The organism is Rhizobium sp. BK060 (assembly GCF_014193145.1).
Lineage (GTDB): Bacteria > Pseudomonadota > Alphaproteobacteria > Rhizobiales > Rhizobiaceae > Rhizobium.
In genome coordinates this window covers 172,382-230,052 of the sequence record NZ_JACHYW010000003.1, presented here as the reverse complement: position 1 = coordinate 230,052, position 57,671 = coordinate 172,382, and the positions used below count along the sequence as shown (strand labels likewise).

The 57,671-nt window shown below is 59.7% G+C and carries 50 protein-coding genes, 1 tRNA gene and 2 pseudogenes (2 of these 53 running past the window's edge); 18 read left to right on the top strand and 35 right to left on the bottom strand.

The window, feature by feature from the left end:
- Nucleotides 1-1,239, top strand: partial view of a glycosyltransferase family A protein gene (locus tag FHT71_RS04875; RefSeq protein WP_132590890.1) — the 3' portion only. Its footprint begins 6 nt before the window's first position; only the last 1,239 of its 1,245 coding nucleotides appear in the window; its start codon lies off the left edge, out of view; the stop codon is at nt 1,237-1,239.
- Between the two features lie 94 nt (nt 1,240-1,333).
- Here the strand turns inward: FHT71_RS04875 and recJ are convergent, their stop codons facing one another.
- From recJ to FHT71_RS04855, 4 genes are all read right to left on the bottom strand, one after another.
- Entirely contained in the window at nt 1,334-3,136 is a 1,803-nt protein-coding gene (gene recJ, locus FHT71_RS04870; RefSeq protein WP_183719167.1) for a single-stranded-DNA-specific exonuclease RecJ, read from the bottom strand.
- Nucleotides 3,137-3,317: 181 nt separating this feature from the next.
- A complete protein-coding gene (locus tag FHT71_RS04865) occupies nt 3,318-4,640 on the bottom strand; it encodes a homoserine dehydrogenase (RefSeq protein ID WP_132590888.1) in 1,323 nt (440 codons plus the stop codon).
- A 64-nt stretch (nt 4,641-4,704) separates the two neighbouring features.
- On the bottom strand, nt 4,705-5,922 hold the full coding sequence (locus tag FHT71_RS04860; protein WP_113573339.1) for an LL-diaminopimelate aminotransferase: 1,218 nt from the start codon (nt 5,920-5,922) through the stop codon (nt 4,705-4,707).
- A 224-nt stretch (nt 5,923-6,146) separates the two neighbouring features.
- Nucleotides 6,147-6,563, bottom strand: coding sequence for a hypothetical protein (locus tag FHT71_RS04855; protein ID WP_132590885.1), 417 nt, complete (start codon nt 6,561-6,563; stop codon nt 6,147-6,149).
- 154 nt (nt 6,564-6,717) lie between these two features.
- Between FHT71_RS04855 and phaC the strand changes: the two genes are divergently transcribed.
- On the top strand, nt 6,718-8,556 hold the full coding sequence (gene phaC, locus FHT71_RS04850) for a class I poly(R)-hydroxyalkanoic acid synthase (RefSeq protein ID WP_132590883.1): 1,839 nt from the start codon (nt 6,718-6,720) through the stop codon (nt 8,554-8,556).
- Nucleotides 8,557-8,581: 25 nt separating this feature from the next.
- On the opposite strand, the gene FHT71_RS04845 is transcribed toward phaC, so the two are convergent.
- Nucleotides 8,582-9,604, bottom strand: coding sequence for a methyltransferase (locus FHT71_RS04845; protein WP_132590881.1), 1,023 nt, complete (start codon nt 9,602-9,604; stop codon nt 8,582-8,584).
- Between the two features lie 312 nt (nt 9,605-9,916).
- Between FHT71_RS04845 and FHT71_RS04840 the strand changes: the two genes are divergently transcribed.
- Together FHT71_RS04840 and map are read left to right on the top strand one after the other, a co-directional pair.
- Nucleotides 9,917-11,248: a DUF2778 domain-containing protein gene (locus FHT71_RS04840; protein ID WP_132590879.1), complete on the top strand. Its 1,332-nt coding sequence runs from the start codon at nt 9,917-9,919 to the stop codon at nt 11,246-11,248.
- A 568-nt stretch (nt 11,249-11,816) separates the two neighbouring features.
- Nucleotides 11,817-12,653: a type I methionyl aminopeptidase gene (map, locus tag FHT71_RS04835; RefSeq protein ID WP_007797565.1), complete on the top strand. Its 837-nt coding sequence runs from the start codon at nt 11,817-11,819 to the stop codon at nt 12,651-12,653.
- A 447-nt stretch (nt 12,654-13,100) separates the two neighbouring features.
- Here map and FHT71_RS04830 read toward each other — a convergent pair.
- Nucleotides 13,101-13,719, bottom strand: a pseudogene (locus tag FHT71_RS04830) (LysR family substrate-binding domain-containing protein); the annotation flags it as partial.
- Between the two features lie 396 nt (nt 13,720-14,115).
- On the opposite strand from FHT71_RS04830, the pseudogene FHT71_RS04825 reads away from it, so the two are divergent.
- The 4 genes and pseudogenes from FHT71_RS04825 to FHT71_RS04810 form a co-directional block, all read left to right on the top strand.
- Nucleotides 14,116-14,290 (top strand): annotated as a pseudogene (locus FHT71_RS04825) (JAB domain-containing protein); the annotation flags it as partial.
- A 79-nt stretch (nt 14,291-14,369) separates the two neighbouring features.
- A complete protein-coding gene (locus FHT71_RS04820; protein ID WP_132590877.1) occupies nt 14,370-14,957 on the top strand; it encodes a dual specificity protein phosphatase family protein in 588 nt (195 codons plus the stop codon).
- A gap of 102 nt (nt 14,958-15,059) precedes the next feature.
- Nucleotides 15,060-16,466 (top strand): Si-specific NAD(P)(+) transhydrogenase, encoded by a 1,407-nt coding sequence (gene sthA, locus FHT71_RS04815; RefSeq protein ID WP_007788947.1) that lies wholly within the window; start codon nt 15,060-15,062, stop codon nt 16,464-16,466.
- Nucleotides 16,467-16,647: 181 nt separating this feature from the next.
- A complete protein-coding gene (locus FHT71_RS04810) occupies nt 16,648-18,438 on the top strand; it encodes a radical SAM protein (RefSeq protein WP_183719116.1) in 1,791 nt (596 codons plus the stop codon).
- 34 nt (nt 18,439-18,472) lie between these two features.
- On the opposite strand, the gene FHT71_RS04805 is transcribed toward FHT71_RS04810, so the two are convergent.
- From FHT71_RS04805 to FHT71_RS04785, 5 genes are all read right to left on the bottom strand, one after another.
- Nucleotides 18,473-18,898: a nuclear transport factor 2 family protein gene (locus FHT71_RS04805; protein ID WP_132590873.1), complete on the bottom strand. Its 426-nt coding sequence runs from the start codon at nt 18,896-18,898 to the stop codon at nt 18,473-18,475.
- Between the two features lie 169 nt (nt 18,899-19,067).
- Nucleotides 19,068-20,549, bottom strand: a complete 1,482-nt coding sequence (gene tig / locus FHT71_RS04800; protein WP_007788944.1) for a trigger factor — start codon at nt 20,547-20,549, stop codon at nt 19,068-19,070.
- A 186-nt stretch (nt 20,550-20,735) separates the two neighbouring features.
- Nucleotides 20,736-20,820 (bottom strand) — tRNA-Leu (locus FHT71_RS04795).
- 155 nt (nt 20,821-20,975) lie between these two features.
- Nucleotides 20,976-21,563, bottom strand: a complete 588-nt coding sequence (locus FHT71_RS04790) for a GDYXXLXY domain-containing protein (protein ID WP_132590871.1) — start codon at nt 21,561-21,563, stop codon at nt 20,976-20,978.
- On the bottom strand, nt 21,560-22,663 hold the full coding sequence (locus FHT71_RS04785) for a DUF2157 domain-containing protein (RefSeq protein WP_132590869.1): 1,104 nt from the start codon (nt 22,661-22,663) through the stop codon (nt 21,560-21,562). Before FHT71_RS04785 ends, FHT71_RS04790 begins: the two co-directional genes overlap by 4 nt.
- Before the next feature lie 881 nt (nt 22,664-23,544).
- Here FHT71_RS04785 and FHT71_RS04780 point away from each other — a divergent pair.
- The 3 genes from FHT71_RS04780 (at nt 23,545) to FHT71_RS04770 (ending at nt 24,602) form a co-directional block, all read left to right on the top strand.
- Entirely contained in the window at nt 23,545-23,691 is a 147-nt protein-coding gene (locus tag FHT71_RS04780) for a DUF1127 domain-containing protein (protein ID WP_007788937.1), read from the top strand.
- 298 nt (nt 23,692-23,989) lie between these two features.
- Nucleotides 23,990-24,133: a DUF1127 domain-containing protein gene (locus tag FHT71_RS04775; RefSeq protein WP_016553778.1), complete on the top strand. Its 144-nt coding sequence runs from the start codon at nt 23,990-23,992 to the stop codon at nt 24,131-24,133.
- Nucleotides 24,134-24,398: 265 nt separating this feature from the next.
- Nucleotides 24,399-24,602: a hypothetical protein gene (locus tag FHT71_RS04770; protein ID WP_007788934.1), complete on the top strand. Its 204-nt coding sequence runs from the start codon at nt 24,399-24,401 to the stop codon at nt 24,600-24,602.
- A gap of 44 nt (nt 24,603-24,646) precedes the next feature.
- On the opposite strand, the gene FHT71_RS04765 is transcribed toward FHT71_RS04770, so the two are convergent.
- Nucleotides 24,647-25,534, bottom strand: a complete 888-nt coding sequence (locus tag FHT71_RS04765) for a LysR family transcriptional regulator (RefSeq protein ID WP_037081776.1) — start codon at nt 25,532-25,534, stop codon at nt 24,647-24,649.
- 112 nt (nt 25,535-25,646) lie between these two features.
- Here FHT71_RS04765 and FHT71_RS04760 point away from each other — a divergent pair, with 112 nt between their 5' ends.
- The 4 genes from FHT71_RS04760 (at nt 25,647) to FHT71_RS04745 (ending at nt 30,587) form a co-directional block, all read left to right on the top strand.
- Nucleotides 25,647-26,264 carry a glutathione S-transferase gene (locus FHT71_RS04760; RefSeq protein ID WP_132590867.1) on the top strand — a complete coding sequence of 206 codons (618 nt, stop codon included), beginning with the start codon at nt 25,647-25,649 and terminating at the stop codon, nt 26,262-26,264.
- Between the two features lie 48 nt (nt 26,265-26,312).
- Entirely contained in the window at nt 26,313-28,379 is a 2,067-nt protein-coding gene (locus FHT71_RS04755) for a pyridoxamine 5'-phosphate oxidase family protein (RefSeq protein ID WP_132590865.1), read from the top strand.
- Between the two features lie 76 nt (nt 28,380-28,455).
- Nucleotides 28,456-29,889 (top strand): methylenetetrahydrofolate--tRNA-(uracil(54)-C(5))-methyltransferase (FADH(2)-oxidizing) TrmFO, encoded by a 1,434-nt coding sequence (gene trmFO, locus FHT71_RS04750; RefSeq protein WP_183719114.1) that lies wholly within the window; start codon nt 28,456-28,458, stop codon nt 29,887-29,889.
- A 104-nt stretch (nt 29,890-29,993) separates the two neighbouring features.
- Entirely contained in the window at nt 29,994-30,587 is a 594-nt protein-coding gene (locus FHT71_RS04745) for a class I SAM-dependent methyltransferase (protein ID WP_165933117.1), read from the top strand.
- Here the strand turns inward: FHT71_RS04745 and FHT71_RS31365 are convergent.
- The 8 genes from FHT71_RS31365 to yajC form a co-directional block, all read right to left on the bottom strand.
- Nucleotides 30,575-30,793, bottom strand: a complete 219-nt coding sequence (locus tag FHT71_RS31365) for a GDCCVxC domain-containing (seleno)protein (protein WP_132590861.1) — start codon at nt 30,791-30,793, stop codon at nt 30,575-30,577. The genes FHT71_RS04745 and FHT71_RS31365 overlap by 13 nt on opposite strands.
- A 25-nt stretch (nt 30,794-30,818) precedes the next feature.
- The gene (locus tag FHT71_RS04740; RefSeq protein ID WP_007788925.1) at nt 30,819-31,856 is read right to left on the bottom strand and encodes an MBL fold metallo-hydrolase; all 1,038 of its coding nucleotides are present in this window, start codon (nt 31,854-31,856) and stop codon (nt 30,819-30,821) included.
- 36 nt (nt 31,857-31,892) lie between these two features.
- Nucleotides 31,893-32,552, bottom strand: a complete 660-nt coding sequence (locus FHT71_RS04735) for a peroxiredoxin (RefSeq protein ID WP_007788924.1) — start codon at nt 32,550-32,552, stop codon at nt 31,893-31,895.
- A gap of 194 nt (nt 32,553-32,746) precedes the next feature.
- The gene (locus FHT71_RS04730) at nt 32,747-33,214 is read right to left on the bottom strand and encodes a hypothetical protein (protein ID WP_132590859.1); all 468 of its coding nucleotides are present in this window, start codon (nt 33,212-33,214) and stop codon (nt 32,747-32,749) included.
- Nucleotides 33,215-33,283: 69 nt separating this feature from the next.
- Nucleotides 33,284-34,135 carry a phytoene/squalene synthase family protein gene (locus FHT71_RS04725; protein WP_007788917.1) on the bottom strand — a complete coding sequence of 284 codons (852 nt, stop codon included), beginning with the start codon at nt 34,133-34,135 and terminating at the stop codon, nt 33,284-33,286.
- A gap of 2 nt (nt 34,136-34,137) precedes the next feature.
- A complete protein-coding gene (locus tag FHT71_RS04720; protein WP_007788916.1) occupies nt 34,138-34,524 on the bottom strand; it encodes an Mth938-like domain-containing protein in 387 nt (128 codons plus the stop codon).
- A 4-nt stretch (nt 34,525-34,528) separates the two neighbouring features.
- Nucleotides 34,529-37,090, bottom strand: a complete 2,562-nt coding sequence (gene secDF, locus FHT71_RS04715) for a protein translocase subunit SecDF (RefSeq protein ID WP_132590857.1) — start codon at nt 37,088-37,090, stop codon at nt 34,529-34,531.
- A gap of 56 nt (nt 37,091-37,146) precedes the next feature.
- Nucleotides 37,147-37,494 carry a preprotein translocase subunit YajC gene (gene yajC / locus FHT71_RS04710; protein WP_007788914.1) on the bottom strand — a complete coding sequence of 116 codons (348 nt, stop codon included), beginning with the start codon at nt 37,492-37,494 and terminating at the stop codon, nt 37,147-37,149.
- 209 nt (nt 37,495-37,703) lie between these two features.
- On the opposite strand from yajC, the gene FHT71_RS04705 reads away from it, so the two are divergent.
- Nucleotides 37,704-38,576 carry an ATP-binding protein gene (locus FHT71_RS04705; protein WP_007788913.1) on the top strand — a complete coding sequence of 291 codons (873 nt, stop codon included), beginning with the start codon at nt 37,704-37,706 and terminating at the stop codon, nt 38,574-38,576.
- A 53-nt stretch (nt 38,577-38,629) separates the two neighbouring features.
- Here the strand turns inward: FHT71_RS04705 and FHT71_RS04700 are convergent, their stop codons facing one another.
- The 13 genes from FHT71_RS04700 to FHT71_RS04640 all read right to left on the bottom strand — a co-directional run bounded on the left by FHT71_RS04700 (nt 38,630) and on the right by FHT71_RS04640 (nt 53,804).
- Nucleotides 38,630-40,189: a peptidoglycan DD-metalloendopeptidase family protein gene (locus FHT71_RS04700; protein WP_132590853.1), complete on the bottom strand. Its 1,560-nt coding sequence runs from the start codon at nt 40,187-40,189 to the stop codon at nt 38,630-38,632.
- A 136-nt stretch (nt 40,190-40,325) separates the two neighbouring features.
- Nucleotides 40,326-40,979: a protein-L-isoaspartate(D-aspartate) O-methyltransferase gene (locus tag FHT71_RS04695; RefSeq protein ID WP_007788910.1), complete on the bottom strand. Its 654-nt coding sequence runs from the start codon at nt 40,977-40,979 to the stop codon at nt 40,326-40,328.
- 6 nt (nt 40,980-40,985) lie between these two features.
- Complete coding sequence (gene surE / locus FHT71_RS04690) at nt 40,986-41,753, bottom strand: 5'/3'-nucleotidase SurE (RefSeq protein WP_132590851.1); 768 nt, start codon at nt 41,751-41,753, stop codon at nt 40,986-40,988.
- Between the two features lie 4 nt (nt 41,754-41,757).
- The gene (serS, locus tag FHT71_RS04685) at nt 41,758-43,041 is read right to left on the bottom strand and encodes a serine--tRNA ligase (RefSeq protein ID WP_132590849.1); all 1,284 of its coding nucleotides are present in this window, start codon (nt 43,039-43,041) and stop codon (nt 41,758-41,760) included.
- Nucleotides 43,042-43,133: 92 nt separating this feature from the next.
- The gene (gene tatC, locus FHT71_RS04680) at nt 43,134-43,961 is read right to left on the bottom strand and encodes a twin-arginine translocase subunit TatC (protein WP_132590847.1); all 828 of its coding nucleotides are present in this window, start codon (nt 43,959-43,961) and stop codon (nt 43,134-43,136) included.
- On the bottom strand, nt 43,958-44,581 hold the full coding sequence (gene tatB / locus FHT71_RS04675; RefSeq protein ID WP_132590845.1) for a Sec-independent protein translocase protein TatB: 624 nt from the start codon (nt 44,579-44,581) through the stop codon (nt 43,958-43,960). Before tatB ends, tatC begins: the two co-directional genes overlap by 4 nt.
- 49 nt (nt 44,582-44,630) lie before the next feature.
- Nucleotides 44,631-44,831, bottom strand: coding sequence for a twin-arginine translocase TatA/TatE family subunit (locus FHT71_RS04670; protein WP_007788905.1), 201 nt, complete (start codon nt 44,829-44,831; stop codon nt 44,631-44,633).
- A gap of 185 nt (nt 44,832-45,016) precedes the next feature.
- A complete protein-coding gene (gene scpB, locus FHT71_RS04665; RefSeq protein WP_132591002.1) occupies nt 45,017-45,697 on the bottom strand; it encodes an SMC-Scp complex subunit ScpB in 681 nt (226 codons plus the stop codon).
- Nucleotides 45,698-45,729: 32 nt separating this feature from the next.
- Nucleotides 45,730-46,590, bottom strand: a complete 861-nt coding sequence (locus FHT71_RS04660) for a ScpA family protein (protein ID WP_132590843.1) — start codon at nt 46,588-46,590, stop codon at nt 45,730-45,732.
- Nucleotides 46,591-46,611: 21 nt separating this feature from the next.
- Nucleotides 46,612-47,625, bottom strand: a complete 1,014-nt coding sequence (nagZ, locus tag FHT71_RS04655) for a beta-N-acetylhexosaminidase (RefSeq protein WP_183719112.1) — start codon at nt 47,623-47,625, stop codon at nt 46,612-46,614.
- A gap of 109 nt (nt 47,626-47,734) precedes the next feature.
- Nucleotides 47,735-50,704 carry an SPOR domain-containing protein gene (locus FHT71_RS04650; RefSeq protein ID WP_183719110.1) on the bottom strand — a complete coding sequence of 990 codons (2,970 nt, stop codon included), beginning with the start codon at nt 50,702-50,704 and terminating at the stop codon, nt 47,735-47,737.
- A 59-nt stretch (nt 50,705-50,763) separates the two neighbouring features.
- Nucleotides 50,764-52,521 (bottom strand): arginine--tRNA ligase, encoded by a 1,758-nt coding sequence (gene argS, locus FHT71_RS04645; RefSeq protein ID WP_007788898.1) that lies wholly within the window; start codon nt 52,519-52,521, stop codon nt 50,764-50,766.
- A gap of 65 nt (nt 52,522-52,586) precedes the next feature.
- Nucleotides 52,587-53,804, bottom strand: coding sequence for a deoxyguanosinetriphosphate triphosphohydrolase (locus tag FHT71_RS04640; protein ID WP_183719089.1), 1,218 nt, complete (start codon nt 53,802-53,804; stop codon nt 52,587-52,589).
- A 213-nt stretch (nt 53,805-54,017) separates the two neighbouring features.
- Between FHT71_RS04640 and erpA the strand changes: the two genes are divergently transcribed.
- Nucleotides 54,018-54,350 carry an iron-sulfur cluster insertion protein ErpA gene (erpA, locus tag FHT71_RS04635; protein ID WP_007788894.1) on the top strand — a complete coding sequence of 111 codons (333 nt, stop codon included), beginning with the start codon at nt 54,018-54,020 and terminating at the stop codon, nt 54,348-54,350.
- 121 nt (nt 54,351-54,471) lie between these two features.
- Entirely contained in the window at nt 54,472-55,263 is a 792-nt protein-coding gene (gene xth / locus FHT71_RS04630; RefSeq protein WP_132590835.1) for an exodeoxyribonuclease III, read from the top strand.
- Between the two features lie 83 nt (nt 55,264-55,346).
- Here xth and exoR read toward each other — a convergent pair whose 3' ends face one another.
- Nucleotides 55,347-56,150 carry an exopolysaccharide production regulator ExoR gene (gene exoR / locus FHT71_RS04625; protein ID WP_132590833.1) on the bottom strand — a complete coding sequence of 268 codons (804 nt, stop codon included), beginning with the start codon at nt 56,148-56,150 and terminating at the stop codon, nt 55,347-55,349.
- A 708-nt stretch (nt 56,151-56,858) separates the two neighbouring features.
- Nucleotides 56,859-57,671: the 3' portion of an OmpP1/FadL family transporter gene (locus FHT71_RS04620; protein ID WP_132590831.1), read on the bottom strand. 399 nt of this gene lie beyond the right edge of the window; the window shows 813 of its 1,212 coding nt (coding positions 400-1,212); its start codon lies beyond the right edge, outside the window; the stop codon is at nt 56,859-56,861.

Here is a 57,671-nt window from a genome sequence, read left to right as displayed (position 1 = left end):
GGCATCAAACTCAGCATCTGCATCCCGACCTACAATCGAGAGGCCTATCTTCGCAACGCACTCGAGCATTGCGAAACCTATAGCTTCGACTTCCCGTACGAGATCGTAATCTCCGACAATGCCTCGACCGACAATACGGCGCAGGTCGTCGAAGAGTTTATCGCGAAGGGACTTGCGATCCGCTATCACCGCCGTGCCGTCAACGGTGGGCCATACAAGAATATCGCAAGCACCTTCCGCCACGCAGTGGGCGAGTATTCGATCTATCTCGCCGACGACGACTTCCTGATACCAGATGGCGTCAACGCGGCCGTCGCGTATCTTGATGCAAATTCGGACGTGTCCGCATGCCACGCCTCCTGGTATCTCTACGACGAGATCGCAGACCGCGACCTGACGACCTTCTATAAGGTCGACGAGGATATCAAGTTTGGCCGGCATGATTTTGTGGAGGTGTTTCAGTTCATCTTCGAGCGGCACATCTTCCCGGAAATCGCAATCTACAGATCGTCGGCACTCCGATCCGTCTGGGTCCCGCGCGATTTTTGCTTCTGTTTCTTTGCCTATCTCGCTCATGTGCTGGATCAAGGCGGAGTGGCCTTCCTCAAGCAGCCTTTCTATCGCTCTGTTGTCAACTCGAAGCTGGCGACCAACCGCTCGCAGGCCGGCAACGAAGAGGTCATGGTCGCCTGGGACAAGTATCGCGGCGGGCTTGAGTATTTCCTCTACATGGCCGCCAAGCGCGGAAAGCTCAACACGGGACCGGAATCGCGCGCGATCTTTGAGCAAATGTGTAAGGTCTTCACCCTCAACCGAATGGCGGTGGCGGTGCGCCTCTGGGCCGTTCGCAAGGATTTCATCAAGGCCTACGAACTCTACACGCGCATGGCGCTTGGCGGCATGGCGGATCACCCCGAGGTCGCAGCACTCCGAGAATCCTTCCCGATGCTGGTCGCCATGCAGACGCTGGCCTACCAGGTGAGTGCGACCGCAGGCGTTGACCGGCTCGTTCTCAGCGGAATGGCTGATCCGGCATTGATCACCGAACTCCTTCGCGACGTCGGTCTAGGACCAGAAATCGAAGTCACCGCAGATCTGGACGATAGCGCGTCGACGAAGGTCGAAAGCACGATGATCTTCGCGGCGGATATGGCTCGGCGCGAGAAATTCCTTGAGCTGGGCTACAAGCCCAACATGATCTTCATCGAAAGCGACTTGACGCAGCACATTCTCGTCTAAGGCTGCCGTCGCTGCGCCATAGAGTGGCGTTCACGCCAAGCATCGCCGCTGCTCAGGGCAGCGCCTGCACCATGGCCGCCAACGCCAGTCGGCCTCATCGCGCAGGAGCGGCGTCTTGAACGCGCAGCTGGATGCGTCGGGAGCCCTGATAGTGATCTGCGCCAAGCGAACCCGCAATGTGCAGGCTGGAGCCCCTTGAGTTCAGCAGCAGGTTGCCCAGTTGTGTATCGGCCGCCCGAAAGGCGATTCCGTCGAGACGGGCGCCGTCCATGGCTTCGAGCGTCACCTTCACATGCTTCTCGCCAACCAGGCGGGAATCGCGAAGGCGATGAGCGGGAACGGCAAAGAGCGGCTGAGAATGACCCGATCCGTAAGGGCCGGCCGTCTCGAGGCGATCGATCAGATCGATCGTTGCACCGCTGGCAGCAATCGCACCGTCGATCTTCAGCGTCTCGTTGGCAACGAGTGCGGCAATCGTCTTTTCGGCGCGTTCGTCAAAAAAACTGCGCAGCAGGCCTAGCTTGTCGCGCTCGACCGTGAGACCAGCAGCCATGGCGTGGCCGCCGCCCTTGACCAGCAAGCCTTCGTCCACCGCCGCGCGTACCATCTTGCCCATGTCAAAGCCGTTGATCGAGCGGCCCGAGCCGGTGCCCTTGCCGGATGGGTCGAAGGCAATCGCAAAGGCCGGGCGTTTGAACCGTTCCTTCAGACGGGCGGCAATCAGGCCGACGATGCCGGGGTGCCACTTTTCGTGCGCGGTGACGATGACCGAGGCACCCTCGCCGTCCCCGTATTCCGCCAGCGCCTCGGCCTCCGCCTCCTGAAGCATTGCCGCTTCCATCGCCTGTCTGTCGCGGTTGAGCTCATCCAATTGCTGGGCGATAGCCTCGGCCTCGCCCGTGTCGTCCAGTGTGAGCAGGCGGCTGCCGAGTGCGGCGTCGCCGATGCGCCCGCCCGCATTGATGCGCGGGCCGATCAGGAAGCCGAAGTGATAGGGCGTTGCCGGCCCGGCAAGGCCCGCCTTGCGGAACAGCGCGGACAGGCCGGCATTGCCCTGATGACGGGCGGCAATCAGCCCCTTGACGACATAGGCACGGTTCAGGCCCTTCAGCGGGACGACATCGCACACAGTCGCAAGCGCGACAATATCAAGCCACTGCAGCAGGTCGATCGACCGCACGCGTGGATCGCCAGCCTCCCGCAACAAGCGCAGCGTCGCAACGAGCACAAGAAATACGACGCCAGCTGCGCAGAGATGTCCCTGCCCGGAGAGATCGTCCTCGCGATTCGGATTGACCAGCGCATGGCAGGTCGGCAAGTCGTGTGTCACCTGGTGGTGATCAATCACCACAACGTCGATGTTGCGCCTGGCAGCTTCGGCCAGCGCATCATGGCTGGTCGATCCGCAATCGACGGTGACGATCAGTCGTGCACCGTTCTCGATCAGGTTCCCGAGCGCCGCGGGGTTCGGGCCGTATCCCTCGAAAATGCGGTCGGGAATATAGATATCGACCTTGACGCCAAAGTGCTTGAGAAAGCGAAACATGAGCGCCGATGAGGAAGCGCCGTCAACATCGTAGTCACCGAAAATCGCGACCTGCTGCTGGCTGCGGATCGCTTCGGCAAGCCGCTGGGCCGCCTTCTCGCAATCCGTCAAGGTATAGGGATCAGGCATCAGGCCACGAAGCGTCGGGTCGAGGAATTCCAATGCCTCATCGACAGTGACACCACGTCCGGCGAGAACGCGCGCAATAAGCTCCGGCAGCCCGTGCATCTGAGACATGGCGAGCGCCCGGTTCTGACCGGCTTGATCGAGGCGCGATATCCAACGGTTGTCCAAGACGGACTTCTCGACGCCCAGAAACGCGCGTTGCACCGGATCGGCCGGAATCTCCATATCGCCTGCTGCCTTCATCGCTTGTCACCACCCCGGGACCGGAGTGATATCGGCAGCTTTATGCGCCTTCGCGCGGTCGCACAACGGTTTTGGACGAGGCGGGCGACGTTTGCTGTGGACGCACGCAACAAGTCTGCTGCGGCGCCTTAGTTAAGGTCAATGTGGTCGGAGGGAACAGTTTTCAGTCTTCCTTGGGGCGCTCGATGCGGATCACCTGGGGCTCGCCGACATGATACCCCTCGCCCCTGATCGCAGCGACCGCCTTGCGAACGGAATCCTCGGTCGTCGCATGGGTGACCATGATGATCGTCTGATGATGCGACGGCGCCAGATGCTGCTTCGAGCGCTGAACGATCGACTCCAGCGAGATATGGTTTTCCGCCATGTGCGTGGCAACGCTTGCGAACACGCCGGTACGGTCGAGCACGGTCAGGCGAATGAAATATCCGCCCTCGTGGCTCTGCATTTGCGCCTTGCGGTAGGGCTCGAGCGATTTGGCGGGATGACCGAGAACGGGCACGCGCTGCGCGCCTGGGCGGCTTTTAGCGATATCGGCGATGTCGCCTAGTACCGACGAAGCCGTTGCATTGCCGCCGGCGCCGGGGCCGACCATCAGCAACTCCCCGAGAACATCGGACTCGATCGCAACGGCATTCGTCACGCCGTCGACCTGCGCAATAACGGAATCGACGGGCACCATCGTCGGATGCACGCGCTGTTCGATACCGGTATCCGTCCGCTGGGCAACGCCGAGCAGCTTGATGCGATAGCCGAGGTCGGCTGCCGCGTGGATATCCTCGATCGAGATATTGGTGATGCCTTCGAGATAGATGTCGTCGGCTGCGATCTGGTTTCCGAAGGCAAGCGTCGTGAGAATGGAAAGCTTGTGGGCCGTATCGTTGCCCTCGATGTCGAAGGCCGGATCGGCTTCGGCATAACCGAGACGCTGGGCCTCCTTCAGGCAGTCGGCAAAGGACAGGCCCTCCTTTTCCATCTTCGTCAGTATGTAATTGCAGGTGCCGTTCATGATCCCGTAGATGCGGGAAATCGTGTTGCCCGTCAGCGACTCGCGCAGCGCCTTGATGACGGGAATGCCGCCGGCAACCGCTGCTTCGAAGTTCAGCAGCGCGCCCTTCTCTTCCGCGATCGTCGCCAGTTCGACTCCGTGATAGGCAAGCAGCGCCTTGTTGGCAGTCACCACATGGAGACCGCGTTCGAGCGCCGCGCGCACCGAGCTGTTAGCGGAGCCGTTCACCCCACCCATGAGTTCGACGAAGACATCGATGTCGCCCTTCTCCGCCAGATCCTCCGGCCGATCGAACCATTCGATGCCGCCGACATCGATGCCGCGGTCCTTGGTCTTGTCGCGGGCAGAAACACCCGTAATCAGGATCGGGCGACCGCATGTTGCGGCCAGCTCGTTGCTGCGCTGCTGAATGATACGGACAAGCGAAGCACCAACGGTGCCCAAGCCCGCAATGCCGATTTTGAGGGCATCTGCCATGGATCGATCCTGAAATTTGTCATGAAAGGCAGCCGCCGGAGCGGCTGCCATTGAGGGGATTATATCAGCGATGTGCGTTGAGTGAGATGACGTTGTGCATCGTCTCGTCTGCCGTCGACATGAACTTCTTGATGTTGCGGGCCGCCTGGCGGATCCGATGCTCGTTCTCGACAAGCGCCAGACGCACGTAGTCGTCGCCCATTTCGCCGAAACCGATGCCGGGCGCTACCGCCACATCGGCCTTCTCGACGAGCAGCTTGGAGAACTCCAGCGAACCAAGATGACGGAACTTTTCCGGGATCTTGGCCCAGGCAAACATCGTCGCCGCCGGTGGCGGCACCTCGAAGCCAGCCTTGCCAAAGGTATCCACCATGACGTCGCGGCGGCGCTTGTAGACGTTGCGGACTTCCGCGATGTCCGAGCCGTCGCCGTTCAGCGCGTGTGTTGCCGCTACCTGGATCGGTGTGAACGCACCGTAATCGAGGTAGGACTTAACGCGTGTCAAGGCCGCGATCAGGCGCTCGTTGCCGACGGCAAAGCCCATGCGCCAGCCGGGCATCGAGAAGGTCTTCGACATCGAGGTGAATTCAACCGTCACATCCATCGCGCCCGGCACTTCCAGGACCGACGGAGGCGGCTCGCCATCGAAATAGATTTCAGAGTAGGCAAGGTCGGAAAGCACGATGATGTCATGCTTCTTGGCGAAGGCGATGACGTCTTTATAGAAGTCCAGGGTCGCCACATAGGCCGTCGGATTGGACGGATAGTTGAGGATCAGCGCCAGCGGCTTCGGAATCGAATGACGAACGGCCCGTTCCAGCGGCGGGAAGAAGCTCTCGTCCGGTTCGACCGACATCGACCGAATGACACCGCCGGCCATCAGGAAGCCGAAGGCGTGGATCGGATAGGTCGGGTTCGGGCAGAGGATCACGTCGCCGGGCGCTGTGATGGCTTGCGCCATATTGGCGAAGCCTTCCTTGGAGCCCAGCGTGGCTACGACCTGGGTGTCCGGGTTGAGCTTCACGCCGAAGCGGCGGGCGTAATAGGCAGCCTGGGCCCGGCGCAGACCCGGAATGCCCTTGGACGACGAATAGCGATGCGTGCGCGGATCCTGGACGACTTCGCAGAGCTTGTCGACAATCGCCTTCGGGGTCGGAAGGTCAGGGTTTCCCATGCCGAGATCGATGATATCGGCCCCGCCCGCTCGCGCGCTCGCTTTCAAACGGTTGACCTGTTCGAAAACGTAAGGCGGCAAACGCCGGACTTTGTGAAACTCTTCCATTTCTTTCCCCACGGAAATGCGGCCACCACGACCGCGCTCGAAGTTCGTCCTAATTCCCGGCTGTTCGCGATACGAACTTCAGAATCGCCAACGCCGTATTCATCAGACTTGCGTCGCAAGGCATTTCTTTGACGGAAAGCCGCGCAGGCCGCGCATTATCGGGAAAAATTCATCTTCCGCCACTGCTGGAAGGCTTTGCTTCCAAATCGCAGCGAAGGCAAGGCCTAATTGGCGATTTCGGAGAGCGTTTGCGCACCGTGTTCGGCGGCAAGCTTGCGGTATTCAGCGACGCGACGCTGATACTCGGCTTCCGAGATCGTCCCCGCCTTGCGTTGGGCGCCGAGCGCCGTCAGCTTCTTCTGAAGCCCGCCGGCCTCATCGTCACCCATCTGAACGTTTGCGGCTGTCAACGGCGCACCGAATCCCGGGTAGCCGTCCTTGTAGTGCGACAGGCCGCTTTCGGTCGGCACCTCGCCCTTTGTTGCGTTCATGACAACGGGCGTCGGCGCCGCTTGCCTGGCCGCGAAGGCGGCCTTCTCCTCGGGCGTTTGCATGCATCCGGCAAGCGTCATGGCCGCGGCGGCGCCAATGAGCGCGATGCAGGTCACGTTTGCGATGGTGCGAATGCCGTTTTTCGTCATGTGCCAGAGGTCCCAAATCCTGAGGTGCTTCGACTGTTAAATTCGTCGCCGCCACAAAGCAATAGCACGAGCGAGCATCAGCGGAACTTGTTTTATCGATCTTTCCAGATGTACAACTCGATTTACAGGAACATGCTGCCGCCGGAGGAGACGCGTGACCGACAACAAGAAGGACAACGGCGACAAGGCAAAGGGCCCGGGCTTCGATGCAAAGGACCTGGATCCATACCTGTTGAAAGATCCAGAGGCCATGGCGATCAATTTCGCCCGTGCGCTCGAGAATCTCGGCAAAGCGGCGACAGCCTGGCTCGCACCACGCGAACGTGGCAAGATCGCAGAAAATGCGGCAGAGCCGGTGACCGACATGGTCAAGACGCTCTCCAAGGTCACCGAGTACTGGATCTCCGATCCGCGCCGTACCTTCGAGGCGCAGACGCAGCTGATGAGCAGTTACTTCGGCATCTGGATGCGCTCGATGCAGCGCATGCAGGGCGAAACGCCGACGCCGGAACCGGATCGCAAGGACAAGCGCTTTGCCGATGAGGACTGGCAGAAGAATCCATTCTTCGAATTTCTGAAGCAGGTTTACCTGATCACCGCCGATTGGGCCGAGAAGATCGTGGCCGACACCGAGGGCCTCGACGAGCACACAAAGCACAAGGCCGGCTTTTATGTGAAACAGATTACGGCCGCACTCTCGCCGACTAATTTCGTCGCCACCAACCCGCAGCTCTACCGCGAAACGATCGCGACCAGCGGCGAAAACCTGGTGCGCGGCATGAAGATGCTTGCCGAGGACATCGTCTCAGGCCATGGCGACTTGAAGCTTCGCCAGACTGACATGACCAAATTCGCTGTCGGTCGCGACATGGCGCTGACCGCGGGCAAGGTGATCGCGCAGAATGAGATCTGCCAGATCATCCAGTACGAGCCGTCCACAGAGACGGTCTTGAAGCGCCCTCTCCTCATCTGCCCGCCGTGGATCAACAAATTCTATATCCTCGACCTCAACCCGCAGAAATCATTCATCAAATGGTGCGTCGACCAGGGACAGACCGTTTTCGTGATTTCCTGGGTTAATCCGGACGCGCGCCATGCACAAAAGGATTGGGCCGCCTATGCTCGCGAAGGCATCGACTTTGCCCTCGATACAATCGAGAAAGCGACGGGCGAGAAGGAAGCAAACGCCGTTGGTTACTGCGTGGGCGGCACACTGCTTGCCGCAACGCTGGCGCTGCACGCCAAGGAGAAGAACAAGCGGATCAAGACGGCCACCCTCTTCACGACGCAGGTGGACTTCACTTATGCCGGCGATCTCAAGGTCTTTGTCGACGAGGAGCAGCTTGGGCGGCTTGAGGCCCATATGGATGAGATCGGCTATCTCGACGGGTCGAAGATGGCGACCGCCTTCAACATGCTGCGGGCCTCTGAACTGATCTGGCCTTATTTCGTCAACAACTACCTGAAGGGCCAGGATCCGATGCCCTTCGACCTGCTCTTCTGGAACGCCGACTCCACCCGCATGGCGGCGGCGAACCACGCCTTCTACCTCCGCAATTGCTACCTCAGGAACGCATTGACTGCGAACGAGATGATCCTCGACGGTCAAAAGCTGTCCCTGAAGGACGTCAAGATTCCAATCTACAATCTCGCAACCCGCGAAGATCATATCGCGCCGGCCAAGTCGGTGTTTCTCGGCAGCCAGTTCTTCGGCGGCAAGGTCGATTTCGTGCTGGCGGGCTCCGGCCACATCGCTGGCGTCGTCAACCCACCGGACAAGAAGAAGTATCAATACTGGACCGGCGGCACCGCAAAAGGCGAATACGAGACGTGGTTGACAGAGGCAGCCGAGAATGCCGGCTCGTGGTGGCCACACTGGCAGGCCTGGATCGAGGCGAAGGACGGCAAGCGCGTGCCCGCCCGCAAGCCGGGCGGCGCTGCGCTCAACGCCATCGAAGAGGCGCCAGGAAGCTATGTCATGGAACGAGCCTGAGGTTCGCTAAAAACGCGGCGGCTCTCTACTCCAGGAAGATCAGGCTGGCCGGTGATGGCGGCAGCGGCTTCGTCGCGACGACACGAAAACCGGCCGATTTGGCCATCTCGGCAAGCTCCCGCTCTGTGTAGGCGTCTCCGTTCGGCGTCGTCGCCAGCATAACCATAGCGAAGGCAGCCGGAAACGCCGGCGACACGCGGTCCTCGTTCGGAACGAACTCGACAATCGCCACGCGGCCTCCGGGCACCAGGCTTGCTCGTGCCTTCTTCAATAGCGTGACGCAGCCATCGACGTCGAAGTGATGGAGGAAGTTCGGCAGCAGGATGAGATCATAGCCGCTGCCCCAATCGACCTCGAAAGCGCTGCCGGGCTGGAAGGTGAAGCGCGCGGCTACCCCCGCATTCGTCGCATTTTCCTCAGTCACCGCAAGAACCGGCTTCCAATCGAGAGCTACCACGCTGGCCGATGGCGCCACCTTGGCGATCTCGATCCCGAAAGCGCCGGGACCGGCGGCAATGTCCAGCACCTTGTTTAGAGGCTTTGACCATGTCGCAACCTCAGACGCCACGGCCTTCGCGCTTGCGCCAGTGAACGCGCCCATGGCTCGCGCAAACTTGACCCATACAGGATTGTCTGGCGCAACGTTTGCCAAGCCGACGGAGCCGCCGTTGCGAACGTAGGCAGCCGGGTCATCCAGGAACAACGACACCATTTGCGGCGAAGCAAGGAAATCGATCGCAGCCCCCATATAGGCGGGTGAATGTCGATCGAGAAAGACCTGACTGGACGGCGTCAGCGCGTAGTTTTCGCCACTCTTCGTCAGGAATTCTGAGATCACCAGAAAATCGCAGAGAATGCGAACGCCGCGCTCGGCGCAACCCAAATCGGACGCAAGCGCCTGTGCCGTACGGCTTTTTCCACCAAATTTCGTGAAAAGGTCGAATTCGATCGCCGCCTTCATCGCAGCCGTTTTCCGGAATGCGAACATCGTATCGACCAATAAGGCCGGCGAGATTTCCTCATGAGCCACTGGATGTGTCGAAGACATTGGCTTTCCTCCCAACCTGGAACTCCACGACGGGAGGCATTCATAGCAGAATCCGCTTTCTTCGACACCTCATGACAAAGGAGGAGGCGTGCCCACGGTCGTGAAATGCCCGAAACTGCACCCGTTCAAATTCGAACGGCTTGACCGCTCACGTAAAGACTTTGGTTACCATAATTCGTCATGCTCTCAGCTGACTGGATATATTAGCTAAGCCGCAATTTGGCCCTGATGCTCCTATACCGGCCCCGGCGAAGAAAATTATCAATCTGTCAGTACCGCCGGCCTAGTAACGAGTTGTGAAAGACGAGTGTTATGCCGTTTGCGGTCGATGTGTTTGCCAATACCAGGCCCATAGGTACGTCTATTTCTCGCTTCGGTCGCCCTTTCCGTTTTCTCTCAGGTGCAGCTCTTATCGGCGCGGGGTTTGCCGCTTCGGCGTGGGTCGTCGCTACAGTCGCGACCATGCATATGGTCACGCCGGCTCCGCATCCGAGCGCAGGTCCGCTTGCCGACGTCGCGCTTGCCCCTGCAGTTATAGCCAAAACCGAGCCCACGCAGCGCCTCGTTCACGTCAAGAAATTCTCGCGGTTGCGCATGAGCACGGAGAGCGAGCTGGCGCTGGTAAGGGGTGCTCACGTGGCCGCCCCCTCCGCTGCACTGGCAGCAGCATTCGTCGGGCAGTCCGAACCTCTTACTCTTTCTGAAGGCTCTCCGAACAAGCAGCCGGCAATGGTTGTTGCAGCGACAACGCCTGCCCAGCCAGCCCGCGCGATCAAAGACGACACCGTGGCGGCGACACCGGTCGCTGTTGCCTCGGCTGATCGCATTATCGTCCCGTCGAAAGATGAGGTTGCGGCTGCCGAAGGACCCGCCCTGCTGGCACTCGCCGCAAGACCCGCAGCCGTCATTAAGGGACAGGTGCCGCCGGCCGCGGCTAAGCCAGGTCCGGTCGAGGTTGCAAGTCTTGCACCTGCCGCACCGACCGAGCCGTCGGCTCTGGCCATGACCCAGCCGTTCGATCTCGTGCTGAGCGGCAGCGACACCTCTATCCCTTTGCCGATGGCCCGGCCCGATGGCTTGAAGCGGGCGACGCCCAACGATCGCATCGCTCCGGCAGAACCCGTGCTGGCCTATGCCCGACCGGATGCCGGCGCTTCCGATGATGACGAAGACGCAATGCCGACCGTGAAGAAGGGGCTGTCTGCCCCCATCGCCCGCAACGGTGTCGCGGTCTACGACATTTCCGCCAACATGGTCTACCTTCCAAACGGTGAACGACTGGAGGCCCATTCCGGCCTCGGCAAGATGCGTGACAACCCGCGTTACGTGCATGCCAAGAACCGCGGACCGACCCCGCCGCATACCTACAATCTGACAATACGAGAAAGCCTGTTCCACGGCGTCGAGGCCATCCGCCTGCACCCTGTCGGTGGCGCAGGCGCAATCTACAACCGCGATGGCCTACTCGCGCACACCTACATGCTGGGAGCCCGCGGCGACTCCAACGGCTGCGTATCGCTCAAGGATTACAAGCGCTTCCTCGCCGCCTTCAAACGTGGCCAGATCCGTCAGCTGGTTGTGGTCACGAGCATGCCGAACAAGCCGACGTCCACCTTCGCTTCGTTGTTCTCGTCGCGTTCTTAACCAGTTGCGTTCTTAAAAAACGACGCGCTCGATTTCCCCATAGCGAGCGGCTATGCCATCCTTCCCCCGTCCCATCTTCGGATACATCGCAAGGCGTTGCGGCGAGGCGGGACCGGCGCCGGGTGCGGAAGAAGGACGTAAGCTTTCGCAGTCGGGTCGCAGAAAATGGTCTCCCTCCGGGATGGCGGCGCGGCGCCAATGCTGTGTTGAGTTTCGCTCCGGACGTGCCTGTAGGGCACACAAGGCCATCAGCGGCGCGCAAGCGTCGGCCGGCGGATGCAGGGGGACCGGAGTTGCGGGCACAAACCGCCGAACGGGGCGCTGGGAAGTGCCATAGTTTTTTTCTCCAGCGAAGCAATTTCCAGTGCCTCGTCCGAGTAGCACGCAGGATCAAGCCACGGGGCCGCAGGGATCGCGTGAAGGCGAAGGCGTGTGGGGCCACAGAAAAGCTGCCAGCGCCGGTTCAACGCGACCACTAAGCCAGAAATGACATTCCACCCATTGATCGCGATGGACGAACCCGGCATAGCTGCATTATGTACCAGAATGACAATCCTAAGGGCCTGCAATGGTGAACTATATCGAAGCCTCGTCCGCGCCATCGAAGAACACGGGCGCAATCAGGCTCTACGGTCCTGAAGCTTTCGAGGGAATGCGGAAGGCTTGCCAGCTGACCGCACGTTGCCTCGACGAGCTCGCCGCTGTCGTGAGGCCGGGCCTGCCGACCGATGCAATCGATCGCTTCGTTTTCGAGTTCGGCATGGACAACGGCGCGATTCCGGCGACCCTCAACTATCGCGGATACACGAAATCGACCTGTACCTCGATCAACCATGTCGTCTGCCATGGTATTCCGGATGCAAAGCCGTTGCGCGAGGGAGATATCGTCAACATCGACGTGACCTACGTGGTCGATGGCTGGCACGGCGATTCAAGCCGCATGTATCCGGTCGGCACGATCAAGCGCGCAGCGGAGCGGCTGCTTGAGGTGACCTACGAATCCCTTCTGCGTGGCATATCAGCTGTTCGGCCAGGTGCCCGCACAGGCGCGATCGGAGAAGCCATTCAGACCTATGCCGAAGCCGAGCGCTGTTCGGTTGTGCGCGACTTCTGCGGTCATGGCGTCGGTGCGCTGTTCCACGACTCCCCGAATATCCTGCACTATGGTCGCGCGAGCGAAGGGCCGGAACTACGCGAAGGCATGATCTTCACCATTGAGCCGATGATCAACCTTGGTCGGCCGCATGTAAAAGTGCTGGCGGACGGCTGGACTGCCGTTACGCGCGACCGCTCGCTTTCAGCGCAATACGAACATACGGTCGGCGTCACTTCCGATGGCTGCGAGATATTCACACTTTCCCCCGGTGGTCTCGACCGACCCGGCCTTCCGCCCTTGAACCGATGAGCGCTTGATGACGCTTCTGGGATGCTGGGGGCTGTTTAAGGGGTAGCGCACGGCTTCCAGTCCCCGGATACCACTCCGGCCTCTCCCCCTTTCGATCCCAGTTGCGAAGCAGGAGAACCTTGCCGATGGCGAAGGCGCGGAACCGGCGGGCTCGTCCTCGTCCTCAAGCCAATGCCGAAGCGCGTTACCGCGGGAGATCTTCAAGCACGACTTCGCCGACGTCATCCAGCAGGGCTTTTAAGAGGTCGCGACCATCGCGACCTGCTACGGCGGTCCGCAAGCCGGGCTGCAAGCGCTGGACCGCACCCGATAGGGCCGCAACAAAAGTGGAGGACGGCAAAGCCATTGCGGGGCAGCGCGGGCCCGGCAGGACCTCAAAGCCGGGCAGGACGCGAGGCACGGGCGACGGGCGGCGGAACAGTGAGGGTTAGCCGAACACGGCGGCCCTCACCGCCCTGCCCTCGCCAACGACCGGGCGATATCGACAATGTCGTCGCGCGAGGCGGTTGGGTCCTCCCGGTTCCAGGCAACCCCCAGCCCGATCCTAAAGTTGATCCCCTTCACCTTCTTCAGCTCAAAGGCGCGGTTCGCAAGCTCCAGCGTCCATTCCGGGACAAAGCCGATGCCAAGCCCGGCCGAAACGAGCGACACCAACGAATAGGTGTCGTCACAGGTATAGGCGATGTTCTTCGTCAGATCGTATGCCTCGAACTTCTCATTGAAGCAGCGTTCGGTAAACGACAGGTTCTGCCGGGAAAAGGCGATGATCTTCTGATCGCTGAGATCGTCGATGCTGATCTCGTCGCGCTCTGCCAGCGGATTGCAATGGCCAACCGCCAGATAGTAGCGTTCATGGGCAATCAAGAAGAAGCGCAAGGCGCCGATGTTTTCCACCGGCCGGATAAAGCCGAGATTGATCTGGCCGCTCTCCAGGGATGATGTCGCCGGTGTTGGCCGCGGCGATGTGGATCTTCACGTCGGGGAACTTGCGGGCGATCTTCGACAGGAACGTCGGCAGCATGCCCATGGTGGCGGGATAGACGGTGCCGATCTTAATCTGGCGGATGCGACTGCCGCCAGCGGCCACCGGCCACTATGGCGTCCAAGGCAGAGACCTCCCTTGCAGCCTGCGGCTTCAATGGCTTGCCGAACGCCGTCTGCTTGCTGAGCGGGTTTCCGGCGGACAAACATGGGTCCTATCCATATTTGTTTATCCGCCTTCAATGTCCATGACGACTATATCGCCTGACCTGAGGGTCGGAACGAGGACTGCTCGGCATAGGCCCGGAATGCCACGCCCTTATCGCCCCGTCGAGTAGGCGGTCGTGCCGTAAAACACGCATTTCCGGAAGCGGGAAGGATCAGACGGAATATGGCGGGATGGTCAAAGAACGTCATGTATTTCAGACACCCCCAAGCTCGTCCGCTGACATGGATACTACACTGAAAAACAAGGCCTTTTTCTTCCTCGATATTGATCCACAACCATCCCTCAGGCGATCCGACGCCATCGCCCCGATATCGACATGACGAAGATGATCGTCGATACGGCAAAGCCGCTCGGCATCACCGTTCATGATCACATCAGCATCGGCAAGGACGGTCACGCGAGCCTCAAGGGGCTGCGTCTGACATAGGAGCCGAATCCGCTTCAGGTGTCCGTCAGGTTTGGGTGGCAAAGCGACAAAGCTACAACCATCCTGCTTCGAGACCTTCATGACGACGACGATCGCTTCTCGCCAATTTCCTCGCTCCAGGAAAGCAGCGCTGTCCTTTATTGCCCTGCTCTTTCTCATCGTTGGCAGCTATGCTCTCTATTTGAAAGCCACGAACAACTTCCACACCGTCGTCGCCGGCGAAGTCTACCGTTCGTCGCAACCATCCCCGCAAGCTATTACCGACTTCTCGAAGCGTTACGGGATAAGGACGATCATCAATCTGCGCGGCGGGACCAACAGCCGAGCATGGAACGCCGAAGTCGAACAAGCGAAGATACTTGGTATCGAGCACATCGATTTCCCGATGTCGGCTTACAAGGAACTTTCTCCGGAGCGAGCGAAGGAATTGATCCAAGTCATGAAGGACGCTCCGAAGCCGCTGCTGATCCATTGCCTCTCTGGTGCCGACCGCACCGGGCTCGCATCGGCCCTCTATCTGGCCGCTGTCAGCAAGACGAACGAGAAGGTGGCAGAAGGGCAGATGTCCATTTTTTACGGCCACATCGCGCTGTCGATCAGCCGCGCCTTTGCCATGGACCGCACCTTCGAGAAGCTGGAACCCCTACTTGGCTTCCATGAGTCCTGATATTCGCTCATAAAATATTCGGCAACATTGACCTGCTACCGGTGGACGCGCGACATATTGCGTCGCAAAAATGATTCCAGCTTTCCAATCGGGGCCAGCTCAATGTTCCAGTACGATCTCGTTGTTGTGGGTAGCGGCCCGGCAGGCCGCCGCGGCGCAATCCAGGCCGCCAAGCTTGGCAAGAAGGTTCTGGTCATCGAACAAGGCAAGCGCGTTGGCGGTGTTTCGGTGCATACCGGCACCATCCCCTCGAAGACACTGCGCGAAACGGCGCTCAATCTCTCCGGCTGGCGCGAGCGCGGCTTCTACGGCCGATCCTATCGCGTGAAGGAAGAGATCAGCGCCGATGACCTTCGGCGCCGCCTGCTGATCACCCTTGACCACGAAGTCGAGGTGCTGGAGCACCAGTTCGCCCGAAACCGGGTACAGCACATCAGAGGCAAGGCAAGCTTTGTCGACCCGTCGACGCTCGAAGTCGTCAAGGACGACGGCGAAGTCCTCAAGGTCACAGGGGCCAGCATTCTGCTTGCCGTCGGCACGAAGCCCTTCCGCCCTGACTACATCCCATTCGACAACAAGACGGTGCTCGACAGTGACGAACTGCTCGACATCGCGGAGCTCCCGCGCTCAATGGCTGTGATCGGCGCGGGCGTCATTGGTATCGAGTATGCGACGATCTTCAGTGCGCTTGATACCGCAGTGACCGTCGTCGATCCGAAACCGACGATGCTCGATTTCATCGACAGGGAAATCGTCGAAGACTTCACCTATCAGCTGCGCGATCGCAACATGAAGATCTTGCTCGGTACCAAAGCCGACAACGTGACGCGCCTGGACAACGGTAAGGTTGAGCTGAAGCTCGACAATGGCCGCCACCTGGTGACCGACATGGTTCTGTTCGCCGCCGGACGTATGGGCGCGACCGACACCCTCAATCTGGAAGCAGCGGGGCTCGAAGCCGATAGCCGCGGCCGCCTCAAGGTCAATCCGGAAACCTTCCAGACCTCCGTGCCCAATATCTATGCCGCAGGCGACGTAGTCGGCTTTCCGAGCCTCGCGTCCACCTCGATGGAACAGGGCCGCATTGCAGCGCGTGTTGCCATCGGTGCGGTCGCCAAAGAGCCACCGAAGTACTTTCCCTACGGTATCTATGCCGTGCCGGAGATTTCCACCTGCGGCCTGACCGAGGAGGAAATGAAGGAGCGCGGCATTCCCTATGAGTGCGGCATCGCGCGTTTCCGCGAGACCTCGCGCGGACACATCATGGGCCTCGACACCGGGCTTCTTAAGCTCATCTTTTCGCTGAAGACGCGCCGGCTGCTTGGCGTTCATATCGTCGGTGAAGGGGCGACAGAACTGGTCCACATCGGCCAGGCCGTGCTGAACCTCAAGGGAACGGTCGAGTACTTCGTCGAAAACACGTTCAACTATCCGACACTCGCCGAGGCCTACAAGATCGCCGGCCTTGATGCGTGGAACCGGATGGGCGACATCAAGTCGGAGCTTTGATCCCCTAGCCAGGCCGCACGCTTTGACAATTTACTAAACGAAAACAAAAAGCTGATATCCGACCAAAATCCGTTCGATCTGACTTATTTGTGTCGAATAGCACCGGTAAAACCTTCGCTTGTATAATCCGCCGTGTCTGGTAGCGTCCATTTTCGGGGATTCCTCTTACCAGCGAGTGACCGTGCAAGATCTGTCGAAGACCGCCGAACGGAATTTCCAGCTCATCCTCATCAAGCCGTCGCACTACGACGATGACGGCTATGTGATCCGCTGGTGGCGGGCAATGATCCCGTCCAATTCCTTGGCCGCAATCTATGGAATCGCCTCCGACTGCGCAGAACGCAAGGTATTGGGCCCAGAGGTCGGGATCGAGATCACCGTCATCGACGAGACGAACACGCGGGTCAACATCCCGGCCCTGCTCAAACAACTTGCGCAGCATGACAATTTCGGGATGGTCGCCTTGGTTGGCGTTCAGTCGAACCAGTATCCGCGGGCACTGGATATCGCGCGCCCCTTCCGCAAGGCTGGTGTTCCGGTTTCGATGGGCGGCTTTCACGTGTCAGGGTGCCTCGCCATGCTCGACGGCAAGGCGGTTGGCCTCGAAGCATGTCGTGAGATGGGTATCTCGATGTTTGCCGGCGAGGCCGAAGGCCGGTTGGACCGCGTCCTGCAGGATGCCGCCAGCGGCAAGCTTGAGCCACTCTACAATTTCATGAACGACCTGCCGAGCATCGAAGGTGCGGCGGTCCCGTTCCTGCCGAAAGCCAATGTGGCCCAGACGCTTGGCCTCAGCACGAGCTTCGACGCTGGCCGCGGCTGCCCTTATCAATGCTCCTTCTGCACCATCATCAACGTCCAGGGGCGCAAGTCGCGATTCCGATCGGCCGATGATGTCGAAAAACTGGTGCGGATGAACTGGGCGCAAGGCATCCATAAGTTCTTCATCACCGACGACAACTTCGCTCGCAACAGGGATTGGGAGGCGATTTTCGATCGATTGATCGAACTCAGGGAGAAGGACGGAATTCCACTTGGATTAATGATCCAGGTCGATACGCTCTGCCACAAGATCCCGAACTTCATCGAAAAATCAAAGCGCGCCGGCGTCACACGCGTCTTCATCGGGCTTGAGAATGTAAACCCCGACAATCTGACGGCGGCCAAAAAGAACCAGAACAAGATCACCGAATACCGGAAGATGCTGCTTGCCTGGAAAGCCCAAGGCATCATGACGCTTGCCGGCTACATTCTCGGCTTTCCTGCGGACACGCCAGAGACGATCCGGCGCGACATCGCCATCATCCAGCACGAATTGCCTTTGGACGTCATCGAGTTCTTCGTGCTGACGCCACTTCCAGGCTCGGAAGATCACCAGACATTGTGGAAGAAAGGCGTCGAGATGGACGCCGATCTCAACATCTACGACGTCGAGCATGTCTGCACCGCGCATCCGAAGATGAGCAAGCAGGAATGGGAAAGCATCTATCAGGAGGCATGGTCGCTCTACTATTCGCCAGCCCATATGAAGACGCTGCTGCGCCGGGCGGTTGCGACGGGCGTGCCGCTCGCCAGCCTCGTCAAGATGCTCGTGTCGTTCGCGACGACGGTGCCGCTGGAGAACGTTCATCCACTCCAGAGCGGCCTGTTGAGGCTTAAGCACCCCTCCGAACGCCGCCCGGATCTTCCCAAGGAAAGCGCCGTGACGTTCTGGCCGCGTTTCATCTGGGAAACCATCAGCAAACACCTTTCATTGGGCGCCACCATTGCCAGCCTCGCAACCAGCGCCTTCTTCATCGCACGCGACAAGAAAACGAAGAACTACATGGATCAGGCGCTGACACCGGTCGGTGACCACGAGGATGAAACGCTCGAACTCTTCACCAAGACAGCGGGGGGACTAGCCGCGGTCTCTCACATCCACAAGGTTGCGGAACTGACCCACGCACACAAGGTTCGGCCCGCCGTCTGACCAGAAGCACGGCGTTTGATAGGATAATCGGCAGCTATCTCTGGGCCGCCGAGATCGTCGCGATGTTTAATAGTGATGCGGCTTGAAGCGTGTCGATGAACTCCACGCATTCAATCACCTTGCCGTTGTCGAAGGTCATCTTGTCCATGACCTCTGTGTCGAAGTGCGTTGTGCCGTGACGCATCTGGCCGCTGCGATGCACAAGTGCCACGTCGCCCTCAACATGAATGTCGACAATCTCAAGGGCTTTCATCTCCCAGGTATCGATGAAGTGCCGCATCGTCGCGCGAAGCGCCGCGCTGCCAACAACCGGGTCGGTAAGCGGCGCCAAGTGGCGGCTCCCGGCGATGCGGAAGACGCAGCTGTCACCGAGAAATGACATGAGCCGCTCAAGGTCGCCCTCAGCCCTCGCCTTGAAAATCTGCCTTACGATTCCTTTCAACTCAGAGGCTGATGTCATCGCAAACCCTCCCCGACAGGCACCGCCCAGATTGCATCAGGTCAATCTAAGATTCAACTGGTGGTGCGCAATCGGCGTTGCTGCCCGTTCGCAACGGTGACCACGGCCCTAGAAACAAAAAAGCCCCGCACAAGGCGCGGGGCTTTCTGTAAATCGAACTGGCCGAAGATTACTCGGCGCTGTCCTCGGAAGCCTTCTTCTTCGGAGCAGCCTTCTTCTTCGGAGCAGCGGCTTCTTCGCCTTCAGCGGCTTCTGCCTTCGCGGCAGCCTTCTTCTTCGGAGCGGACTTCTTGGTTTCCTTCTCGGAACCTTCGCCTTCTTCGTCGGCGAGCAGCTCTTCCTTGGTCACCTTCTTATCCGTAACGTCGATCTCGGTCAGCAGATGGTCGATGACCTTTTCTTCGAAGATCGGAGCCCGGATCGAGGCGGCTGCACCCGGCTGGCTGCGGAAGAAGTCAAGGATCTGCTTTTCCTGGCCCGGATACTGACGCAGCTGCTCGTAGATAGCGCGCTGCATTTCGTCTTCGCTCACCTCAACACCGGCCTTTTCGCCGATTTCCGAGAGAACGAGGCCAAGGCGAACGCGACGCTCAGCAAGCTTCTTGTACTCTTCGCGAGCCTGCTCTTCCGTCGTGTCTTCGTCTTCGAAGGTCTTGCCGGACTGGGCGAGGTCGTTGGCGACCTGGTTCCAGATGCCATTGTACTCGGCGTCGACGAGCGAAGCCGGGGTCTCGAACTTGTACATTTCGTCGAGCTGATCGAGGATCTGGCGCTTGACCTTCTGACGGGTCATCGAGCCGTACTGCGACTCGATCTGGCCGCGGACGATTTCCTTCAGGCGATCAGCCGATTCGAGGCCGAGCTTCTTTGCCAGCTCGTCGTTGATCTCAACATCGGCCGGAGCAGCAACGTCCTTGACGGTGACGTCGAAGGTGGCTTCCTGGCCGGCCAGGTTCTTGGCCGGGTAGTCGGCGGGGAACGTGACGGTGATGGTCTTTTCATCACCAGCCTTGGCGCCGACCAACTGGTCTTCAAAGCCAGGAATGAAGCGGCCGGAGCCGAGAACGAGTTCTGCGCCCTGGTCGGTACCGCCATCGAAGGCAACGCCGTCGACCTTGCCGACGTAGTCCATCGTGATGCGGTCGCCGTTGGCAGCCTTGCCCTTCTTGGTTTCGTAGGAACGGGCGCTTTCAGCGACCTTCAGAACCTGTTCGTTGACTTCCTCTTCGGAAATGTCGACGACTTCGCGCGTGATCTTGATGCCCTTGTTGGACTTCAGCTCGATCGGCGGCAGAACTTCGTAGGAAAGCGTGAACTCGAAGTCCTTCTGAGCGGCAAGGATCTGGTCTGCCTCGTCCTTGTCTTCCGTCATTGCGATTTCCGGCTGCGTCGCGGACTTTTCGCCGCGCTCTGCAAGGATGGCGGTCGGCTGCTCGCGGACGATCTCATTGACGAGGTCGGCCATGATGGACTTGCCGTAAACCTTCTTGAGGTGAGCGGCCGGAACCTTGCCCGGACGGAAGCCGTTGATGCGGACCTTGTCCTTCACGTCGGCAAGACGCTCATTCATCTTGACTTCCATGTCCTTGGCCGGGATTACGACCTTGATTTCGCGCTTCAGCCCTTCAGCGAGCGTTTCGATAACCTGCATGTCTTCCTACCTTCATTTCGTGGCGGCCGTGCCCAGACGCCGTTCGTTTCGATGAGCACGACGCCGGAAAATTGCCGGGCGTGGCTTGTTCTCAATTCTTATTCATTCCACCCGAGGCGGAACGGCGCTTTGCTGCCGGGTAATCGAGGGACACCTGTTGCCGGTCCCCCGCCTGCAAGCCAGCTTTGGTGCGGGTAGAGAGACTTGAACTCCCACGCCTTGCGGCACCAGAACCTAAATCTGGCGTGTCTACCAATTTCACCATACCCGCGTTCTCAAAAACCGCATGCATATGCCTGCACATGAGGCCTTCCGGAGCGCGGCGTCTCTATATCACCCGATTTGGTAGAGGCAAAGGAAAAATGAAGGGCAAATGACAGTGATTTTGCCCGCACTCGCAGGCTTCCACACCCATTTGGCCTCAACTCAATAAAGAGGCTCGTCGTAAGCGGGCTTACCGTCGACGAGGAGGCTGCGTATCTGCGGCGTCCCATCCGAAGCGACGCGAATGGCGATGGAGACGTCGCCGCCTTGGCGAGCCTTCTCCAGCGCCGTCCCCTGCCCTTCAGGAACGTAGTAGCGTTCGATGCCGTATTCGACGCGGATATGGTCGGCGGAATTGGGACCATAACTATAGAAGGGTCTACTGTGCAGAACCACGGTGCCCGGCTGCTGCGGCAGATGTTCGAACGATGATTCGACAATGCCCCAGAATCCGCCATCACCGGGCTTCAACCGCACCCAAAGGCTCCTCTTGCCCTGATCCTGCGGCACACCACCAATGATCGACGCGACCGGGACCGAAGATATCTCGTAGTTCAGCACCACATAGTCACCCCGGAGAAAATCGCGCGGATCAACGGGGGCAGTTTTTAGAAGAGCGTCGGCGCCGCTTCGCAGGATCGATGCGCGGCTCTCTATCACATAGCCAAGAACGGCGGTCTGGAGGGCAGCAACGATGATCGCAGCGACAAATGAGCGGCGCCCTGAGCCTTGCATCGAAAAAATGCTCATAGGCTTGCCTCCGGGGTTCTGATGGCAAGTCGCCGCTCGAGACGAATGACGATCCATGCAACGGCAGCAACGAAAAGCCCCGAGAACAAGAAGAGGCTGGATGTGCCAAGAATCGATCCGACGGTCACCGATGCAAGGTAGAGCAGCTCAACCGCAAACACCGTGTAGCCCAGATAGCGCACCGCGCCATTGTTCCGGCCTTGGAGCGCAATCGCAAGGACCGCGGCCCCCAGCGTCACGAGCGCCAATGTTACGAACTGCCAGCCATGCTCGAGTTCAACATGCAGGAAGAACAGCCCAATCACGGCGACGAGGAAGGTGTAGAAGGCAGGTGCCGAACCGGCTGTTCTGATGAGCGTGGAAAGGCGCGGCAGCGGCAGACTAACAAGCACGAAGGCCAGCATGCCAGCGATGGCATAGACGAGCGCGAGCCAGAAATTCTCGTTCACCGCATAGAGCCAAGTAAGCCAGCCGACGAGTAGCAGATACGCCAGATGACGCACGCGGTCTGCGCCGGTGAAGCGCACGAGACCAACGACCACCGCCGCCATGAGCGGCACAACCCAAGGATCGAGACCCACCCAACGCGTATCGTAGGTATCAAGATAGGCGGCAAAGCTACCCCAGGACAGAAAGCCCGCCACCGCAGCGACAACGCCGGAGCGGAACAGGACCGCCGAAACCACCGCCATGGCAAACCAGAGATACATCACCGTCAGTTCGTCCCCCGACAGATGGTACATCTGCCCGACCAGCGAAATCGCGCCGCCGAAGGACAAGGTTCCAATCACCAGCAGTCCGCCCGCCGCCCCCGTTGCGCCGCGCCTCAGCATAACCGCCGCGCCGAGATGCACGGCCCAGATGATTGCAAGAATGACGGCGAGCCGCACAAAGCGCGGAATGGCCTCCCAATTCGAAGCGACAACCAGCAGGATCGCGGCCCCGAGCAGGATTGCCGCAAGTATCATAAGCACCTTGCCAAGGCTGAAGCTCGCCGGGCGGGCATCATATTCCTTCAGCAGCGCTCCCGCAGTCGCTTCCGGCAGCAGCCCCTTTTCCACCCAGACCGAAAGATCTCGCTCCAATCGACCGCGATACATGCCCTACTCCGCCAAACGCGCGATAACGCGCTCCTTTTTTGCTTTATAGCCGTTGATTGAGCATGAGGGAAATATTCCCATACGAATTCCTCATTGGGTGAATTCGGGGTGCGTGTTAGCCGATCGATAACGTCAAATCGCTAATATACATCCCATTCTCGCAAGCCATGCGTCTGGCGCATGGGAAGCATGAGTATATTGCACTGCAAAATTAACGCGGGACGATTTATATTACTTTTCACAAGGCAGGGAATGGCGTCCCGGCCCCGGTCCTCCGGAAGCCTTCGAAGATGATCTTCGTGACGAAATTCGGAGCAGCGCACTCCTCCTCCCAGCGCCCTCCGATGGACTGACAACACTCCTCCTCCCAGTTGTCAGTCGCCCTAATGACGCCCACCGGATCCTCCCCCGGTGGGCGTTTGGTTTTCTATAGCAGACAATATCACAAGCCCGGTTTTCCAGTGCCTCCAGGGCAGCGCCGATGTCTCTCCCGCACATGTCTCTCCCGCGCACCCCGACAACCGGCCTGGCGGCAAGCTCATTGATGCAGCAACGACTCGCAGCCAGTGACGGACGGCCGCAAACCTGCGGGAGTCCGACTTGAGCTCCCTAACCGCATATGCCGACCGGCGTTTATTGGTCCCGGCAGGCGAAAAGGCAGGCGACAGCTGATCGGCTGCAAGCCATTCTGCCTAACGATTGACCAAGTATCGGCCGGATCGCGTGAATAACGGTGTGAGATCTGCATCCGGTGCATAGGTGGTCTGAAATCTTGTCTCTGGCACGACTTCGCAGTGCAACATATATTCTGGTCATCAGATAGAGGTCAGCGCCGATCGGCGGCAGCTGGCAGATCGCAAGCCCTAGGAAAGGGGATTAAAATGAACTTTGCACGCTCTTTCAACAACTGGCGCAAGTACCGTCAGACCGTTACCGAACTCGGCCGCATGACCAACCGCGAATTGCACGATCTCGGCATCGACCGTTCTGACATCAATCGCGTTGCTCGCGAGGCTTCTGCCCGCTAATACAAGCGATCCGCTGTCCTCCCAAGCAGATCGCCTTGACAAAAACGCCCGCTGCCCCTGGCAACGGGCGTTTTCTTTTGTCTGGCTACCAGCTTCCGCAATAGTTGCGGCCGACTCCACCTCGCTCATGGCAGCGCCCAGAAAGTAATCACTGCATTTGGAATGAGCATCGCATGCACAATTGCATAGCAGATGCCTTTTCTTTGCACTGCACAATATGACTGGGAACGCCTATATGGATATCAACGATGAGACGGCGATGGCGCTGCTCTCGACGATCATTCTGAGGAAGACGAACATGAACCCGATCCGCATTGCAAAAAGCTGGATTAGCTACCGCCGTACGCTCAGCGAACTTGGCAGCCTTTCCAATCAGACGCTCGCCGACATTGGCGTTAGCCGCTACGACATTCGCACCATCGCTTCCCGCTCGTTCCGCTAATAGCGGCGAGCATGAAGCTTCCAAGACGGCGCCTTTGGCGCCGTTTTTGATTCCGAGCCCTTCGCTGCGATGGGCGCCGCTAACGTGATACGATCGCGAACCAAATCCCCAGGAACGAAATAGCTGCGGCGGTGCGAGCGCGCGAATGGCGACACAATCCAAACTGCACTGCCCTGTTGACACCGCGATCTCGGCCATTCTTTAGGGTGGACTAATATTAATCATTGTGAAACTATCCGGCCGCTGCCTAACGGAGACATGCGCGATGTGCCGATATAATCTTCGCATGGAGGATGGTTTGTGGACCGTTGTCGATGCCACGACACAACAGCCGGCCGAATTGAACGGCGTTCGGATGGCCCGGATGACGTGGCGCGAAGCATGCGACATGGTCGACATCCTGAACAACCTCGATCGAATAAGTTTCCTGTCAAAACGCTACGAAGCGTCGGCCAGAACAATGGCTTGAGCTTCGCGGATGCGCCCAATGCGGCATCTTGCTGATCCCGGCATTCAGAGTCCGATGGACTTTATCTTCTGAACTGCGAAATCAACGAACGCGCGCGTCTTGGCCGAGACATGCCTTCCCTCTACATGAACGACGTGGATTGGCAGTGGCTCTTCCTCATAATCCTCGAGCACTGTTCTCAGCCGACCGGCGGCAAGATGCTCCGTTACCTGATAGGACAGGGTCCGTGACAGGCCCCATCCAGTCACCGCCGCTGCGATCGATGCATCGACAGTGTTGCAGTACATGCGCGGATGAAGCTTGACGGGCGTATGGTTGGGCGCGAAGTGCCAGTCCAACGGCGCCGATGACCCCGTATTCACAATAGTTACGTGCCGGGTGAGGTCGGCTGGCGTTGCCGGTTCGCCGTGACGCTCGAAGTAGGCCGGCGCTCCGCAGACGACGCGGCGCACGCTCCCGACCTTTATCGCCTGCTGATCCGAATCCGGCAGGTGGCCGATGCGGATGGCCACGTCGATGCCCTCCTCCACAAGATTGACCATCCGATCGAAGAGGAGGACGCGCCCGGTGACGGCTGGCTGCATGCTGAGAAACTCCGTCATAACAGGGACGATATAGATCTGACCGAACAGAACCGGTGCTGTGATGGTCAGGATTCCCGACGCCGTTGAATGAGATCCACCAGCCGATGCTTCCGCCTCGTCGATATCGCTGAGTATCCTTCTGCAGTCTTCGGCATACCGGCTGCCCGACGGCGTCAGCTTTACGGAGCGCGTGGAGCGGAGGAAGAGCCGCGCCCCTGTGGCTTCCTCCAGAAAGGCGATCGCGCGTGTGACTGCCGGTGGACTCATGTGAAGCTGACGCGCAGCCTGTGCAAAGCTCGCCGTCTCGGCAACCTTGACCAAAATCCTCATGCATTGAAGCCGATCCATATGCTCGCCCGCAATATTCCGCAAAATGAAATAGTCTCTTTCAACTTATCGCAATTCAGCACGCAATTGGAAACAATTATTGTCTGGTTACCTCAACACGGAGACCAGACCGATGAAGCTTTACTCACATCCTCTCTCGGGCCATTCCCATCGCGCGCACCTCTTTCTGTCGCTGATCGGCATCGACGCCGATGTCTTGCAGGTCGACCTTGCTGCCAGAGAGCACAAAAGCGCCAGCTTCCTTGCGCTCAATCCCTTCGGACAGTTGCCGGTGCTCGAAGATGGCGATGTTATCATCAGCGACTCCAACGCCATCCTCGTCTACCTCGCCAAGAAGTACGCACCCGAAGGATGGCTCCCCGAGGAGCCGGCAGCTGCAGCGGCGGTCCAGCGCTGGCTGTCAGTCGCTGCCGGCGAGATCGCCTATGGCCCGTGTGCGGCGAGGCTTGTGACGTTGTTCGGAGCGAAGTTCGACACCGAAGAGGTCATCGCAAGAGCGCATCGAATCCTTCAACTGATCGATGACCACCTGGTCGATCGCGATTGGATCGCCGCGAGCAGGCCGACCATCGCCGATGTCGCCCTTTACAGCTACATCGCCCGCGCGCCGGAAGGAAACGTCGATCGGTCTGCCTACCGCAACGTAACGGCATGGCTTGAGCGGATCGAAGCCCTCCCCGGCTTTCAACCATTCCAGAAATCGCCAGTCGGTATTGTCGAGGCGGCTTGAGGCGTTTCATCGCGCTGCGGCCGACCATGAGCCGTCAAGGAGGCAGTTATGTCTACCGATGCACAGAGCACCACGTCCTCTCCCTGGCATGCCGGAGAGATCGCACTGCAGGAAAAGGCCGGCGTCGCCAAGCGAATGAACGAGGTGGGCCGGCGCGTTCTGCGAGATCACTTGATCGATCAGCACCGCCAGTTCTATCCGCAGCTGCCTTTTATCCTCCTGGGAACGGTAGATGCGCACGGCAATGCATGGGCAACGGTGCGTGCCAATCAGCCGGGCTTCCTTCAGAGCCCTGATATTCACACGCTGAGTGTCCGCCTTCCGCGGGAGCACCTTGATCCGGCCGACGCTGGAATGGACGACGGCGAGGCCATCGCCATGCTCGGCATCGAACTCCATACGCGCCGTCGCAACCGGCTGAACGGCACTGTCCATAGAACTGGGCAGGACGGCTTCGATGTGCGCGTGGGGCAATCCTATGGCAACTGCCCGCAATATATCCAGCTGCGCGATTTCGAGTTCGCGCGCGATCCGATGCAACCTTCCGGATACGACCCCGTCAGTTTCGGCAGCCTTGACGGTCGTCCCGCCGAAATGATTGCCAAGGCGGATACATTTTTCGTTGCCTCGTATGTCGACCGCGACAGTGAAGGGCGCCAAATCGATGTTTCGCATCGCGGCGGCAGGCCGGGTTTCGTGCGGATCGGCGAGGACGGCGTTGTGACGATCCCGGACTTTGCCGGCAATCTCTTTTTCAACACGCTCGGCAACATCCTCTCCAACCCACGGGCGGGGCTGGTCTTCGCGGATTTCGAAAGCGGCGATCTGCTGCAATTATCGGGCGACGCGCAGGTTATTCTGGAATCACCTGAGATAGCAGCTTTCCAGGGCGCGGAGCGGCTGTGGCGCTTTCGCCCGAGGCAAATCGTCTACAGGCAAGAAGCGTTGCCGCTTCGCTGGCGGTCGCCTGCGGATGGCTCATCTCCCAACTCCCTGATGACCGGCAGCTGGGACGAAGCCGCCGCGCGGCTTCGTGCGGTAGCACTCGCCAAAAGCTGGCGGCCCTTTCGCGTCACCCGCATCGTCCAGGAGAACGCCAGCGTGCGCTCTTTCTATCTCGAACCAACAGACCAAGGCGGGATCATTCCGCATGTCTCCGGCCAACACCTGCCGATCCGCATCAAGATCGAGGGAACGGATGTGCCAGCGGTTCGCACCTATACGATCTCCTCGGCGCCCTCCGACGGCACGTATCGCATCAGCGTCAAGCGCGAGGGGCTTGTCTCCACGCATCTTCATGATGCCATCCGACAAGGAGACATCATCGAGGTCCGCGCGCCGGCCGGTGCGTTCACGATCGATGCCGCGGAGACACGTCCTGCCGTTTTACTGGCGGCCGGCATCGGTATCACCCCGCTGCTCGCCATGCTGCGGCATGTCGTCTACGAGGGACTGCGCACCAGACGGATCCGACCAACCTGGCTGATCTATTCCGCACGTAATAAGTCCGAACGCGCATTCGATACCGAATTGCAGGCACTGGCCGAAGCGTCCGGCGGTGTCGTCAAGCTGGTCCGGTTGCTCAGCGACACGTCCGATACAGTTGCTGGCGAAGGCTACGAACAGCAAGGACGTGTCGACATGATCCTGCTGAACAGGGTGTTGCCGTTCAACGACTATGACTTCTATCTGTGCGGTCCAACCGGCTTCATGCAGTCTGTCTATGACGGCTTGCGCGGATTGAATATTGCCGACGGCCGTATCCATGCCGAAGCGTTTGGACCCGCGTCTCTCCAGCGATCGCGAGACGAGGCCAAGCGATCGCCAGCGCGCGCCGCTGAGGACCCGCAGCCCGTCTATTTCATGCGCTCAGGTAGGAAAGCGCGCTGGGAGCCGGGATCGGGCACGCTGTTGGAGCTTGCCGAAGCGCGTGGCTTGGCGCCCGAGTTCAGCTGTCGTCTCGGCAATTGCGGAAGTTGCAGGACGAAAATTCTTTCCGGCGCTGTCGCCTATACGAAGGAGCCGAGCGCCGACACCGCCGATGACGAAGCGTTGATCTGCTGCACCGTGCCGGCAGCGAGCAACACTGGCGCTCGGCTGGAGTTGGATATCTGAAAACATCGGCGCCGGCATCGACCAGTCGCCAATTCTTCGGTTTCCTGCGCCGCCCTAGCGTGGTAATCAGCCGCGCATGAACAAGACCTCTTCCCATTCTCCCATCTACGTGGTTGGCGGCGGGCTCGCCGGCTCAGAGGCGGCCTGGCAGATCGCAAATGCCGGCGTGCCTGTCATCCTGCACGAGATGCGTGGCGTGCGCGGCACCGACGCCCACAAGACTGACGGCCTGGCCGAGCTCGTCTGCTCCAACTCCTTCCGGTCCGACGACGCGACCAGCAACGCGGTCGGTGTTATCCATGCCGAGATGCGCATGGCGGGATCTCTGATCATGGCGTGCGCCGACAAGCACCAGGTCCCGGCAGGTGGCGCACTGGCTGTCGACCGCGACGGATTTTCCGACGCCGTGACCAAGGCGATTCACGAGCATCCGCTGATCACGGTCGTTCGTGAAGAAGTGATCGGCCTGCCGCCGAAAGAATGGGACCTCGCCATCGTTGCCACCGGCCCGTTGACTGCCCCTTCCCTTGCGAGCGCGATCCAGGCCGAGACGGGTGGGGACGCGCTGGCCTTTTTCGATGCGATCGCCCCGATCGTTCATCGTGACAGCATCGACATGGATACCTGCTGGTACCAATCGCGCTACGATAAGGTCGGTCCCGGCGGCACCGGCAAGGATTACATCAACTGCCCGATGACCGAAGAGCAGTACAACGCTTTCGTGGACGCTCTGATTGCCGGCGATACGGTCGGCTTCAAGGAATGGGAAGGAACGCCCTACTTCGATGGCTGTCTTCCAATCGAGGTAATGGCGGAACGCGGCCGCGAGACCCTGCGTCACGGCCCGATGAAACCGATGGGCCTGACCAACGCGCATAACCCGACCGTCAAGGCCCACGCTGTCGTTCAGTTGCGGCAGGACAATGCGCTCGGCACGCTCTACAACATGGTCGGCTTCCAGACGAAGCTGAAATACGGCGCTCAGGCGGAGATCTTCCGTATGATCCCGGGACTTCAGAACGCCGAATTCGCCCGCCTCGGCGGCCTTCACCGCAATACCTATATCAATTCGCCGACACTGCTCGACCCTTCCCTCACGCTCAAGTCCCGCCCCGGTCTGCGCTTTGCCGGGCAGATCACCGGATGCGAAGGCTATGTCGAAAGTGCGAGCGTTGGGCTGATGGCCGGCCGGTTTGCTGCAGCCGAGCGCAAAGGAGAAGCCGTATCGCTGCCGCCCGTAACGACGGCGCTCGGCTCGCTGCTCGGCCACATCACTGGCGGCCACATCGTCAACGACGAGGAACCTGGCAAGCGGTCCTTCCAGCCGATGAACATCAACTTCGGCCTCTTTCCCGAACTTGAGCCCGGTTCGATCGTCAAGCCCGAAGGTGTCAAGCGCTTCCGCGGCAAGGACAAGACGATCATGAAGCGACAGTTGATCGCCAGGCGCGCGCTTGCTGATTGCGCGAACTGGCTGGGGCTCGACGCTCATCTCGCGGAGAGTGCGTAATCAGGCCGTAGGCCACAGCGCTCTCGGTCCCCCTCTCGGTGGATCCGAGGCCACCGGCATGATCGCAAATGTTATAGTGAAATGTCGTCGAAGGGTGCACGCCTATGGCAGCATTGTTTCAAGGTACGTCCATGCCGGACCGGGATTGGTGGTCTGCGCTGTGGCCTGATCCCGAAGGGCTCCTTCAACAGGTCGGCATCCGGCGGAGCATGAGCGTTCTCGACCTTTGCTGCGGCGACGGCTATTTCACCGGCCCGCTCGCAGCATTGGTCGACGGACGTCTGGCGGCGCTCGATCTCGATCCCGCCATGATCGATCTGGCGAAGGCCGAAGTTGAACGAAGAGGCGCGTCTGTTCGCCAGTGGATTTGCGCGGACGCCGCGTCCTTGGCCGAGCGCCTTTTCGAACCGGTCGATTTTGTCTTGATCGCCAATACTTTCCACGGTGTTCCTGACCAGATCGGGCTTGCACGTTCCGTAAGGGAAGTTCTGAGACCGAACGGGGTGTTCTGCATCATCAACTGGCATCCAGTGCCGCGAGAGGACACGGTGATCCTCGGCAAGCCGCGCGGACCGCGCACCGAGATGCGTATGCCACCCGAGTCCGTGCGCGCCGTCGTTGAAGCCGCTGGCTTTCACATGCTGCGGATCGTCGATCTCCCGCCCTACCACTACGCGGCTGTGTTTCAAGTCGCGTGACAACAGGGCGGGGCGTTCCGGTCTTGAACCGGTGGGCAAGGAACCGACCCATATGAGCAGAAAACGCAGCAATCACCGTCCTTCGGCTTGAGCGTCGCACCACAGCCTCGGCATTCGTAGAACCAAACGCAGGCGTCAACCGGCATCGTCGCTACCGATCGGTGGCTACAGATGGGACAGGTCAGAATTGATCGCCGCTCGACCATTGCATCGCCTCATGTTGGCTGCTCGCTAATGCGCGATCGGTCCTGCCGCTTTCTTCCAGGCGTCGATGCCGCCTTGAATGTGAAAGGCCAGGGGAAGGCCGGCGTCGTGCGCCGCCTGCACGGCCATTGCCGATCGCTCACCGAAGGCGCAGTAGAAAAGCAGCCTCTTGCGGGTTGAACTTGCCAGCTCATGCAGCATCCCGCCTGCACCTATGCTTTCCTCGAGCGACGGGTACGGGACATGCAGTGAGCCCGGAATCGTACCGTTTCGCTGCCGCTCGGCGTTCTCGCGTAGATCGATCAAAGCGACATCACCGAGGCCGACGACACTCAGCGCCTGTTGCGCCGTCAGCGCCCAGCCGTGGCGCATGACGTTATCCTGGTTCATCCCGACCTTCATATTGGCGGGTACGGCGACATCCATCATCTTCGGATTCGAGAGCTTCAGATTGTTCATCAGGTCGGCGTATTCATCGGCAGACGTCACCTGCAGGCGCGGGTTAAAGGCCCTCTCCTCTCCGATGGTGGAGACCGTATCCCCCTTGTAGTCGTGCGCCGGGAAAACCAGTGTTGAGTCCGGAAGCTTCAGAAGCCGACCGAAAATCGACTCGAACTGCGCTCTCGGGTCACCGTTCTGAAAATCGGTGCGGCCGGTACCGCGGATGAGCAGGGTGTCGCCAGTGAATACGCGGTCGGGCAGCACGAAACTGTAGGAATCGTCCGTATGGCCCGGCGTATAGATCACGTCCAGGGAAAGCCCCTCGATGGTCAGCTTGTCGTTATCGGAGAGCCGCATCGAAACGACATCGGCTTTTGTCTGCTCCCCCATCACTGTGATGCAATGGGTTTTGTCGCGTAGAGCGCCAAGGCCCGTGATGTGATCGGCGTGGAGATGCGTGTCCACGGCCTTGACCAGCTTCAGGTCGAGTTCATGGATGAGTTGGAGGTAGCGATCGACCCTTTCCAGCACCGGATCGATGATCAGCGCCTCGCCGCCCTTCCGGCTTGCCAGCAAATAGGAATAAGTACTCGACACCGGATCAAACAGTTGCCGGAAGATCATCCCTACCTCCATCGTGGCGGCACAGTTTGCAATGGACTATCCGTGCGGCTGCGGCACGATCCTGATATAGGGCTTCGGCGCTCGCCAACCTTGCGGATATTGCTTCTTTGCGTCGTCGTCGGAGACAGAACCGGCGATGATCACGTCCTCACCGTTCTTCCAGTTCACCGGCGTAGCAACCTTGTGCTTGGCGGTCAGCTGGAGCGAATCGATAACCCGCAGCACCTCATCGAAGTTGCGACCGGTGGTCATGGGATAAACCATAACCAGTTTGATCTTCTTGTCGGGGCCGATGACGAAAACGTTCCGGACGGTCTGGTTGTCGGCCGGCGTGCGCTCCGTCGGATCGCCGGATACCAAAGCGGGCAGCATGTTATAGCGCTTCGACACGGTGTAATCGACGTCGGCGATCATCGGGTAGTTGGGGCGGTAGCCCTGTGTTTCCTCGATGTCATTCATCCAGCTGGCATGGCGTTCAAGCGGATCGACCGAGAGGCCGATGATCTTCACACCGCGCCTGTCGAACTCAGGTTTGATCCGCGCCATGTAGCCGAGTTCAGTTGTGCATACGGGGGTAAAGTCCTTCGGATGCGAAAACAGCACCGCCCAGGAATTACCGATCCACTGGTGAAAACTGATCTTGCCTTCGGTCGTTTGGGCTTCGAAATCCGGAGCGGTATCATTGATCGCAAGCATCACGCACCTCCATCGCGTTTGTGAACACAAACTCAAACATTGCCGGATGAGCGCAAATCTTGCGCCTATTTCGGGCGGCAAGCAACGGCAAAACGGCCGCAGCCATGCGTCACGCGAGAGGCTATGCCGATAAGGATGATCGTGAATGCGGAACGACTGCGGCGAAACGATATGCCGGTTCGCCAGGGGCTTCGCTACTTGCCGTTTTCGGCTGTGGAATTGTGCGACGCCAATGCTTTGTCCGGCTCGGCCACGTAGTTGCCGAGCAGCCAGAGAGAGACCTCGGATGCCTCCTTGGAGGAGGCAAATTCGAACGTACCGCTCTGATGTGGAGCGTCAAGGAACTCGATGCTGAGGCCGCTGCCCGTTTCCGAGCTCAGGACACGCACCCTGCCCGGCTCGATGATGTGGCATGAATAATGTCTCTGCATGTTGCGCATGAAGCCCGCCTTATTGTCATGCAGGCGTACGAACACTGCCTGTCCGTTGGCGGTGGCCTGCAACTGGCGGATTGCTTCAGTGGGAAAAGCCCGGTTGAACTCGATGATCGCGAGTCCGGTATCGTGAAGGCCATCTTCCTTGTTCTGCGCCGCCATGCGCGTCGAAATGAAGGCGATGAAAATGACGATCGCGAATATAACGCACCAGACGATAATGCTCACATCGCTCTCCGATCAAAGCTGCAACGACGCTTCTATAAGGCACGAGCCTTGCGCGAGTTTGAACAAAATTCAGATTTTCTTGCGCATCAACGCGAGCAGCATGCCCGCCTGGCGCCGCAGCTGCGAGCGCTGCAACTGACGCTCGAACAATCCTGCGCCTGTCTTCTGAGCGTTGACAAGCACGGGCTCCGCCAGCGCGACAGGCAGGAATGCCGGAAATACGGTCGATGATATCGCGACACTTCTCGCCCTGGCGAGATGGTCGCGGCCGAGCCCGGCGAAAGCTTCGATCGCTGCAGAGATGCGCGACTTGTCCTCCCCGGCAAGAAACGCATCGCGATCAAGTCCCGTCGCAGATAGGATTTCAAGCGGAATATAGAGCTGTCCGCGGTGACGATGCAGCGGCATCAAAAGCAGGAGGCCGGCGATGGCCTGCGCAACACCTGCGTGCCCAGCAGCCTCAGCGGATCTGGCAGCCTCCTCCGGCGCAAGTACCAGGCTAGCCAATTGAATGAGGGTAGACGCCGTCTCGCCGGCATATCCTTCGAGCGAGACGCGCGTCTCCATCGGATCGTCGTAGAGATCGAAGATGCGAGCATCGATCATGTTTACGAGGGTCTTCGGCGGCAGGCGGTGGGCTTCGATTGTCGATAGCAAGGCAGCGGCAATTGGATTTGCCTGGGTGGAGCCATGCGCGCTCCCCTCCAGCAGGTCGCGCCAGTATTGCATGCGAACCTCCCCCGGAAGGGGCTCGTGCACCAGATCGCGAATACGTGCAAGCTCGGCATTGAAAGCGTAGAGTGCGGCCAATGCGTCCCGCTTGCTTTCCGGCGACAGCAGGCAGGCCAGGTACCGGTCGCGGTCGTTGTCGCGCAGCGTCGCCAGGCAGATGTCCTGGTTCGTCAAAGGCTGATCGGCCATTGTCAGACCGCTATTAGCGCCGCGGCGACGGCGCGGGATTCCAAGAGCATGATGTTGAAGGTGCGAACCGCAGCACCCGTATTCATCGGATCGGATGAAATGCCGGCGGCCCTCAAGGCAGCCTTCAGATCAGCCGGGATCGGACGCATATCGTTCCCTGTGCCGATCAGCAGGACCTCGATCTCGGCTGCCTCGTCGAGCACCTTCTGAAAATTCTCGATCGACAGCGGCTTCGACATGTCCATATCCCAGCCATAGATACCGGACGGAAGGCAAAGGATCGATCCGCGATGGGACATGTCGGCGAAACGGAAACCGCCGTTGCCGTAGGTATCGATGGGCGCGCGTCCAGGAAAATGCGCCTCGCGGATTTCTATGCCTCTTGCCATATTCTCACACTACCGGATTGCCGGAGTTCGTACCCGGCTCGGCCACTTTCTTATTTTGATCACTATTGACGGCGTCCGGCCGGAGCTTGAAAGCAATCAGCACGGGCGCAGCTATGTAGATGGAGGAAAAGGTGCCAACTGCAACGCCGAACAGCATCACAAAGGCGAACGGGCGGATCACTTCACCACCGAACAGGCAGAGCGCCAGCAGGGCCAGCAATGTCGTCGCAGCCGTCAAAACAGTGCGCGACAGCGTCTGATTGATCGAGGCATCGATCAGGATCGGCAGAGGCATCTTGTGGTAGCGCTTCAGATTTTCACGCATCCGGTCGTAGACGACGACCGTATCGTTGAGCGAATAGCCGACAATCGTCAGGATGGCCGCAACGCTCGTTAGATTGAATTCCATGCCTGTCAGCACGAAGAGGCCCAGCGTCAAGATGATATCGTGAAGGGTCGCGATGATCGCACCGATCGCAAACTGCCATTCGAAGCGCAGCCAGATGTAAAGGAGGATGACAGCGAGCGAACCGAGTATACCCAATGTCGCGGCCCTCGTCAGTTCACCCGACACGGCTGGGCCGACAACCTCCACGCTCCGGATTTCGTAGTCATCACCCAATTCATCGCGCAGTAAGGTCATAGCCGACTGTTCGGCATTCTCGCCGCCACCTTGCGCCTGAATGCGAACCAACGCCGTTGAGGCATCGGCAAGGCGACGGGCCTCGATATTCCCGATGTTCAGATCGCCGAGACGCGCGCGGATATCATCCGGATCGGCAACACCCTGCTTCGCCTTGACCTCCACAAGCGAGCCGCCGGCAAAGTCAACGCCAAGGTTTGCGCCAACCGTCGCGAAGCCGACCATCGCCAGTATCGAAAGCGCCGCCGACGCCGTGAAAGTGTACCGCCGTATGCCCATGAAGCGGATGTTCGCGTGATCGAAGATGCCTGTCTGAACATCCCTGGGCAGATGCCGCGGATGCTTGCGATGGAGCCAGGTGACGACAATCCAACGCGTCAGCGTGAAGGTGGTGAAGACAGTCGCCAGAATTCCCGCCGCCAGCGTCACGGCAAAACCGCGAACGGTATCACTGCCGAGATAGTAGAGAATAACCGCTGCAATGACGATGGTGACATTGGCATCAAGGATCGTCAGGAACGCACGAGAAAACCCGTTATCGATCGCATCCGCGAAGGAATGGCCGGCTTTCGCCTCTTCCCGGATTCGCTCGTAGACGAGCACATTGGCATCGACGGCCATGCCCATGATCAAGACAATGCCTGCGAGGCCGGGCAATGTCAGCGTTGCGCCGATCACACTCAGCACAGCGAGAATCAGGAGGAGGTTCAGGACAAGCGAAATGCCGGCGATGATGCCCAGCTTTCGATAGAAGGCAAACATCAACCCGGTGACAAGGATCGCAGCGACGAAGCCGGCGACCAAACCGGCGCGCTTCGATTCAGCGCCGAGAGTGGGGCTGACGGTGCGCTCCTCCACCGTCGTCAACGTCGCCGGCAGAGCGCCGCTTCGCAACATCAGCGCAAGATCGCGGGTTCCGTCCTCGCTGAAGCTGACCGGCACGCTTCCGGTGCCGTCCAAGATCGGCGCGTTGATAAGCGGCGCCGCCATGACCTGATCGTCGAAGAGTATGGCAAGGTGTCGGCCGATATTCTGGCGCGTCTTCTGGGCCAGGCGCTCGGTCCCTTCGGCATCCAGCTTATAGCTGACGGCGACCGCGTCCGTTTGCGGATCGACGACCGCCTGAGCATCGACGAGATTCTTGCCCGTTATAAAATCCGTGCGATCGACGAGGTAAGGAACGGGCGGATCGTCAAGCGAATAGAGTACTTCGGAGGTCGCAGGCCAGCGACCGGCAAGGGCCTCCTGCCCGGACATGCTTTCATCGATCATCCGAACCGCGAGCTGAGCGGGTTCGTTCAGAATATTCTTCAGCCGCTCGACGTCAATCGAGCCGAGCGTTTTGACGTCGATGCGGTCGCGGCCATCTGCGCGAACAGAAAAATCCTTGATCTCAAGGCCGGCAATGCGACGCTCGACAACCTCCAGGGACTGCGCCAGGGCAACTGTGATGCCTTCGTCGATGCTATCGTTTGAAATTCGTAGTGTAAGCTGCCCGCCGTTACCTCTCTCCAGGGATACATTCCGGACCGAGCCGCCGAACCAGCCGTTCTTCCTGCTCGCAGTCAACGTGCTTAAGGCATTGACCGCAGCGTCCACTTGGCTGGCATCGGTAATCCTGACGGTGACGTCCTGGTCGTTGCCGGTCAGGCCGGTATAGCGAATGTTAGATTCGCGCAACTTGCCACGGACGTCAGCAACCGTACGCTCGAGCCGTTCCCTGACGATATCGGAGCGCTCGATCTGAAAAAGCAGATGGGAACCGCCCTGCACATCAGGGCCAAGGACAACACGGCTATGAGCCAACCATGCGGGCAGCTTAGAACGCTGCCCGTCCGACAATAAATTTGGGGCCGCGATTATCACGGCCACCAGTACCAAAACCCAGATCAGAACGGCCTTCAAGCGGGAAAAACGATGCATTTTCTCTCGACTATTTCCGATCCGGCCCAATCCGGTTCGCGGCTAGGTTTGCAATACTATGCAGCGTCTGCCTTCACCGGCTCACCCTTGACGCGAACTTCCGAAATGCCGGTGCGAACGACGCGAACGCGAACCCCGTCTGCAATTTCCACTTCGAGTTCCTTGTCGTCAACAACCTTGGTGACCTTGCCGACGAGACCGCCGCCGGTGACGACCTGATCGCCGCGACGGATCGCCTTCAGCGTCTCTTCACGCTTCTTGGCCTGCGCGCGCTGCGGACGGATCAACAGGAAATACCAGACAACCATCAGCGGCACAAAAAGGATGATCATTTCTAGGCCAGAGCCGAACGGCGACGCCGCAGTGTCGGTGGCAGCCTGGGCAAATGCCGGGGTGATGAACATGCTAAACTCCTCAAAGCTTTCCGGTGGCGGAACTCCGCCTTTTCTCGGGTGGCCGGACTATAATTATGGTCTTTGCGAATGCAACAGAAACAGCCGGAAACCGTACCGATTCCGCTGCCTCATAACCTTTCCGCTCGCAAAAGGCCATGCTACGTCGCAGGCAAAAGACACAGCAGGCTGGTTGCAACCAGAATTCAGGAGGAAGGCCCATGGCCGAAGACGTCAACAACGCCATTCTGACGGAACTGCGCCGACTGACGGATGCGATCGACCGGTTGGCCGGCCCGGCGCCCGCTGCCAACGACTGGAACGCTGCCGATTGCTTCGTCTGGTCCCCTGCCCGCCAGCACCTCCAGCCAGTTGCACGACCGAACCGGGTCGCCTTGAAGCTGATCCGTGGTGTAGACCACGTGCGGGATATCCTCCACGAAAACACGGTCCGCTTTGCCGAAGGCTATCCGGCGAACAACGTTCTCCTATGGGGCGCGCGCGGTATGGGCAAGTCCTCGCTGGTCAAGGCCGTCCATGAAGATGTGCGGCGTGAGAGCGGCGTGTCGCTGAAACTGGTCGAAGTGCATCGCGAAGATATCGCGAGCCTCCCGACGCTGCTTGATCTGCTGAAGGATGCGCCCCTCCGCGTCATCGTTTTCTGCGACGACCTCTCGTTCGATCACGATGACACGGCATACAAATCGCTCAAGGCAGCCCTTGATGGCGGCGTAGAGGGGAGGCCAGACAACGTTCTTTTCTATGCAACCTCGAACCGGCGCCACCTGCTTCCGCGCAACATGATGGAGAACGAGCAGTCGACGGCGATCAATCCCTCCGAAGCGGTCGAGGAAAAGGTTTCGCTGTCCGACCGGTTTGGCCTTTGGCTCGGATTCCACAAATGCAGCCAGGACGACTATCTGACGATGATCGACGGCTATGCAGATCATTTCAAGCTACCCATCGATCGCGAAAAGATGCATGCGGAGGCACTGGAATGGGCCACAACGCGTGGCGCGCGTTCCGGCCGCGTCGCCTGGCAGTACATTCAGGATCTCGCTGGCCGGATGCGCATCGCACTTGACCGCGCATAATGACAAAAGCCCGGCTTTGAAGCCGGGCTTTTGAGCATCCTCGGACGCAATACCTATTCGAGGAAAGTAATTGGGTTGACCGGAGTCGCATCCTTGCGGACTTCGAAGTGGACCTGCGGCTGCTTGACGTTGCCGCTCATGCCGGAGACAGCAACCGTCTGTCCGCGCTGGATCTTCTGGCCGCGGGTGACGCTCAGGGTGTCGGCGTTGCCGTACACGGTAACGGTACCGTCGTCGTGGCGGACGAGAACCGTATTGCCGAGTTCCTTCAGGCCATTGCCGGCATAGATGACCACGCCGTTTTCGGCCGCCTTGATCGGCGTACCCTGCGGCACGGAAATGTCGATGCCATCGTTACGGCTGCCGTTGACGTTGGCGCCGTAGGCCGCAATGACAGCTCCACGAACCGGCCAGCGATACTTGCCGATGCCGGTTGCCTCGGGCGCCGCGGAGGCCACTTCCTTCTTGGCAGCCTCATCCACCGTCTCGGTCGCGACGGGTGCCTTATAGGTTGCGGGTTGCGCGGCGGCGGTCGTTGCTGCGGCAGCAGGCTCAGCGATCGGCTTCGGTTCTGCCTTTGCCGGAATGGAGGCCGTTTTCATACCATCGCGCGAAGCGCCGGGGAGATTGAGTTCCTGACCGATGCGGATCGAACCAGCCGACAGGTTGTTGGCAGCCTTCAGATCGTCGATGCTGGTGCCCGTTGCCTTGGCAATCTTGGCAAGCGAGTCACCCGGCTTGACGACATAGGTACCGCCGGCGCCCTTCGGTCCCTTACCCGCGCCAGCCGGAAGCTTGCCCGCCGGATCGGCATTTGCGACCGACTTGTCGCGGGCGGAATTCGCACCCGGAACGACGGCAACGTTCTGCTCTTGCTGCTTGCCAGGCTGAGGCAGATGCCCGCCCTTGGAGAGGTCGGCCGTCTGGGCGGATGCCTTGGCGGCATTGCCTCCGTTGAAGGTCGGGATCAGGATGATCTGACCAGGCTTCGCGGCAGCGGCAGTCTTGAAGCCGTTGACCCGAAGAATTTCCTTCTCCGGGACACCGTAGCGATTGGCGAGCGTCGCGATGGTTTCGCCCGGACGAAGCGTAACGGAAGGCGCATTGGTTGCCGACCAGCCGGACACCTTCGGGGTTGTGCCGGTGACGATCGAGTCGGTTGCCGTCTTTGGCGGAACGAGAACCGGGGCCGATTTCTTCGGAGCCGCGGCCGCGGGGAATGGCTGCGCGAGCGCTACCTGCTTTTCGCGGGACGGAGCTGCCGGCGCCACCGCGGAGGGAGCAGCGAGATCGGAGCGCTGAACGGAGACCGGTGCCGAGGCCATGCGGGCGCTGGAGGCGCCATAAGCGGGCTGCGCCGGATAGGGTTGGCTCATCGCCTGGCTGCTTGCCGAATAGCCGCCCTGCGCCAAATCCGCCTGCGGCACGGGATCGGCCTGCATATTTCTGCGTGGGATGGAGTTGGTCGTCATCTGGTCCTGACCCGATGACGAGAAAAGACCACCGAAACGTGTTACATCGGAACTGCAACCCGTTGCGGCACTCGCCAGCAAAGCCGCTATCAGGACATTACCGGCAGACTTGCCCACTCTTGGCGAAAGACTGAAACGCATGACTCGACCCACTGATGAACGCAACCATTTGTGGGTTTATTAAAGCGCGTTAGTATTACCATGCGGTTAAGGCACAGGAATCCGCGCGATTTTTTTGAGAGATTGCTAACCATAGCACTCGCGCGACAGGCTCGCGTCAGAGTTGAGACGCAAGGCGCGGGACGATCGGAAGATAGGGTGTATCGAACAGCTCTTCGCGCTCGAAGCGGCTCCCCGTTTTCGTGAGCCGCACAAGGCGACATTCATTCTCGGAGATCATGAGAGGTGCAATCATTGAGCCGCCGGAAACAAGCTGGTCGGTGTAGAACCGCGGCATCGAATTGAACGCCGCGGTGACCACGATGCGATCGAAAGTTCCCTCTCCCTGCAAGCCGGCGCTGCCGTCGGCCTGGCGGATGATGACGTTTCTGAGTCCGAGTGAGTCGATGCGACGCTGCGCATTCGTCGTCAATGTCTTGTAGCGGTCGATCGTCAGCACGCGTTCGGCCATGCGGGCCATGACGGCAGACATGAAGCCGCTGCCCGTGCCGACCTCAAGCACACGTTGCCCCGGCTTGATCTTCAGGTGGTGAAGGATCCTGACCGCGAGATCGACGCCCTCCAGAAATGAGCCGCATTCGATCGGGATCGTGCGGCTCGAATAGGCCTGCTCCGCGAACTGCGGCGGCACGAACAAAGAGCGCGGCGTCTGCTCGACCGCAGTCAGCAGATCCAGATCGGAAACGCCTTCGGCCCGCAGCCTCAAAACGAGCGCCGCAAACCCTTCCTTCTCGACCAGCCGTGCCGTCAAAACAATCTACTCCGTACCCGAAAGCGCCCGCGCCACGCGGTCCCGTACGGAATAATCAGTCAGATCCAGTTTCAAAGGCGTTACCGAAATCTTGCGATGCTTCAGAGCGTGGATGTCGGTGCCCACGAGGAAGGCGCCGGCACGCTCTCCGAACCTCAGCCAATAATAGGGAAAGCCACGTCCGTCAGACCGGGCATCGACCTGCAGGTTGAAGGCAAGCTTGCCTTGCGCCGTGACTTCCACGCCCTCGACTTCTTCGGGGCGGCAATTCGGAAAGTTGAGGTTCAGGAACGTGCCCTCGGGCAATTCGAGCGCCATCAGTTTCTCGAGAAGAGCCGGCGCGTGTGCCTCGCAGACCTCCCATGGAACGATCCTTGACCCATCTTGGTGGAGATAGGCCTGGCTCAATGCAAAAGAGCGGACGCCTTGCATGGTGCCTTCGATGGCACCAGCGATGGTGCCTGAATAGGTGACATCGTCGGCGACATTCGAGCCCGAATTGACGCCCGAGAGCACGAGGTCCGGCTTGATGTCCATGACCTGCTTGATGCCCATGATGACGCAATCGGTCGGGGTTCCGCGTAGCGCGAAATGCTTGTCGGAGATCTTGCGCAGTCGCAGCGGCTCAGAAAGGCTCAACGAATGCGCAAGGCCGCTCTGGTCCGTCTCCGGCGCGACAATCCAGACATCGTCGGACAGCGTGCGCGCAATCCGCTCCAGCGCTGCGAGGCCTTCAGCGTGAATGCCGTCGTCGTTGGTGAGCAGAATGCGCATCGGCTCAGGCCGCCCGTTCTATCTTCTTCAAACCGCCCATATATGGCAGCAGAACGTCGGGAACAGTCACCGACCCGTCCTCGTTCAGGTAGTTCTCGAGAACAGCGATCAGGCAGCGACCGACGGCGGTGCCCGAGCCGTTCAACGTGTGAACGAACTTCGTTGCCTTGTCCTCCTTGCCGCGATAGCGCGCGTTCATGCGCCGCGCCTGGAAATCGCCGCAGACGGAACAGGACGAGATTTCACGGTAGGTGTTCTGGCCCGGCAACCAGACCTCGAGGTCGTAGGTCTTGCGCGAACCGAAGCCCATATCGCCGGTGCAGAGCGTCAGCGTGCGGAAATGCAGGCCGAGGCGCTTCAACACCTCTTCCGCGCAGGCCGTCATGCGCTCGTGCTCGGCAAGCGAACTCTCCGCATCGGTGATCGAGACGAGTTCGCACTTCCAGAACTGATGCTGGCGAAGCATGCCACGCGTGTCGCGGCCGGCCGAGCCCGCTTCCGAGCGGAAGGATGGCGTCAGCGCGGTGAAACGAAGCGGCAGCTTCTCCTGGTCGAGGATTTCTTCGCGTACTAGGTTGGTCAGCGTCACTTCCGCGGTCGGAATGAGATACCGACTGTCGGTCGTCTTGAAGAGATCTTCCTCGAACTTCGGCAGATTGCCGGTGCCATAGAGCGCTTCTGCGCGCACCATCAGCGGCGAGCTGACTTCGGTGTAGCCATGCTCGCTCGTATGCAGGTCGATCATGAACTGACCGAGCGCGCGCTCCAGCCGCGCGAGCGGACCGGTCAGCACCGTAAAGCGCGACCCCGAGAGCTTGGCAGCCCGCTCGAAATCCATGTAGCCAAGCGCTTCACCGATCTCGAAATGTTCCTTCGGCGTGTGATTCCAGCGCGGCTTTTCGCCGACGACGCGGGCAACGACATTGTCGTGCTCGTCTTTGCCGACCGGCACATCGTCGTGCGGGATGTTCGGAATGCGCGACAGCGCGTCGTTCAGCTCGTCCGTCGCCTGACGTTCATCCTCTTCGGCGGCCGGAAGCAGCACCTTCAGGTCAGCCACCTCGGCCTTCAGCTTGTCGGCAAGCTCGCTGTTCTTCTGCGCCATCGCCGCGCCGATTTCCTTGGAGGCGGCATTGCGACGGGACAACATGTCCTGGACCTTCTGAATGGCCGAGCGGCGCTTTTCATCGATCGCAATCAAGCTTTCGGACAAAGGCTCGACACCACGCTTGGCAAGTGCCGCATCGAGCGCTTCGGGATTCTCACGGATCCATTTGATATCGAGCATCGTCGTTCCAGGTCGTTGTAAAAAAGATAACCCGGCCAACGCCCGGCTAGGCCTCGACCGGATGCTTGGAAGCGTTCATTGAGGAAGATCGGTCAGACGTTGTCCGACTTGGCAACATCCGTGGTTCCTTCAGCCTCTCCGACCGCCTCGCGGGCACGCTGGCGCTCCACGAGTCGCGCCGCGTAGATGGAAATCTCGTAGAGAAGGATGGTCGGCAGTGCAAGGCCGATCTGGGACATCGGATCGGGCGGCGTCAGCACCGCTGCGACGATAAAGGCGAGCACGATCGCGAACTTGCGCTTCTCAGCCAGCCAATCCGACGACAGCAATCCGACACGGGCCAGCAGCGTGGTTATCACCGGAAGCTGAAAGACCAAGCCGAACGAAAACACCAGCGTCATGATGAGGCTGAGATACTCGGAGACCTTCGGAAGCAGCGAAATTGCGACGTCGCCCTCGCCTGGCGCTTGCTGCATGGTCAGGAAGAACCACATGACCATCGGCGTAAAGAAGAAATAGACGAGCGAAGCGCCCATCAGAAACAGGATCGGCGACGCGATCAGAAACGGCAGGAAGGCCGCGCGCTCGTTCTTGTAGAGGCCAGGCGCGACAAACTTGTAGATCTGCGCTGCAATGATCGGAAAGGCGATGACCAGGCCGCCGAACATGGCGACTTTCACCTGCGTGAAGAAGAACTCCTGCGGCGCCGTGTAGATGAGCTGTGCCTTTGAAACGTCGAGCTTCGCCCAGGTAACGGCCCACTTGTACGGATAGACCAGCACGTTGAAGAGATGTTTGGCGAATATGAAGCAGGAGATGAACGCAACGAAAAACGCACCGATCGACCAGATCAGTCGCGTGCGCAGCTCCATCAGATGCTCGATCAGTGGCTGCGGCTTGTCTTCGATCTCACCGCTCATGCATCGTCCTTCTTCTTCTTCTTTGCTGCCGTCTTCTTCGGAGCGGCTGTGGCGGCAACCGCCGCGGGCTTCTTGGCGGCGGCCGTCCTCGTCGAAGCCCGCTTGGGCTTCTCGACGGGAGCGGCAACTGCGGCAGGTGCAGGCTCCGCCTTGGCGCGCGGTTTACGGGCTGCCTTAGGCTTCTCCTGAACCACCGTATTTTCCACGTCTGCTGCAGCAATAGGCGCCGGCGCTACGACCGGCGGCGTTTCTGGCAGGCTCATTGATGGCTCAGGCACCGATACAACAGCGGCCGGAACCTCGGTCTTGTTCTCGACCGTCGTCGCCTTCTGCAGGTCGGCCTTGATTTCGTTGCCCATCTGCCGAAGCGGGTTCATGGCTTCGCGCAAACTGTTGACGGGGTTCAGCTTCTGCGCGTCCGTCAGTGTCTGGCGTACTTCGTCCAGATCGGCCTCACGCAGGGCCTCGTCGAACTGGGCACGAAACTCGCCTGCAACCTTGCGGGCACGCTGAGTCATCTTGCCGAATGCACGCAACATCGGCGGCAAGTCCTTCGGACCAACCACCACGATCAAAACGACCGCGATGACAAGCAGCTCGGTCCAGCCAATATCGAACATTCAAGGCTCCTGAGCGGGAAACGTGGGGGCTACGTTTGCCCGGAGGTGATTACTTGGTTTCGTCGGCCTTGTGATCGACGGTCTTGGCAGTCGTGGACTCGGGCGTGCTGTCTTCGTCGTTCATGCCCTTCTTGAAGCTCTTGATGCCCTTGGCAACGTCGCCCATCAGTTCCGGAATCTTGCCGCGACCGAACAACAACAGCACGATGACCAGAACGATCAGCCAGTGCCACATGCTAAAAGAACCCATTACGCTAACTCCCTGTTGCGATGTTTCCAGATGTAAGAGCTTCCTACACCAATTCCAACATCAAAGTTCCCCGTGGATTGTCGCTTAATGTCACGGGATCGCCCTCTGTGACAAGAGAATACACATTCGAAAAACTGTGATCGACATTGTTTTCGCGATGCGTGGCGGAACCAAGACAAATCCGATTAGTCTTCGGACCCGCCGCCGGGCGCCAGCAGGCCGAGTTCCTCAAGATCGAGTTGCGTGATCGGATCTTCGTCCTCGGTCAACTCGTCGTTCATGACAGGCGACGGCATATTGAAATTGGCCGGGATGCGACCGGAGAGTAGCCCTGCGCCTTTCAATTCTTCAAGGCCAGGCAGATCGCGCAGTTCTTCCAGGCCGAAATGATCGAGGAAATCGCGGGTGGTGCCGAGCGTGACGGGCCGACCAGGCGTACGCCTGCGACCGCGAAACCGAACCCAGCCTGCCTCCATCAGCACGTCGAGTGTGCCGCGGGAGGTCTGGACGCCTCTGATATCCTCGATTTCGGCCCGCGTCACCGGCTGGTGATAGGCAATGATCGCCAACACTTCCAAGGCTGCCCGCGACAGCTTCTTCGTTTCGTTCTCGTCGCGCCGAATGACGAATGAGAGGTCGGCGGCCGTGCGGAACGCCCACGCGTCATCCACCTGCACGAGGTTAACACCGCGATGGGCATATTGCTCCTTCAGGCGCAGCATGATCGCGCGAACGTTGAACGCGCGAGGCAAGCGCTCGGCAATGAAGCCTTCGGAGACGGGTTGTGCGGACGCGAAGACCAGTGCTTCGGCAATACGCTCTGCTTCAGCCTCCGCCCGGATGTCGTCGTCCGTCTCTTCCACCATTACGCTATCGATCTGCTCGTCTTCAAGATCGGTCACGCCGGTCGCTCCTGTTCGACGACCTGCAGCGTCGCATGTTTAGGGCCTCGCCGCATGTAGAGGGACTGGAAGGCACCATCCTGACGAATCTCGAGCTTACCTTCGCGGACCAGCTCGAGCGAAGCCGCGAACGCACTGGCAATCGCCGTGACCCGGTCTTGCGGCGACGCCATGTAAGGTAAGAGATAGGATTCGAGCGCAGTCCAGTCGCCGATCTCACCAATGATGCGGGTCAGAAGTTCGCGGGCGTCCGTCAGAGACCATACATTACGTCGAGCGATAGTCACCTGCGTCACAGCCTGACGCTGCCTGAGCGACGCATAGGCCGTCAGCAGATCGTAGAGGCTCGCATCATATGCCGACTGATGTCTGTCAGGGATATGCTCCGGCGCGCCGCGAGCGAAGATATCCCGCCCCAGACGATTGCGGTTGACGAGACCGCTCGCGGCCTCGCGCATCGCCTCCAGGCGCTTCAGGCGGAAGGCGAGCGTTGCCGCCATCTCCTCGCCGGACGGCCCGTCGTCCTTGGCCTGCTGCGGGATCAGCAGGCGCGATTTCAGATAGGCAAGCCAAGCGGCCATGACCAGATAGTCGGCCGCCAGCTCTATCCGGATCCGCCGTGCGCTTTCGATGAACTGCAGATATTGCTCTGCCAGCGCAAGAACCGAGATGCGGGACAGATCGACCTTCTGATTGCGGGCAAGGTAGAGCAAGAGGTCGAGCGGGCCTTCGAAGCCGGCAACGTCGATCAGCAGCGCGGGATCTGAGCTCGCGCGTTCCGCACCGCTTTCCTGCCACAGCTTGTCCATCGGCGTCGTTGCCGCCTGTTGCCAGTCCGTGCCCTTGGTCGTGGTCACCCTGCCCTGCTCCTTCCGCAATCAGACGGCTGCAAACATTTCATCGAATTCGGCGCGGATCGAAACCTCGTCGCCCTCGTCTGCCGTTGGGAAGCCCTTCAGCACCGCTTCTGCTCGCGACAGCGACTGGTCCTGCAAGACCGGTACGTTTTCGACAACCTGCAGCATCTCGCCCATGTGGCCATTGCAATGCAGCACGATATCACATCCGCCGGCGATGATATTGCCCGCGCGCTCACCGATCGTGCCGGCCAGCGCGTTCATCGACGTATCATCGGAAAGCAACAGCCCATTGAAGCCGATCTGTTGGCGGATGATGCCGTCGATGACCTTACGTGAAGTAGTTGCCGGATGCTCGGAGTCGATGGCCGCAAAGACGACATGGCACGTCATCGCCATCAATTCGTCCTTCATGGCAATGAAGGGCGGGAAATCGTGCGCCTCGAGTTCCGCGCGCGAAACCGTGACAACCGGCAGTTCGTGATGGGAATCGGCAAAGCCGCGACCGTGGCCCGGCATGTGCTTCATCACAGGGAGAAGACCGCCCGCTTTCAAACCCTCGGCAGCGGCCCGGCCCATGGCCACCACCGTCGTCGGATCACCGCCGTAGGCGCGGTTGCCGATCACGTTGCTGCTGCCCTCCACGGGAACGTCCAACAGCGGAAGGCAGTCCACGTTGATGCCAAGACTAGAAAGGTCGAAGGCGTGTAGCCGTGACATAAGCCACGCGGCGCGGAGGCCTTTTTCTCTGTCCTGCCGATAGATGTCGCCAAGCTGTTGCCCTGAGGGATAGTGCTGGAAGATCGGCGGTCGGATTCGCTGGACGCGTCCGCCTTCCTGGTCGATGAGAACCGGCGCGTGCCAACCGACAGCTTCGCGCATTTCCGCGACGAGATCACTGATCTGCTGCCGCTCCGAAATATTGCGCCCGAACAGGATGAAACCCCAAGGACGCTCAGCGCTGAACAACGCCTTTTCGTCAGGAGTGAGAGAAAGGCCGCTACAGCCTAGGATCATTGCTTTTGATTCGGTCATACCCGAATCATAGAGGTGCCCTGCGGAAATACGAGCTTCGTCAACCGGCATTCACAAAAAAAGCGGCAGACCAGAGGCCCGCCGCTTTGATTGAACGCTTGCCGAAAACCTACTTCGAGATAAGGCAGCTGCCGCCTGCTGCACGGTACTTTTCGCAGATGGTCGCGGCTTCGTCCTTGGAGCCCGCAGGGATGCGAACGCGGTAGAACGTGCCCTTGCCTGCAATCTCGGCCTTGCGGATCTCGTAGCTGCGGCCGCTAAGCACGCTTGCAAACTTCTTCGAAAGGCTCGCGTAGGACTTCTTCGCCTCTTCCTCGGAAGGAAGCGATGCGATCTGGACGCCGTAGCCGCCGGCCGCCGCAGTCGGCTGGGTCTGCGTCGCGGCCGGCGAAACAGCGGCAACGTCCTTCGGCTTTTGTGCTGCCGGTGCAGTTGGCGCCTCAGGTGCCTTCGCCGCATCGGTAGCTGCCGGGCGTGTTGCCGGAGCCGGCGCGGTATCGCTCACCGTCGAGCTCTTCACAGCGCGAACTGGCGGATCGACGTTGGCCGAAGTGGCGGCAGCCGCCTTGGCCAACGCATTTTCCGAAGGAGCCTGCGCTGCGGTCGGCTTGGTCTCTTCAACCGGCGTCGAACGGATGTCGGCGGTGGCGACCTGCCTCGATGCCGGGAAATTCGCAGCCGTGCCGCCAGCCGGCTTCGAGCCAGCGGTGATCTTCTGCGTCTGAACGGTCGTTGCCTTTGGCAGCGTCGAAGCTGCTTCAGGGGCTGGTTCGTCACGGGCAACCAGAGTGCCGTCCGGTCGGACAATCATGGTGCGGACCTTGCGGGCCGAAACTGACGGAGCCTGGTTGGCATTGTCGCCTTCGTCGGCAGCGGCCGTATCCTGGCTGGGTAGCAGACGCGGATCCTGGGTGTCGCCGACCGGTGTCGCCATTGGTGGCGCGATATCGCTGTCATTGTCCTCAGGCAGCGTTTCTGGTGTCAACGTGCGCTGTACGACGTCCACCGGCTGCTCGTCGCTGGATACCAGCGCCTTCTGCTTCGGCGCTTCGGCGGCAGCACCGCCGACGCTGTCGTAGACAGCCTTGTCCTGGTTCGGCACGGTCTTGCCGCCCGGATTTTCGGGCACGACCTTAACCGGGTCCTTGTCCGCTGTGATCACGCGCGGCTCGCCGGAAGCGATACCGAGGCCTCCATCACGGGCCAGGAACGTATAGCCTGCATAGGCGACGCCGCCAAACACGACGATCGCGGCAGCCGCAGCCAGCATACGCTTCATCGAGCGAGCGCGGCTCATATCCTCGGCTTCACTTGCGGACTGGATCTGCACCTGGGAAACGTTCTCGCGGCGCTGGACCGGCTCGTTGACGCTCCGGCGGAAATCCTCTTCCAAGGCGCGCTCGAATTCGTCCAGGCTTTGCAACGGAACTTGCTTGGCAACTGGCGCAGCGGTCGGCGCGATAGAGATTGGCGCACGGGTCCGCCATTCCTCGACGGCCGGCTTAGCAGGCGTTTCTGCTGGCTTGGCGGGTGCGAGAAGGTTGGCGATTTCAGCGTCGACATCGAAATCGAAGTCGGAGGTCGCTACGACCGGTCCCGGCTGCTCGACGGGCGGCAGCACCGGCACGTGCATTTCTTCAACAGCTTCCGGATGATATTCCGCATCCGAGATCATCGACGGATCGAACGGAAGCTCGTCTCCGGCATCAGCCGAGAATGCAGGCGTAGCAGGCGCCTTGGCGACGGGCGGTACCTCTTCCGGAATCCGACTGATCGGGGCCGCCACAACGACCGGAGCTGGGGCCGGCGGGGGCTGGAAAGCGGGCACTGGGGCGACTGGCTGCGGTCTAACTGCCTCGACATGCTGCGCCTGAACTCGCTGCGACTCGACAGCCTGCGGCTCCGCCTTTACCGGCTCAGCAAAGTCAAAATCGGCGAGTTCCAGCTCGATACCTTCAAGATCAAGCTCAAAGTCATGACCGGCGAAAGGATCGTCACCTTCCGGTTCGGCTTTGGCCGTGCGAGCGGACACAGGCGGCTCGACCGGCTTCGGCAACGGAGCCACAACAGGCGCGGCAACGCGAACCGGCTCCGGCGAGCGCGGCATCTGTGCGACATCAGCCGCGGCCATGATCTGGCGCTCGGGAACGGGGTAATGCGACACGTCGGCGAGGAGTTCATCGATATCGAAGGCAATATCGTCGACCTCCGTCGGCGCGGCCTCTGTCAGGGCGGCATCCGCCTGAACAGCGCCATCATCCTTCGCGGCAGCAGCCAGGTCGAAGGCGCTGTGATCGATGAGAGCTTCAACGACCGGCGCTTCTTGGCGCATCTCAGACGCGTCGGGAACCGTCTCGGGTTCTTCATGGCGATCGATTTCAGCAGGGAAACCCGCGGCAACAGGCACGTCGAAAGCAGCAACACTCTCCGACGCAACAACGGCCGGCTCAGGTGCGGGAGCAGCGATGGGGACGATCGGCGCAGATGAGGCCTCATCGCGGCGCGCCGGATGGAAGTTGGCGATTGGCAGCCGGATACTGGCCGCAGACCACTGTGGCGCCTTGGCAGGCGCAACCGGAGCAGGCGTCGCGCCGATCGACATTTCGAGTTCTTCGATCAGATCCCGTGCACCACCGGCGACTGGTTCGCCCGCTCGAACGGCATTCGACGCCCAAGCGACAGGGGTCAGGTTGGAAGCCACTTCCAGTGGCTGACGAGCCACCGTTTCGCTGGCAACCTCAGGCTCAACGACAAATTCGGGGACAAATTCGGGCTCGACCTCGGCAGCCGGCAAAGTATCGGCTTCGATGGGAGCCTCATAGGCCGCCGGCTGCTCCAAGACGGGCTCAGGCAGACGATCGAAAGACGCAGCGGACTGAGGTTCGTCGTAACGCTCGAATTCGCGCAACAATTCATCTTCGAGATTGAACGCCGGTTCCTGTCGGGGGGCGTCTTCGACGGTATTCGCTGCTACCCGCGGCTCAAAGCCAACGATGCGAGCAAGTTCCGCCAAAGGGTCGTCGTCAGCAAAGAGGTCCGTATTCTTACGCGTGTCATACGCCCGCTGTTTGTCTGCCATACTCATCCCACTCGCAACTGCTAAGGTTTATGCCAGAGCATTGTGGGTAAATGGTGACGCTACCGCATCTCATCCGGCGCAGCGGTACCCGCAATGGCAAGTCCCGACTTCAAAACCGACGCAACGGCGTACACCAGCCCTAATCTGGCTATACTCGATTCTCGGTTCTTATCGTTAATAAATCGTAAGTCTACTTGGTCTTTACCTTTATTCCAGTGCGCATGGAAAGAACTTGCCAGATCATAGAGGTAAAAAACGACGCGATGGGGCTCCTGTGACTGCGCCGCGGATTCGACCAAGCGTGGAAACTCGGCGGCCTTCGCAACCAGCTGCAATTCCGTCGGATCCGAGATCCCCGCCGCCGCTTTCGCAAGCTCGGCAGGCGTCACGTCAAGGTCCGGAAACACTTCCTTCGCCTGCCGGAAAACAGACATGCAGCGTGCGTGCGCATACTGCACGTAGAACACCGGATTGTCCTTCGATTGCTCCGTCACTTTGGCGAAATCGAAGTCCAGCGGTTCCGAACTCTTGCGATACAACATCATGAAACGGACCGAATCGCGGCCAACCTCCTCTACGACTTCGCGTAGCGTCACGAAGTCGCCAGAGCGCTTCGACATCTTCACCGGCTCGCCATTGCGGAACAGCTTGACAAGCTGGCAAAGAAGGACGGTCAGCTTCGCTTTACCCTCGGAAACACCCCGAGCAACAGCCTCCAGGCGCTTGACGTAGCCGCCGTGGTCTGCACCGAGAACATAGATCATCTCGTTGAAATCACGGTCAAACTTGTTCTTGAAGTAGGCAACGTCGGCAGCAAAATAGGTATAGGAGCCGTCCGACTTGATCAGCGGCCGGTCCATATCGTCGCCGACTTCCGTGGAGCGGAACAGCGTCTGCTCGCGGTCTTCCCAGTCCTCCGGCAACTGACCCTTTGGCGGCGGCAGCGTGCCCTTGTAGACGTGCCCCTTGAATGTCAGATCGTTGATTGCCGTGCGGATAGCGGCAGCGCCGTGCGCATGCAGTGTACGCTCCGAGAAGAAGACGTCGTGATGCACGTTCAACGCGTCCAGATCCTCACGGATCATCGTCATCATTGAGTCGATCGTACGATCTTTGACGATCGGCATCCATTGATCTTCGGTCATATTGTGCAGCCTGACGCCGTAGTCACGGGCCAGTGACTCGCCGACGGGCACGAGGTAATCGCCCGGATAAAGTCCGGGCGGAATCTCTCCGATCTTCTCGCCGAGAGCTTCGCGGTAACGCAAGAAAACAGAGCGCGCCAGCACATCGATCTGCGAGCCGGCATCGTTGATGTAGTACTCCTTGACGACCTCGAAGCCGGCGAAGGAAAGCAGGTTGGCCAGCGCGTCGCCGACGACGGCGCCGCGGCAGTGGCCGACATGCATGGGCCCGGTCGGATTCGCCGACACATATTCGACGTTGACGCGCTTGCCGGCACCAATTGCCGAGCGGCCGTAGTCTGTGCCGGCCTCGATCATCGAGGCAAGCAGACGCTGCCAGTAGCCGACGGAGAGCTTGATATTGATAAAGCCGGGGCCAGCCACCGAGACGTCCGCAACGTCGGCGTCTTCCTTCAACTTCTCAGCGATGATCTCCGCCAGAGCGCGCGGATTGGTGCCGAGCGGCTTTGCCAGCACCATCGCTGCGTTGGTCGCAACATCACCGTGGCTCGGGTCGCGTGGCGGCTCGATTGCGATGCGGCCGAAATCCAGCTCGGATCGCTTTTCCCTGACCAGATCAATCTGCTCAAGGGCGGTTTTAATCCTGGCTTCAAAATCGGTAAAAAGGTTCATCGCACTCTTCCATGCATAGGCTTTGCCACAAGGCATTTGTCCGGACTTGGCCGGGCGACCGCTGCCTATCGCAAATCCGGAGTGCGGTCAAACAATCGCCCGTGGGCACTGATCGCGTAGGTATCGGTCATCCCCGCAAGATAGTCGCCGACATGGCGCGCCCTCGCCGCTTCGGCAAGACCGGCGATATGATCCACCCAATAGTGGCTTTGCATCTCCTTCGGATTGGCCATATAGGCGCCGAAGAGATCGGTCACGATCTGCGCAGCGCCGGCGCGGATGCGCATGATCTCGGGATGCCGGTAGATGCGCTTGAAAAGCATTGCCTTGATCTGCCGGTCGGTTTCAAACATCTCGTCGGAAAATGTCGCAATCACGCGATTGGCCTGGCGAATATCGGTTGCGCTGTTCGGCTTGATATCTGCAAGTCCCCGTTGGGCGACGGAAATGACGTCCTCGACCATCCGGGTGATCTGGCGGCGCATGATCTCGTGGGTAAAACGGCTGGCCTCGAGGTTTGGATAGCGTTCCCGTACCTCGGCCATCAGACCTGCCAGAAACGGGATCTCCTCCAGCATGTCGAAGGTCAGATAGCCGGAGCGAAGCCCGTCATCGATGTCATGCGTGTTATAGGCGATATCATCAGCGATCGCGGCAACCTGCGCTTCCAGGCTTGCATAGGTATCCAGTTCCAGGTCGTGGATCTCGCAATAGTCCAGGATCGGCTGCGGAACCGGCCCGCGCGTGCCGGCACCGTCCTTGGTCAGGAGCGGGCCGTTGTGCTTGACGAGCCCTTCCAGACTTTCCCATGTCAGATTGATGCCATCAAAATCGGCGTAGCGGCGCTCCAACTTGGTGACGATGCGCAGCGACTGGGCGTTGTGATCGAAGCCGCCGTAGGGTAACAGAACCTCATGCAGCGCATCCTCGCCCGTGTGGCCGAAGGGCGTGTGGCCAAAGTCATGGACAAGCGCCACACCTTCGGCGAGGTCCTCGTCAAGCTTCAGTGCCCTGGCGAGAGCGCGGGCCACCTGCGCAACCTCGATCGTGTGTGTCAACCGGGTGCGATAGTGATCGCCATCCTGCGCGATGAAGACCTGCGTTTTGTGCTTCAATCGGCGAAATGCCGTCGTGTGAACAATGCGGTCGCGGTCGCGCTGAAAATCCGAACGGGTGGGGCTGAGGTCCTCGGGATAGAGCCTGCCGCGTGTCGACCAGGGATCTGCCGCATACGCCGCCCTGTCACTGTTGCCGTATCCCAAAGCATGCCTGTCGATCGTCATTCGTCACCGTTACCTGATATGCAGCCGCCCATTGACGCCGCCTTGCGCTGTTCATACCTATAGAGAGCATAAACGGCAAAGCGATGCTTTCGCAGTCATTTTGCCCGAACCTGCGCTTTCGTGGTATAGAGCGTAAGTAGCTTTGAAATCAGCCGCTTGAAACCAGCGGCTAACAGGTATTCTCTCCGGATCTTGAACCCGGCAGGAGCAAACATGACGGACGCAAGTGTAACCCTTTCCGATGCCGCGGCAAAACGAATCGCGGCAATCGTCGGCACGGAACCCGGGAAGAGCGCGCTGCGCGTTTCCGTGGAAGGCGGCGGCTGTTCGGGCTTTTCCTACAAGTTCGACCTTGCCGATAATGCGCAGGACGACGACACCGTCGTCGAGAAGAATGACGCCAAGGTGCTGATCGACAGCCTCTCCTTGGTCTATATGGCGGGATCCGAAATCGATTTCGTCGATAGCCTGCTCGGACAGTCCTTCCAGATCAAGAACCCTAACGCGGTTGCAAGCTGCGGCTGCGGCACCAGCTTCTCTATCTGATCGATCCCTCAGGGTATCCACACCGAACCGGCCGAAGAATCTCTTGCGGTCGGTTTATAGTCTTGTCCGCGCTCGAAGGAGCACGATACAAGAGACCGACGAAGCGGAACAGGACACCCCCATGAAGATCGCGACCTGGAACATCAACGGCGTCAAGGCGCGCATCGACAACCTGACGCAATGGCTGAAAGACTCCAATCCCGATATCGTCTGCCTGCAGGAGATCAAGACGATCGACGAGGGTTTTCCCAGGTTCGAAATCGAAGCAATGGGATATCATGTCGAGACGCACGGACAGAAAGGCTTCAATGGGGTCGCGATCCTTTCCAAGACCAAGCCTGATGAAGTGAGCCGCGGGCTGCCGGGCGATCCGCTGGACGAGCAGGCTCGCTTCCTGGAAGCCGTGTTTTCGCTTCCCGGCAATCGCGTCGCGCGTGTCTGCTGCCTCTACCTGCCGAACGGCAATCCTGTTGAAACCGAGAAATACACCTACAAGCTCGCCTGGATGGAACGGTTACGCACATTCGCAGCCGAGCGCCTGGCTTACGAGGAAATCCTGATCCTTGCTGGCGACTACAACGTCATCCCGGAGCCGCATGACTGTTTCGATCCAAAGGTCTGGGAGAATGACGCGCTGTTCCTGCCGCAGACGCGTCAGGCTTTCCGTCGACTTGAAGGCCTTGGATTGACAGATGCCGTGCGCGCAACGACGGATGCCATTCAACTCTACTCGTTCTGGGACTATCAAGCGGGTGCCTGGCAGAAGAACAACGGCATCCGCATCGACCACCTGCTGCTTTCACCGGAAGCCGCCGACCGCATGACATCATCAGCGATTGAAAAGCACGTTCGTGCCTGGGAGAAGCCGTCAGACCACGTGCCCGTCGTGGCCTATTTCGATTTCGCGGCCTGAGTTAAAGCGCATCACCTTCAACGTTTCGCGCACCCGCGTTCCAGCTATCGCCAAACACGCCTCCGCTGTCGGGAAGGACGCGCTTAGTCGGCGCCGCTAGCTGCAATCTTGTGAGAAAGCGCCACGGCCGAGCGGCGGTCGCCTTCGCTCGCGACGGAGAAGGCCTGCTCCTGCAGGGACTCCATCCAGCCACAGTCCTTCGGCTTGCAGCGGTCAAGCGCGGCGGTCATCAGTGCGAGCCCGTTGGCTGCCTGCCCCTCCTGGAAGAGGATATTGCCGAACACGGCCATGGCGCCGGGATGACCGCTCTTGCGGGCCTGGTTGAGCCACTTCTTTGCCTGCTGCGTGCTGGTGCTGCCACCTTCGCCCGCCAGCATCATCTGCGCCAGCTGGAACTGCGCCTCAGCGACACCAAAGGTAGAGGCAGCCTGAAAATAAAGCTGACGCGCCTGGTTGAGATCGGTCTTAACAGGGCTGCCGGGAATACCGCGCTTGTAATAGTTGGCAAGCGACAGCAGCGCGTTGACGAAGAAGCCGGTGTCTTCAGAGCCGGGCTCCACCCCTTGCTGCGCGATCTCGCTATAGATCTTGAAGGCTTCGAAGTCATCCTGCGCGACGCCATCGCCGTCAGCATACATGTTGGCGAGCGCCCAGCGTGAGCCTGTATGGCCCTTCTCGGCGGCGTACTTATAGGCTTCAACCGCTTCTTCTTTCTGACCGTTCTTATAGGCCTTGAAACCAAACTTGAAGAGATCGAAGGGACCGGACTCTTTCGAGACGCCCGACTTGATGTCGAATGCGCTCGCAGGCGATGTAATTGCCGCGCAACAGGCAACGGAAAGCCCCATGAGCATCAATCTGAAAGGTCTGAACTCGGACGTCAGCATTTTACTCGGTTTCTTTCGCTTCCCACCCATGCGGACTTTCGATCCGCGGATGCATTCCTCCCGGCGAGCGATCCCGCGGTGGGCTCAAAGGCCCGCTTGCCCGCGTCGCATCTAGCCATTCGCCCTCCCGCGAGAGCCTCAATTCCCAGCGCATCGACACTCTCCGCCCCCTGTCCGGCGCGGCTCGCCCGCGATGCCATCTGCCTCACTCCCGCGGCCCGGCAATGCGCCTTTCCGCCGTCAAAGAAAAGGTAATCACCAATTGTGACCAAACCTGTGTCGATGTTACCGGAAGCCGATTCCGATAATGCCGAGCGGTTTGAAAACGAGAAGAAAGAAAGGTTCGGAAGCGCAACGTCAGAGCGAAGTTCTGAGGCGAAATCGCCTTGCGGGAAAAGGAAAATGGCGTCGGCAGCGGCATCTTCGCCGTAGGCTTCACCCATCCTGACTGTACCCGTTACGAACTCGCTCATCGTACTCTTTTACGCGCACCCTACGCCTGTCATTCCCTCGCCCGCCTATAGCGCTGCGCCTAGTTTGTGGCGGGAAATGGACAATTTCACCGTGAGATCATCTTACGCAAATGCTGGTAAAAAACTGTTGCTGAATCGTCACAAAATGAGACGTGGAAACGGCATGCTTAACGATCCGCACATAAAGAAAAGCCCGACAATTTTGCCGGGCTTTTCTGAGGCTCATCTTTGTAACTTAGAATTTCACCTTGATGCTGGTCGACACGGCAGCCACAAGATCATTGCCGAAGGTGTAAGTGGCGTCATTTCCGTAGGTGACGCCATCCCTCGTGAACGTTCCTGACTCACCGCTGGTCATGACGCCGAGGCTTCCAGCAACGCGCCATTCGACATTCTCAGTCGGATTGTACGCTGCGCCTGCGCCAACCAGCCATGTGTCCGTCTGTGAGCCGTAGCCATCGCTCGTACCACGATCCCATGTAAGGCTAAGCGCAGCCGTCCATTGGTCATTGAACTTATGGCCAACGCCTCCCACGACTGTCCATCCATCACGATAGGCTAGATCGAGAGACGTTATCCCTCCAGCCGGACAGGCAAGCCCGTTCGTCGGGCAGAAAGGGATCGACTGCAGCAAGCTCCAGTTCGTCCACTTCACAGATCCAAAAGCCAACCAATCGGGTGCAATACCGGACTGAAGTTTCAGCTCAAGTGAGTCAGGCGCCTCGGCAGAGCCGGCAACTGGAATGATGGCACCGCCTGCGACCTGCGAAAGGTTCAACGTGCCCGTCAAGTCGTCGTATTTCACCCTGCTGTTGTACACCAGGCTTGCGCGCACGCCATATTCCGGAATCTCATAAGCGACGCCAGCACGCCATCCTCCGGACTCGTCTGCTATGTCAAGGCGACCGATGCCGGTGCCGAACCTCGGCGGGAGAACAGCTACGAGTTTTTCCTGAAAACCATCGAGCCGCTGATAAAAACCGCCCCCGATGAGCCGAAGTTGACCGGGACCCACATCAAACTTGTATGAACATGTGGCCGCGTAGTT

Coding starts and splice junctions, on each gene's coding strand:
- surE (WP_132590851.1), bottom strand. CDS start 41,753: ATGCGCATTCTGCTCACCAACGACGACGGCATTCACGCTGAAGGCCTC.
- scpB (WP_132591002.1), bottom strand. CDS start 45,697: ATGGTGGAAGAGACGGACGACGACATCCGGGCGGAGGCTGAAGCAGAG.
- tig (WP_007788944.1), bottom strand. CDS start 20,549: ATGCAGGTTATCGAAACGCTCGCTGAAGGGCTGAAGCGCGAAATCAAG.
- recJ (WP_183719167.1), bottom strand. CDS start 3,136: ATGGAGATTCCGGCCGATCCGGTGCAACGCGCGTTTCTGGGCGTCGAG.
- FHT71_RS04860 (WP_113573339.1), bottom strand. CDS start 5,922: ATGGAAGAGTTTCACAAAGTCCGGCGTTTGCCGCCTTACGTTTTCGAA.
- nagZ (WP_183719112.1), bottom strand. CDS start 47,625: ATGACCGAATCAAAAGCAATGATCCTAGGCTGTAGCGGCCTTTCTCTC.
- FHT71_RS04755 (WP_132590865.1), top strand. CDS start 26,313: ATGTCTACCGATGCACAGAGCACCACGTCCTCTCCCTGGCATGCCGGA.
- FHT71_RS04765 (WP_037081776.1), bottom strand. CDS start 25,534: ATGGATCGGCTTCAATGCATGAGGATTTTGGTCAAGGTTGCCGAGACG.
- FHT71_RS04740 (WP_007788925.1), bottom strand. CDS start 31,856: ATGATCTTCCGGCAACTGTTTGATCCGGTGTCGAGTACTTATTCCTAT.
- FHT71_RS04775 (WP_016553778.1), top strand. CDS start 23,990: ATGAACCCGATCCGCATTGCAAAAAGCTGGATTAGCTACCGCCGTACG.
- FHT71_RS04640 (WP_183719089.1), bottom strand. CDS start 53,804: ATGACGATCGACAGGCATGCTTTGGGATACGGCAACAGTGACAGGGCG.
- FHT71_RS04700 (WP_132590853.1), bottom strand. CDS start 40,189: ATGCGTTTCAGTCTTTCGCCAAGAGTGGGCAAGTCTGCCGGTAATGTC.
- FHT71_RS04790 (WP_132590871.1), bottom strand. CDS start 21,563: ATGAGCATTTTTTCGATGCAAGGCTCAGGGCGCCGCTCATTTGTCGCT.
- tatB (WP_132590845.1), bottom strand. CDS start 44,581: ATGTTCGATATTGGCTGGACCGAGCTGCTTGTCATCGCGGTCGTTTTG.
- FHT71_RS04705 (WP_007788913.1), top strand. CDS start 37,704: ATGGCCGAAGACGTCAACAACGCCATTCTGACGGAACTGCGCCGACTG.
- sthA (WP_007788947.1), top strand. CDS start 15,060: ATGTTCCAGTACGATCTCGTTGTTGTGGGTAGCGGCCCGGCAGGCCGC.
- FHT71_RS04770 (WP_007788934.1), top strand. CDS start 24,399: ATGTGCCGATATAATCTTCGCATGGAGGATGGTTTGTGGACCGTTGTC.
- FHT71_RS04865 (WP_132590888.1), bottom strand. CDS start 4,640: ATGGCAGATGCCCTCAAAATCGGCATTGCGGGCTTGGGCACCGTTGGT.
- FHT71_RS04745 (WP_165933117.1), top strand. CDS start 29,994: ATGGCAGCATTGTTTCAAGGTACGTCCATGCCGGACCGGGATTGGTGG.
- serS (WP_132590849.1), bottom strand. CDS start 43,041: ATGCTCGATATCAAATGGATCCGTGAGAATCCCGAAGCGCTCGATGCG.
- FHT71_RS31365 (WP_132590861.1), bottom strand. CDS start 30,793: ATGGTCGAGCGGCGATCAATTCTGACCTGTCCCATCTGTAGCCACCGA.
- FHT71_RS04760 (WP_132590867.1), top strand. CDS start 25,647: ATGAAGCTTTACTCACATCCTCTCTCGGGCCATTCCCATCGCGCGCAC.
- FHT71_RS04855 (WP_132590885.1), bottom strand. CDS start 6,563: ATGACGAAAAACGGCATTCGCACCATCGCAAACGTGACCTGCATCGCG.
- FHT71_RS04725 (WP_007788917.1), bottom strand. CDS start 34,135: ATGGCCGATCAGCCTTTGACGAACCAGGACATCTGCCTGGCGACGCTG.
- xth (WP_132590835.1), top strand. CDS start 54,472: ATGAAGATCGCGACCTGGAACATCAACGGCGTCAAGGCGCGCATCGAC.
- FHT71_RS04845 (WP_132590881.1), bottom strand. CDS start 9,604: ATGTCTTCGACACATCCAGTGGCTCATGAGGAAATCTCGCCGGCCTTA.
- argS (WP_007788898.1), bottom strand. CDS start 52,521: ATGAACCTTTTTACCGATTTTGAAGCCAGGATTAAAACCGCCCTTGAG.
- exoR (WP_132590833.1), bottom strand. CDS start 56,150: ATGCTGACGTCCGAGTTCAGACCTTTCAGATTGATGCTCATGGGGCTT.
- erpA (WP_007788894.1), top strand. CDS start 54,018: ATGACGGACGCAAGTGTAACCCTTTCCGATGCCGCGGCAAAACGAATC.
- tatC (WP_132590847.1), bottom strand. CDS start 43,961: ATGAGCGGTGAGATCGAAGACAAGCCGCAGCCACTGATCGAGCATCTG.
- FHT71_RS04780 (WP_007788937.1), top strand. CDS start 23,545: ATGAACTTTGCACGCTCTTTCAACAACTGGCGCAAGTACCGTCAGACC.
- map (WP_007797565.1), top strand. CDS start 11,817: ATGGTGAACTATATCGAAGCCTCGTCCGCGCCATCGAAGAACACGGGC.
- secDF (WP_132590857.1), bottom strand. CDS start 37,090: ATGCATCGTTTTTCCCGCTTGAAGGCCGTTCTGATCTGGGTTTTGGTA.
- FHT71_RS04840 (WP_132590879.1), top strand. CDS start 9,917: ATGCCGTTTGCGGTCGATGTGTTTGCCAATACCAGGCCCATAGGTACG.
- FHT71_RS04820 (WP_132590877.1), top strand. CDS start 14,370: ATGACGACGACGATCGCTTCTCGCCAATTTCCTCGCTCCAGGAAAGCA.
- FHT71_RS04650 (WP_183719110.1), bottom strand. CDS start 50,704: ATGGCAGACAAACAGCGGGCGTATGACACGCGTAAGAATACGGACCTC.
- FHT71_RS04720 (WP_007788916.1), bottom strand. CDS start 34,524: ATGGCAAGAGGCATAGAAATCCGCGAGGCGCATTTTCCTGGACGCGCG.
- FHT71_RS04670 (WP_007788905.1), bottom strand. CDS start 44,831: ATGGGTTCTTTTAGCATGTGGCACTGGCTGATCGTTCTGGTCATCGTG.
- yajC (WP_007788914.1), bottom strand. CDS start 37,494: ATGTTCATCACCCCGGCATTTGCCCAGGCTGCCACCGACACTGCGGCG.
- FHT71_RS04805 (WP_132590873.1), bottom strand. CDS start 18,898: ATGACATCAGCCTCTGAGTTGAAAGGAATCGTAAGGCAGATTTTCAAG.
- FHT71_RS04735 (WP_007788924.1), bottom strand. CDS start 32,552: ATGCTTGCGATCAATGATACCGCTCCGGATTTCGAAGCCCAAACGACC.
- trmFO (WP_183719114.1), top strand. CDS start 28,456: ATGAACAAGACCTCTTCCCATTCTCCCATCTACGTGGTTGGCGGCGGG.
- FHT71_RS04785 (WP_132590869.1), bottom strand. CDS start 22,663: ATGTATCGCGGTCGATTGGAGCGAGATCTTTCGGTCTGGGTGGAAAAG.